Here is a 55,398-nt window from a genome sequence, read left to right as displayed (position 1 = left end):
TGCGCACAAATTCCGAGTCCGCCAGCAACGGCCGCGCCATGGACACCATATCTGCCTTGCCCGCCGCGAGGATTTCCTCGCCTTTCTCCGGGGTGTTGATGCGGTTGGTGGTGCATACGGGAATGTCCACTTCGCCATAAAATTTGGCAGTCACGTCTGCAAAGCCGCCCCGCGGCACCGACGTCACGATCGTTGGCACCCGGGCTTCGTGCCAGCCGATGCCGGTATTGATAATGGTGGCACCGGCTTTTTCGATGGCTTTGCCCAATTGCACCACCTGATCCCAGGTCTGCCCGCCTTCTACAAGGTCCAGCATCGACAGGCGGTAAATGATAATGAACTCGGGGCCGACCGCCTCCCGCATGCGGCGAACGATCTCCACCGGCAACTGCATGCGGTTCTCGAACGGGCCGCCCCATTTGTCGGTGCGTTTATTGGTACGCTCACACAGGAACTGGTTAATGAAATACCCTTCCGACCCCATAACCTCAACGCCGTCATAACGGGCCAGTTTCGCCAATTTTGCAGCGCTGACGAAGTCATCGATCTGTTTATCGACCCCCTTGGTGGAGAGCGCACGGGCCTTGAACGGCGTAATGGGCGCCTTGGTGGCCGAGGCGGATACACTGAAAGGCTGGTAGCCATAGCGACCGGCATGAAGCAGTTGCAGGCAGATCTTGCCGCCGGCGTCATGAACTTCACTGGTGACATGACGGTGAAGCATGGCGGTGCCGCGATGATTCATGGTGGACGCCAGGGGCGAAAGCTGGCCGACAAAGTTGGGTGAAAAGCCCCCGGTGACCATCAACCCCACGCCACCTTCCGCACGCTCGGCAAAATAACGGGCAAGCTTGTGGATGTTCCAGAACCGGTCTTCCAGGCCGGTATGCATGGAACCCATGAGCACGCGGTTTTTCAATTCGGTGAAACCCAGGTCGAGGGGCTTCAGCAGGTTCGGGTAGGCTGCGGTCATGTTATTTCTCTTTGTCTGGTCGTCTAGTCGTCTGGTCGTCCGTTCGTCTCATGCGGACGTTTTCATCAGGAGGCAACATGGTAGCATAGCGGCCTACGACTAACGTATGACATGGAACCCACACTATGAGCGCACGAGATTCTGAACGGGTATTGATCACGATCGAGGGCGGTATCGCCATTGTGACCCTGAACCGGCCGGAGAAATACAACGGCCTGGACATGCCCATGTTCGAGGCGATCACCAGGGCGGCCAAAACCCTGAAAAAAGACCGCAGCGTGCGCGCCATTATCCTGAACGGTGCCGGAGACGCCTTCTGCTCCGGGCTGGATGTGAAGACCGTGTCGAAGAATCCGGTGAATTTCCTCAAACTGCTGGTCAAACCTGGCCGCAGGATTAGCAACCTCGCCCAGGGTGTCGGCTATTTATGGCGGGATGTACCGGCACCGGTGATTGCCGTTACCCATGGCTACTGTTTCGGCGGTGGCTTCCAGATTGCGCTGGGTGCCGACTTTCGGTTTTCCACCGCCGACTGCGAGTTCTCCATCATGGAGAGCAAATGGGGGCTGATCCCGGACATGAGCCTGACGGTAACCCTGCGGGAACTGGTTCCCATTGATCTGGCCAAGGAATTGACCATGACCGCGCGACGATTTGACGGCACGGAAGCAAAAGCCATGGGGCTGGTCAGCCGCATTAGCGACGACCCCATGGCAGAGGCAATGAACTTCGCCCGGGAGCTGGCCGAGCGCTCGCCAGACGCCGTCGCCGCCAGCAAGCTGTTGTTCAACCGCACCTGGAACGCCACCGACAAAACCGCACTGGACTGGGAAACAAAGCTGCAGAAAAAGGTACTCGGGCGGACAAACCAGCGCATTGCCGTTGCCCGGAACTCCGGCTCCCCCGACAAACCCTTCCGGGACCGCCGTGATTTCTGAATGCGGATAAATGGTCATCGTACTTGACCTGCGTAGACGGCCACGTATCATCAGCCAGGGTAAATGATTATCGGAGCAAACATGACGACCGCAAGGTCCCTGGCTAATACACATCCCGGTTTTTCACCGGTCGCTGCTGATGCGAAGAAGCATCGCGGCAGCCTGCCCTACTTCCCGGATCCACCCCATCACTACTGATATCCTGGCCACCGTTTAAATGGTTGCCCGTGCAAGCACGGACACCGGGGGCTAAACTCAGGCAACACTTGCTTCTCCATCCATAAAGAAGAAAGCCAATAAGAGGTTGCGATGTCGCTACCGCTGGTCGTTTTACTGCCGTTTCTGGGAGCTCTGGCGGCTCCACTGTTCGCCCAGGGCGGACGTACGGCAATTGCTGTCATTTCCTGTGTCCCTGCCATCATTGGATTAGCGGCACTATACCCCCATTGGGCAATCCTGGCCGACGGCGGCATCGTGCAGCACACCACCGAGTGGCTACCAGCCCTTGGGCTGTCTTTCAGCTTTCGCCTGGACGGCCTCTCGCTGCTCTTTACACTGCTGATCCTGATTATCGGGCTGTTGATCATCCTGTACGCCCGCTACTACCTGAAGCCCCACGAGAACGTCGGTAAGTTCTACGCACTACTGCTGTGCTTCAAGGGTTCCATGCTTGGCATCGTGTTGTCGAGCAACCTGTTGCTGATGATGGTTTTCTGGGAGTTGACCAGCCTGACATCGTTCCTGTTGATCAGCTTCTGGACTCACAAGAAAGACGCCCGCCGCGGGGCGAGGATGGCGCTGGCCGTCACCGGCGGTGGTGGCCTGGCACTGCTGGCAGGCATCCTGCTGATTGGCAACATCGTGGGCAGCTATGAACTGGAGGACGTTCTCGCCGCCGGGGATCTGATCAAGAACCACAGCATGTATCCGGTGGCACTGACCCTGGTACTACTGGGCGCGTTCACCAAGTCCGCACAGTTCCCGTTCCACTTCTGGCTACCCCACGCCATGCAGGCGCCAACACCTGTTTCAGCCTACCTGCATTCAGCCACCATGGTGAAAGCCGGCGTCTTCCTCATGGCCCGGCTCTACCCGGCCCTCGCCGGCACTGAACAGTGGTTCTACATGGTGAGCTTTACCGGCATGGCCACGCTGCTGATTGGCGCCTATGTCGCCATGTTCAAGCATGATCTGAAAGGCCTCCTGGCTCACTCGACGGTCAGTCATCTTGGCCTGATCACCTTGCTGTTCGGTATGGGGACCCATTTGGCTGCCGTCGCAGCGGTCTTTCACGTCATCAACCACGCAATCTTCAAGGCGTCCCTGTTTATGGCCGCCGGCATTATTGACCATGAGACCGGCACCCGGGACATGCGCAGGATCAACGGTCTCTGGCGCTACATGCCTCATACCGCCACGCTGGCCATGGTCGCTGCGGCATCGATGGCGGGCGTGCCTCTGCTCAATGGCTTCCTGAGCAAGGAGATGTTCTTCGCCGAAGCCCTGGAACTGAATCTTCCCGGCCTGTGGGCCTATCTGCCTCCGCTTGTTGCAACACTGGCCGGCATATTTGCCGTGGCCTATTCGGCGCGATTCATCCACGACGTGTTTTTCAACGGTCGGCCTGTCAACCTGCCGATCTTTCCGCCCCATGAGCCGCCACGGTATATGAAGATACCGGTTGAGATCCTGGTCTTCGCCTGCCTGATGGTGGGCATGTTCCCGGCGTTCTCTGTCGGCCCACTGCTCTATGCCGCAGCGTCCGCCACACTGGGCGGCGACGTTCCCGAGTATCAACTGACGGTTGCCCACGGCTTTAACCTGCCGCTGCTGATGAGTTTCGTAGCCTTCATCGGTGGTCTGCTGATGTATACCCAGCGCCAGCGGTTTTTCGATTTCCATGCCCGTTTCAAGGAAATTGACGAAAAAGCGGTCTTCGAAGCGATCGTTAGCCAAATTTCGGACACTGCCCATACCGTTACCGCCTACATCGAGAACGGTTCACTGCAGCGCTACGCCATGCTGCTGATCGTCAGCGTGATTGCCGTCTCGGTGCTCCCGCTCTGGGACCTGGGGATTGCCATTGGCAGCAATGGGCTCAGCCCGGTGGACTGGCCCACACTTATCGGGGTTGCCATTCTGGTGGTTGCGGCCCTGGGCACGGCGGCGGTGCATCGTGACCGGTTCTTTGCGCTGGTTCTGCTCAGCGTCGTCGGGCTCCTTGTTGCCCTCGGCTTTGCGCGCTTCTCAGCTCCCGACCTGGCGATGACGCAGTTGTCGGTTGAAGTGGTGACGATTGTCCTGCTGATGCTGGCGCTGTACTACATGCCATCCTGGACACCCTTCGAGACGCCGAAAGGCCACCGCATCAGGGATATTCTGATCGCTGGCGCAGCCGGTATCGGCATGACACTCATTACGCTGGCCATGCTGACACAGCCGTTTACGTCGATTTCGGAGTTCTTCCTCGAGAACAGCAAACCCGGCGCCGGTGGCACCAACGTGGTCAACGTCATTCTTGTGGACTTCCGTGGCTTCGATACCCTCGGTGAGATCACGGTTCTGGGCATTGCGGCACTGGGCATTTACGCGATGCTGCGACATGTTGATCTGACCCCGCCTCCGGGTGACGGCCAGGGCCATCCCTGGACGCGGGATGCGTACCCGATGATGCTGCAGCAGATCGCCAGGCCGATGCTGCCATTGGCCCTGATGATCTCCGCCTATATATTCCTGCGCGGCCACAACATGCCGGGTGGCGGCTTCATCGCCGGGTTGATCACGGCGGTGGCGCTGATCCTGCAATACATTGCCAGTGGTATGTCCTGGACCCAGGACCGTATTTCAATCCGCTACCACAACGTCATCGGCCTGGGGCTGCTGTTTGCACTGATCGCCGGGGCAGGCAGTTTCGCATTCGGCTATCCGTTCCTCACATCCACGTTCGACTACGTCTACTGGCCGGTGGTTGGAAAGTTCGAAGTAGCCTCGGCGCTGGTCTTCGATCTCGGCGTCTATCTGACCGTTATCGGCGCTACACTGCTGGCACTGACCAGCGTTGGTCGCCTGTCGCCCCATTCGGCCATCAAGAGTACTAACTATAAGGAGGGCTCATAATGGAGCTTGCATTCGCGGTGGTCATCGGGGCTTTGACAGCCTCCGGGGTTTACCTGATGCTCAGAGCCCGCACCTTTCCCGTTGTGGTGGGCCTGACCATGCTGTCTTATGGCGTTAACCTGTTCCTGTTCTCGTCCGGACGGCTGGCGACCGGTGGCCAGCCCATCATCGGCAGCGCGGAAACCTATTCCGATCCCCTGCCCCAGGCATTGGTGCTGACCGCCATTGTGATCGGTTTCGCGATGACCGCCTTCGTTGTTGTGCTGTCCTTGCGAAGCCTTGCCGACAACGACAATGACGACCATGTCAACGGCCGCGTTCCAGAACAGGACAGCACTCCGCAAGATCAAGAGCAGGAGGGTGCCAACACATGAACCACTGGCTGACCGCTCCCATACTGATTCCGCTGATCGGCGGCATACTGCAGGCTTTTATGGGGTACGCGCCCATCGCCCTGAGGCGGACGCTCGCCATTGCCACCACGGTGCTGATGCTGGTTGCCGCGATCGTCCTTCTTGTTCTCGCCGACGACGGTAGCTATCGCCTCTATGCCTTTGGCAACTGGCAACCGCCGTTCGGTATCGTACTGGTGCTGGACAGGCTCGCGGCGTTGATGCTTGTCATGACCGCCGTGCTGGCGCTGTTCTGTCACATATATGCCATCGGTGGCACCGATGAAAGCAGCCGTCAGTTCCACGGACTGTTCCTTTTCCAGCTACTTGGCCTGAACATCGCCTTTCTGACCGGGGACCTGTTCAACCTCTTTGTCGCGTTCGAGGTCCTGCTGATTGCCTCCTATGGCTTGCTGATGCATGGCGAAGGCACCAGCCGAACCGTTCCTGGCCTGCATTATGTGGTACTGAATCTCGCAGGCTCTGCCGTCTTCCTGATCGCCGTTGGCATGATTTACAGCGTCACCGGAACGCTCAACATGGCGGACCTGGCGATCAAGATTCCGCAGGTGGCCGAAGAGAACCTTCCCCTGGTGAAAGCGGGTGGCATGATGTTGCTGGTGGTTTTTGGTCTCAAAGCCGCCATTTTGCCGCTGTGCTTCTGGCTACCCGGCGCCTATTCCAACGCCACGGCGCCGGTCGCAGCTTTGTTTGCGGTCATGACCAAGGTGGGTATCTACGCCATTATCCGCGTCTTTACGCTGATCTTTGGCAACCAGGCGGGTGAGCTGGCGAGCCTGGGTATGGACTGGCTTTTCCCATTGGCGCTGATCACCCTGACCATGGGCGTCATCGGCGCCCTGGGTGCCGCAAGCCTGAGAAAGCTGGTTGCCTGGCAGGTCATTATCTCGGTAGGAACGCTGCTTGCCGCCATCTCGTTTGGCACGGTAGCCGGCACCTCCGCCGCACTTTTCTACCTGCTCAACACCACCTGGGTGGTCGGTGGCCTGTTCCTGGTGGCCGATCTCGTTGATGGTCAACGTGGCAGTGCCCAGGACAAAATTGTCACCGCGCCACGGATCGCCAACCGCACCTTTCTGAGCGTGCTATTCCTGATGGGGGCCGTGGCTTCCGTAGGCCTGCCGCCTCTCAGTGGTTTTTTTGCCAAGTTGCTGATTCTCAAGTCGGCAGTGACCGAGTCGGATGTTGCCTGGCTTTGGAGTGTGCTGCTGATTGGCAGCTTTTTCACGCTGATCGCCTACAGCCGCGCAGGCAGTATCGTGTTCTGGCGCAACGTGGAAGGTCATATTGAAGAACCTCAAAAGCTGACGCCATCCCTGTCAATATCGGCAAGCGCGTTGATTTCGCTGAGTATCGTGATCGTGATCCTTGCCGGACCAATCAGCCGCTACGCCGAAGATACCGCGGCACAGCTCCACGACACCAGCGCCTACACCGACATCCTGAGTAAACCCATGGTTGGGGAGGAAAAGTAATGCTTGACCGCCTGAGCTTTCCGCAGCCATACCTCAGCCTCATCCTGTTTGCCGTCTGGCAGTTCCTGAGTGACGGCATTTCTGGCGCCAGTGTTGTCCTGGGGCTGGTCCTGGCCTGGATGATCCCGCAATTGACCCGCGGATTCTGGCCGGACCCTCCCTTCTTCGCGCGGCCCTGGAAGCTGCCGCCGTATCTGCTCATTGTCCTCTACGATATTCTGGTGGCCAGCGTTTCCGTCGCCCGCCTGATACTCAGCGGCCGCGAACCCAAACCGATACTGGTGTCCTATCCCCTGGAGTTGACGCATCCCCTGGCCATTTCCATGCTGGCCAGCACCATTTCCCTGACACCGGGAACCGTCAGCGCCGATGTCAGTGACGACAGAACATTGCTGCTGATCCACGCCCTCGACGCCGAGAGCGACGACGAGGTGATCAACGCAATTCGCACCCGCTACGAGGCACGCCTGAGGGAGATGTTTCAATGATTACCATCGCGCTGTACATCACCATCGCTATGGTTGTCCTGGCGACAGTACTGAATGTCTATCGACTGATCAAAGGGCCGGATGCGCCGGATCGGGTACTGGCGCTGGACACCCTGTACATCAACGCCATCGCGCTGATTGTCCTGCTCGGAATAACGCTGGGCACACGCCTGTACCTTGAATCTGCACTGCTGATCGCCGTGATGGGCTTCGTTGGTACCGTGGCGATGGCCAAATATCTAAAGCGCGGCAGCGTGATTGATTAACACACAAGGCAAGCACCCAGTGACCAGAGGTTTCCCGTTATGAATCCCATTGCAGAATACGCCATTGCACTGTTACTGCTCGTCGGTGGTTTTTTCACCCTGGTCGGCGCCATTGGACTGGCACGGCTACCTGACTTCTACACCCGTCTGCACGGCCCAACGAAGGCGACCACCGTGGGTGTAGGCGCCATCGTGCTGAGCTCAGTCATCTACTTCAGCAGCAAGGGACAAGGTGTAGGCGTTGCCGAAGTGCTCATCACCGTGTTCCTCTTCCTGACCGCACCGGTGAGCGCCAACATAATGGCAAAGGCGGCGATGCATATTGGCGTGCCCACAACCGACAGCACCCGTGGAAATACCTGGGACCAGTGACGGCAAATTTGTCATTGGAGTTGCACAAAATTCCCGTATAGTAGGCTCCCACAATTTTTAGGAGCGTATCCCATGCTGAAAGTTAACGAGTATTTCGACGGTAAGGCCAAATCCATCGCCTTCCAGACCTCCAGCCTTCCGGCTACCGTGGGGGTGATCAGCCCGGGCGAGTATGAGTTTGGCACCAGCAAGAAAGAAACCATGACGGTGATCAGTGGCGTACTGACCGTTCTCCTGCCCGGCATGGAAGAATGGATGACCTATGGTTCCGGCGAGTTTTTTGAAGTGGCGGGACAGGCCAGCTTCAAGGCCCGGACTGACATCGACACGGCCTACCTCTGCACTTACGAATAATTTCTCGCGAATAACCTCTCGCGAACACCCCATCGAGGGCGCAGACCGGGACCGGTGGGTCAATGGAATCCCGCCTCACCGAATCTGCGCTTTTTTATCGCCTAAAGGTTTCCGTAAACCAGAAACTGTGTCAGATTTACCCCTCTTCTCGTTATAAATTAAACAATTGAGAGAGGCACCGAATCATGGCACAGACCCGCATCCTGAAGCCGGCAGACAACGCCCACCAATACCCGCTGCTGATCAAACAACTGCTTCTTTCCGGCCCCCGGTACTCTCCCGACCAGGAAATCGTTTACGCCAACCGCAGCAAGTACACCTATACCGACCTGGTTGAGCGTATTAACCAACTGGCCAACGCTCTCACCGACGCGGGCGTTAAACCGGGTGACACCGTCGCGGTGATGGACTGGGATACGCCCCGGTACCTGGAATGCTTCTTCGCCATCCCGATGATTGGTGCCGTATTGCATACGGTGAACGTGCGCCTGTCGCCCGAGCAGATTGTCTACACCATGAACCACGCTGAAGACGATGTGGTGATGGTCCACGATGACTTCCTGCCCATCCTGGAAGGCGTGAAAGACGAGATCAACACGGTCAAACACTACATCCAACTGAGTGACGAGGCACAAGCCAAAACCACATCACTGCCATCGCTCGGCGAATACGAACACCTGCTTGCCAAGGCCGCTAAAACGTTCGACTTCCCGGACTTCGACGAGAACAGCATCGCCACCACTTTCTACACCACCGGTACCACCGGGAACCCAAAGGGTGTTTTCTTCAGTCACCGCCAGCTCGTTCTCCATACACTGGCAATGACCGGCTCTTTGTCCGCGTATGATGAGATGCCGCTACTCAGGTCTTCGTCCGTTTACATGCCCGTGACCCCGATGTTTCACGTGCATGCCTGGGGTGTGCCCTACGCCGCCACCATGCTGGGCATAAAACAGGTCTACCCCGGACGCTATGAACCGGAACTGCTGGTCGACCTCCTCAAGGAGCACAAGGTGACCTTCTCCCACTGTGTACCAACGGTCATGCAGATGATGATGGCAACCGAATCCATCAAGACGGCCGACCTCAGCAACTGGCACGTACTGATCGGTGGCAGCGCCCTTACGCGCGGCCTGTGTGACGCCGGGGCCAGACTGGGCGTGTCCATGTACACGGGGTATGGCATGTCGGAAACCTGCCCGCTTCTCAGCACCACTCATCTGACAGCAGAGGATCTGGAACTGCCTCTGGAGCAGCAGACCTCCAAACGCATCAAGACAGGTATTGCGGTGCCCATGGTGGAACTGGAAATCGTGACCCCTGAGGGCAAACCGGTACCCCATGACGGCGAGGCCAAGGGCGAAGTGGTTGCCCGGGCACCGTGGCTGACCCAGAGTTACTTCAAGGAGCCGGAGAAAGGCGAGGAGCTCTGGCAAGGTGGCTGGCTGCACACGGGGGACGTGGCCAGCCTGGGGACAGACAACACACTGCTGATCAAGGACCGCATTAAAGATGTGATCAAAACTGGCGGTGAATGGCTGTCCTCCCTGGATCTGGAAAACCTGATCAGTCAGCATCCAGCCGTCGCTGGGGCAGCGGTTGTGGGCGTGCCCGACGAGAAGTGGGGCGAACGCCCCCACGCACTGGTTACCCTCAAGCCCGGAGAGGAAGCGTCACTGGACGATATCCAGAATCACCTGAAGCAGTTCGTGGATTCCGGTGAGATCAATAAGTGGGCCATACCGAACCAGATTGATTTCGTCGACGACATACCGAAAACGAGCGTCGGCAAGATCAACAAGAAACTGATCCGGGATCAGTTGCGGGAGCACTAAAGCCCGGTAAACGCAAAATCCACATCGGGGGTGCGACCGGCCACAATGTCCGCCAAAGCTGCCGCGGAACCGCAGGAATGTGTCCACCCCAACGTGCCATGGCCGGTGTTCAGGTAGAGGTTGCCGAAATGGCTCTTTCCGATGTAAGGCACGTTGGAGGGGGTCGCCGGGCGCAATCCGGCCCAGAATTCGGCCTTTTCCCAGTGCCCTGCATCGGGCATCAACTCTGCGGTGCGCCGGACGATCGCGCGGCATCGGGGCAGGTTCAGTTCGCGGTTGTAGCCGCTCAGTTCCGCGGTGCCTGCCACCCGTATACGGTCGCCCAGTCTTGAGTACACCAGTTTGTACTCATCGTCGGTAAGGCTGACGTTGAAGGCAGCGGCCTCGTTCTTCACCGGCACGGTGATGGAATAGCCTTTCGCGGGGTAAACATTCAGAGTCAGGCCCAGTTTTCGAGCGAGAGTAGCGCTGTAGCTACCCAGGCACAGCACGTAGTTGTCGGCACGAAGAATCTGGTGGCGGCCTTCGCGAATAATGTTGACTCCAAGTACCCGATCCTGAGTGTTCTCGAACCCCAGAATCTCGCTGTTGTAGAGGAACTCCACGCCGGCTCCCTCTGCTTTTTTCGCCAGGGCCTGGGTAAATTGACGGGCATCGCCGGATTCGTCTTCGGAGGTGTAGGTGGCGCCAGCAATCCGGTCTTTAACCGGAGCCAGGGCGGTCTCCAGTTCCACCGCCCTGTTGGCGTCAATCACCTGACGATCACACCCCAGCTCCCGCATGATGCGGGCTGGGTTCAGGGCAGATTCGAATTCTCCGGGGTTGGTGTAGAAATGCAGGATGCCTCTCTCGAGGTGGTCGTATTCAATGCCGATATCCTGTCGCAACGCCTGCAAATGGGTACGGCTGTAGATCCCCAGATTGACAATCTGTCGAATGTTATAAGCCGCCCGGGAAGCCGTGCACTGCTTTAGAAAAGCCATCGCCCAGCGCCACTGCGCCGGGTCCAGGCGGGGACGAAAAAGCAGTGGTGCATCGGACCGGGCCAGCCACCTGAGTATCTTCAAGGGGGCCGAGGGGTTGGCCCAGGGCTCCGCATGGGATACCGATATCTGGCCGCCGTTGGCATAACTGGTTTCGGTGCCCGCCTGATTTTGCCGGTCTACAACGGTGACGTCATATCCCTGCTGCTTTAGGAACCATGCGCTTGCAACACCAACAACACCTGCACCCAGTACCAGTACGTGCATTCACTTTCTCCGGTTGATCAAGTTCAGAACGCCTCATAGTATACATAAGAGTATACAAAACTCAGCCACCGGATCGCTTCACCGTCCAACCTTTTTCCTTTAAAAGGGGCACCAGCAGGTCTCGCTGGTCACCCTGGATCTCCACAGTGCCCTCCTTCACCGTGCCACCGGTTCCGCATCGGGCTTTCAACACCTTCGCGAACGCTTTCAGTTCCTTGTCGTCCATCGGGATACCGGTAATCAAGGTCACACCCTTTCCTTTACGCCCCTTGGTTTCCCGGCTGACGCGCACGACGCCATCACCGGCGGGACGAACCGGTTTCCCGCAGACGCATTCATCAACGGGGTGGCGACAATCCGGGCACATCCGTCCCTGTTCCGTGGAGAACACCAGTCCCCCAGAACGATTCTTCATAAACGGCCTCATGTTGTTTAAGAGCCCTGACGGGACACTCACGTCCCGGGAGGGTATTTTTCAAACATGTCCGCGACAATCTCGTCGATCAGCTCCCGCCGCGACTCGGTTGCCTGGTTCTCATTCAGGTAACGCCGGCTCGCTGCGCGCCAGACGACACGATCAGTCTCCGTATCGACCAGCTCCACCACCAGCTTGCCTTCCTGAATTTCGCGCACTGGTGGAGCCGACGACAACCCCCAGCCAAAGTTACCATGGCCAAAGCCGAAGCCGAGCCCAACACCGCTGCGCTCGAGACGCTCCTCCTCAACCACCTGCCAGGTGACAAGCAGATCCGCCTCGTTTTCTGCCACCTTACGCATGGCTTTTCGGTTCAGTTCCCTCTCGACCGCACTCTCTATCCGACCACCATCAAGCGAAGTGAACGACTGGTCCTTGCCCTTCGGTGCAAATGCCCAGGAACTGTAGCTACCGAAGACCGCGCTGGAATCGTAATCAGTGACTACGTTGCTGGCACAGCCCGTTAGGGCCATCAAAAACAGGGATACAAGGATAACTTTCATAATCTTGGTTGCCTCTTTCCATACTTCATTCATTAAAGTATACGCACAGTCGACACGAAGCGTTTCGCAAATGGTTCCTTAACGATCAAAACGGTAACTCATACCGCGAGCATCACAAAACGCCGTGAATTCCTGGTTCCGCGCCTCCACCAGGCTCACGTCAGCTGTTACGCCGGCGCTGTACCCAACGCGATCAATCTCTGCGCCGTTTTGGTCACACCAATGCCTGAGCGGCTGTTCATCTGCGAAGGTCATGGTCACCGTTACTCGTGACATGGGTTGCTGAATCACCCTTTCAACCCCCGAAAGGACAGCTTCAGTCGCCCCGGCATAGGCCCTGACGAGGCCGCCGGCCCCGAGTTTGATACCGCCAAAATACCGTATCACCATCACCAGCACGTCTCCCAGATCCTTGTGCTGAATGACACCGAGAATGGGCTTTCCAGCGGTTCCCGATGGTTCGCCATCATCATTCATCGCGGCTTCGGCGGCCGCGCCGGGCCGGCCTATCTGATAGGCCCAGCAGATGTGGCGAGCATCCGGGTGGTCTTTCCGGGCCTGTTCGAGCCATGTCTTAACGTCATCCCGGGACGAAACCGGGGCAACCCGGGCAATAAACCGGCTCTTTTTGATTTCTGTCTCCCGTTCCAGAAAGCCAGCGGGTATGGGGTAATCCTTGGGCATAAAACCAGCTCCTGACACACAGCCATCATGAGGCCGACACCAAGCCTTTTCTGCTTTTCAGCCAGCGGTGAAGAGCGGAAATCTCAACACCACCACCAAACCGTGCGGCTCGGTGTTGAACGCCTCTATCCGGCCATCATGGATGGCAACAATGTCCTTCGCAATGGCCAGGCCAAGCCCCCACCCCTTGCCACCGCGAGACTTATCGGCCCTGTAGAAGGGCTCAAAGAGATGGGGCAGAACGTCTTCAGGCACGCCTGGGCCTTCATCCCGTATGTCCACCAACAATTGCCGCTGATCACAGCGCAACGCAACATGCACCTTCTTTCCCGGCGGCGTATGATCCAGGGCATTCTGAAGGACATTGTCCAGTGCCCGCTGAATGAGCCCGCGATCCCCTAACAGCGACGTGTTGCGGCAGCCCTCATCCACCATAAGCTGGCAATCCACTCCACGGTGCTCGGCGTAGTCCGCCGCATCCCTCAGAACGTCATTGATCACCACGACCGGCTGCACGGCTTCCCGCTCGATGTCGCTTCCCTGCTCCGAGACCCGGTAAAGCGTCAGGATCTGGGAGGTCATCGCTTCCAGACGTTCATTCTGCCGCAGGATCGACGCCAACAGATCCGCATCCACGCTACCGTCACTGGCCAGCTCGATCGCAATACGCTGCCGCGTCAGTGGAGTTCGGAGATCGTGGGATATATCACGCAACAGGTGTGTCTGGCGCTCGAGCAAACTGCACAGTTGCTGGGTCATGGCGTTGAAGGCTGTCGCTAAAGCACCCACCTCATCCCGTCGATTCGCGATGCGATCGCTGACTCGAAGCGCGTTGTCACCTTCAGCGATCGCACGAGCGGTGGATTCCATGTGCTTCAGGGGGCGGGACACCAGGCGCGCAATCCACCAACAGGCGAGCGTGATGATGACGAACGCCAGCCCCAATTCCAGGAGACGGAACAGCTTGGGATCAAGCCAGCCTTCGCCATCCAGGCGGGGCCAGGCCACCAGGCGATGGTCCTCACCAACCTCAATAACCGCCGGTTTTTGCCGGTGCCAACCACCCGATTTCATCCGCTCGCGGATGGAGGAAGGCAGGTCGCCGTCGTTGCGATCCGCATCTATCAACAACAGGTGAAGATCCAGGCTCTTACCCTGCTCCTTCAGGAAGCGCCAGGCAGCGCCTCGGCCTTCATTCTCCCTGACCACCAGAGCCTCCAGCGCCAGTTCCCGCAGGCCGACCTGTCGCTCGATGGCTATTCGTTCCCGCTCCATCAGGGCACGGGTTGCCACATTGCTCATCAGCACTGTGACCGCCATAGCCAGCCAGATCGACAGGAATATCCGCCAGAACAGGGGAAACCTGAGCCGCCGGGTCATACTGGCACCCGATAGCTGTAGCCCAGCCCGCGTACAGTTTCGATTCGGGGCGGGTCATCGTTCCCCAGCTTTTTCCGAAGATTGCTGATGTGCATATCCAGGGTGCGATCATAGGCTTCCAGTCGACGACCCAGAGCCCACTGCATGAGGTCCGTCTTACGTACCACACTGCCAGCATGGGCCAGCAGAACCTGCAACACCTCGTATTCGGTAGCCGTCAGATCCAGCGCCATGTCGTTCTGACAGATTCGACGATGAACCGGCTCGACCCGCAAGTCGCCGTATGCCCTTGACTCATCCATCCCCACTTCCTGATCCCAGGCAACACGGCGAAGCAATGCCTGTAGCCTGGCGATGAGTTCCCGGGGATTGCAGGGTTTGGGTATGTAATCATCCGCGCCAACCTCAAAACCCACGATTCGATCCGTCTCATCGCCACGGGCGGTCAGCAGTACAACAGGGAGATGGGTTTTTGCCCTTAACTGACGCAGCACTTCCAGGCCACTGATATCCGGCAACATGATATCCAGCACTACCAGGTCGCAATGCTGGCCCAGTGCCAGTGACAATCCATCCTGACCGTTTGCGGCTTCTCTTACGGTAAAGCCCTGATTGGCCAGATAGCGGGACAGCAGTTCCCGCAACTCCTCGTCGTCTTCAACCAACAGCACCCGGTTCTGCATGGCAATCCTCCGTTGTGACTGAATGCAGTCTAACACGCTCCCGCAAGTCCACTGATTTGCATCATTTTCCTTTGCATAACCTTTACAGTTCGCTGACGCCGCCTGACACCAACCTCCGTTAGCATAGTCCCTGTGAGTTCAGACCGGGTCTGCTGGTGCAGGCTCATTTACAACACAGGAGAACACCCAATGAAACACATCACTTCCGGACGCATTGCTGGTGCTTTGATCGCCGCGGCCTTTTTCACCAGCCCCATGGCGATGGCCTCGGACCATGGCGACCACCATCGTGGCAAACACGATATAGCCGAAATGTGCGAGAACATGCGTGAAGGCAAAGGCAGGTTCAACGACGAAAAACGCCAGGAAAAATTGGACGAGCATCGTAATGAAATGGCAAATCGCCTGAAACTGACCGCCGAGCAGCGCGAGATCTGGGACGATATTCACGAGGAGAGGCGGGAGAAGCGCCGCGCCAGAATGGAGAAATGGCAGGAGAAAATGGAAAAGCGCTGTGAGCGCATGGAAAACCGTACTTCCGGGCAGTGATCAAACCCCGGGTTCTGACGTATGGTACTGGGTAAACCACGGAGAAGCCCTGACCATGCCAGAACCCGGTATCGCATCACTGACAATCCGCCCCGTCCAGTCGATTGGTGACATCCATCCGCAGGACTGGAACGGGTTTGTCGGCCCTTACAACCCCTTTCTTAAACACGAGTTCCTGCTTGCACTGGAAGAGTCTGGCTGTACAACCACCGCGACAGGTTGGCAGCCGGCCCATCTGGCGTTCTACCTGGACAACCAGCTAGCCGGAGTGGCTCCGGCCTACCTGAAAACTCACTCCATGGGAGAATACGTCTTTGACTGGGCCTGGGCCGATGCCTATCAGCGCTATGGCATGGATTACTATCCCAAGCTGCTGATTGCCGTTCCGTTTACACCCTGCCAGGGACCACGGCTTTTGTTCTCGGAAGGCCTTCGCCAGTGGATGACACCCGAACGAATCCACGATGCGCTGGATGCCACCACCACCCGCCTGGGCGCCCACTCCTGGCACCTGCTTTTCCCGGATCGCCAGGACCAGACATTGCTGGACAGGAGCGACCAGCTTCACCGTATCGGCTGCCAGTTCCACTGGCACAACCACGGCTACACCACCTTCGAGGACTTTCTCGCCCGACTGACGTCGCGCAAGCGCAAATCGATCCGTAAGGAAAGGAGACAGGTTGCGGATCAGGGCATTTCATTCCGACAGTTTTCGGGAGACGATATCCCGGACAATGTGCTCGCGGCCTTCCACGTGTTTTACCAGGCCACCTACCTGAAACGGGGCCAGCGGCCGTACCTGAACAAGGCCTTTTTCCGCCTGCTGAAAGACCGCCAAGCGGAGCAACTCCACCTGGTCATGGCGGTAATAGGGGGTGAGATGATCGCCGGCGCCCTGTTCCTGACGGGTGAAGATACGCTCTACGGGCGTTACTGGGGCTGCCTGGAGGAATTCGACCACCTGCATTTTGAAACCTGTTACTATCAAGGCATTGAACTGGCCATACGGCTGGGGCTGGCACGCTTCGATGCTGGCGCGCAGGGGGAACACAAACTGGTTCGGGGGTTTGAGCCGGTGATCACCCATTCCTGGCATGGCGTTATGCATCCCGGGTTTCGCGACGCCATCGAAAGGTTTACCAGCGAAGAAGCAGAGCATGTCATGGCCTATACTGAAGATGCCCTACGGGCGCTGCCGTTCAGACAAACCGAGCAGAACCAGTAGCGAGCCAGGGGTCGTGCAGACACTTACCGGAGCGGGCAGCCATGGATATGGACTACCTTTTCGACTTTCTCGCGACAACACAGCTGACGTTTTTCATCGCGATTGCCGCGCTCATTGTGGCAGTCGTCGCCCTGTTTTCGGCGTCCACCGCCAAACGGGCCGCAGCGGAACAAAGCGATACCGTCAAACAGCGCGTCGACAGCCTATGGCACGACATGGACGAAATACGCGTGTCCCAGTTCAACAGCCCCAGCTCCACGGAAACCGGAAACGCAATTGCCAGTGAGCAGTTCTCCGCTGAAAAAGCCGCTTACGAGGCCATCTGGCCCCTGGTCTGGCTACTGCACGACAAGCTGGGCATGTTTCTGCGTTCTGTGGAGTCTGATGAACCCGCCGGCGAATTACGCCTGGAAGCCCGCAAGGCGGCACTGGATGCACGAAGCACCCTTAACCGCGTACGTCCGTTTTGCCATGACGACATTGACGGGCTCATTACGCAACTGATTGATAACAATATAAGGGCCCACCTGGCCGCCTGCCATTTCATGGATCTACGCAAAGACTCCCTGTCGTCGAACACCAGCCATGAACGAGAGGTGCAAAAGGAAAAGTTCCACACGCTCTACGAGGGTCAGTCCCGCGAATTGCTGAACCAGTTGGTTGGCGCTATCAGACGGCGCATGCTTCGGTAAGCCCGGGCCACAGGAAATCTCACATTTTTGCCTTTCAGTCAGCCCCGAATCTTTGCCAGCGTGTCCCGCTGCAATGCCCTGAGAAAGTCGCTGATCAAAACCGGATTTTCATGTGCAGGCTCCAGCGAGCGAAACTGGCTCGGCAGGGCATCCACCGCCCGCTTCGCATTGTTCACTTGACTATCTAATGTCGGAATGGCGCCTTCGATGATCAGGCCTCGCTTCATGACCGGCTTCAATAGCGGCTCGCCATCAAACACTTCGTCCCGGCCGGCAACGACGTCCTGTGCCAGGCGGCCGTTCGGGTCAAGGCGACGGTAAACCTGCTTGCGGCCTGGGAACGACTGCTTGCCAGGGGAGTTTTTCATTCTTGGCAGGTCCGCGTACTCCGTAAGCTTGAAGGCAAGCTCCAATGCCGGCTCGTCGTTCGAGGCTCCGATAGCAGTGCCAACACCGAAGCCATCGATGGGGGCATTGTCAGAGACGAGCGCCGCGATCTTGTATTCATCCAGACCGCCGCTCGCCATGATTTTTAATTCGCCAAGGCCTGCCTCATCCAGCATGCGACGGCATTCAGCAGCCTCATCGGCCAAGTCACCGGAATCCAGGCGGATACCGCCAATACGCACATCTGGTTCTTCTTGCAGCCAGTTGATGATCCGCTCCACTGCAGAGCGGGTGTCGTAGGTATCAACCAGTAGTGTCGTGCCGGGGTAAAGTCGAGCATAGGCCCTGAACGCCTCCATCTCATCTGTACAAGCCTGTACAAAGCTGTGTGCCATGGTGCCGTGTACCGGCATGTTGAAATCCAGGCCCGCCAGGACATTGCTGGTTCCGGCCAGACCGGCGAATCGGTACGCGCGCACACCCCGATGTGCCGCATCCATACCGTGGGTGCGGCGCATTCCGAAGTCGACGACCGGCCGGCCTTCCGCCGCGGAAATCAGGCGGACCGCCTTGGACGCCAGCACGGATTCCAGATGCACATAGTTCATCACCAGGCTTTCCAGCAACTGAACCTCGGCAACAGGCCCCTCCACTTCCAGCAACGGCTCCTGAGGGAATACCGGCGTTCCTTCTGCAATCGCATGTAAAGAACCACTGAAGCGGAATTCCCGCAGCCAGTCCAGAAACTGGGGCTGGAACCTGCCCAGGGATTCCAGGCGCTTTATGTGTTCGTCGGTGAAGGCAAGAGATTCAATAATATGGGCCACGTGCTGCTGGCCACAGGCAAGAACGAAATTACGGTTCTCAGGAAGTTTGCGAAAGAAAAGACTGAACACCGCGTTCTCGTTCATGCCTTCGGCCCAATAGGCCTGGGCCATGGCCAGCTCATACAGATCCACCAGCAGCGGCAGGTCAGTCTCTTTTACAACCGGGGGTTGTTTCAACACAATTCCGCGCCCTCCTCCTCTAGTTGGATAGCGTCAAATGCGGAATAGTCATCCACTGAAGCTGGTCTAATCTACCGGATGTCAGCTTCCCTCAATCTTGAAGCCAATCTTGAGCACGACCTGATAATGCCCGACTTTTCCGTCGACCACATGGCCGCGCGTCTCCTGTACCTCGAACCATTCGATGTTACGAAGGTTCTTGCTGCATTCGGCAATCGCATTCTCAATGGCATCCTCGATACTTTTCTTCGAAGAGCCAACCACTTCCACCTTCTTGTAAACATGATGGTCGGACATGACGCCTCCTGCTCCAAAGACTGTGAGTGTCAGGCAAGTGCTTCGAATGCCTGTATTTTCAGCGTATACCAGTAAACCGTGACCATCAAATGGCCTGGCCGCTTGCTTCCTATGGAACTTTAAGGCTCAAATGAACTCAGAAATCGCTCGGTCGTATAGTCATCGTCATTGAACGTTCACGGAGTGAGATGAAGATCTTCAAACGCTGTTTTATCGGCATAACCCTGACACTGTCACTTCTGCTCGCCGGCCCGCTGTTCCTGGCCGCCTGCGCCAGCCTTCAGGACTCAGGGAGCTGGCGAACAGCAGATCGTTCCAGTGCGGGCATAGCTCCACGCCCGGAGCAGGAGCAAGCGGCCGTGGTTCAGGTCTACGGGGCTCGCGCCTATAACTGGCGGGGTTATTTTTCCTTGCATACCTGGATCAGCACCAAAGAGGCGGGTGCCGATGGCTACTATGTTCATGAAGTCACCGGTTGGCGTCACTACGTTGTCCAGTCGCGGCCAGACGACCCGGATCGTGCCTGGTACGGCGCGCCGCCGACGTTGATTGCGGATATTCGCGGTGAGCAGGCAGCGCGGATTATTGATCAGCTGGATGAGGTGATTGACCGCTACCCATACCCGACGGAATACACCGCCTGGCCCGGCCCCAACAGCAACACCTTCGTCGCCTGGGTGATCCGCCAGATTCCGGAAATGGACGTGGCCCTACCGAATCATGCGATTGGTAAGGACTATCTGGGAAATGGTGTCCTGTCTGAGGTACCTGGCGGCAGCGGTTATCAACTATCGCTCGGTGGTTATTTTGGTATTCTGGCCGGTGTTCGCGAGGGATTCGAATTGAACATCCTTGGACTGTCCATGGGCATCAATCCCCTCGGACTCGGTATAAAGCTTCCTGGTATCGGCGAGTTGGCACTGCGTAACACCAATCCGATGCCAGAGCCCGCGGATCTGGACGTTGAGACTGGTGCCGCTGAGGCGGCCGGGGCAGGAACGGTCTCCCAAAAAACGCTGTGAATACGTCCATGTACGCTTGGGCTCCGCCATCCATGGCTCCGCACATTTTTGGGAGACCGTTCCTGCCCCGTCCTGATTGGCAAATCGTCTTACAGTGCTGTGATTCCTAGGTAACGGACCAACCCCGCACTGGCAATACCGGCTGCGATAGCGGGTAGGGGCTTTTTCGTGGCGAGCATGATGATGGCGGTGACAACCAGCGCTGCCAATGAGCCCGCATCGCCGCTTACCGCCATGGGAACGATGATCGCGATCAGCACCGAACTAGCCATGGTGTTGATGAAGCTTTCGATGCGGGGGTTGATCGTTACGAACGACATCAGGAACACACCGCCGAAGCGCGTCGCCAGGGTGACAAGCGTCATGATGGCAATCAGGGCCATGGTTCCGGCAACCGTGGTTTCAACCGTCATGATGAACGTCCCTCCTCAACAGATTCCGGTGCTTCGGGCTTCTTTTCCATCCAGAAAAAACCAATGGCGCCACCCGCCAACGCACCGACAACCACGTGGGTATTGGGCGGCAACCACTTCCAGGCAGCCAGTGACGAGATCGCTGCAACCGTCCAGGCTACCAGTGTCCGCGGTGACTTGTTGCCTCCAAGCGCCATGGCCAGCAGGAAACAACCGAGAACCATATCCAGGCCCAGTGCTTTGGGGTTTTGCAGCAACCCACCGAAGTAAACGCCGAGCCAGGTTCCGATAATCCACGCCACCCACAGAACAAGACCGCCACCAAGGATGACTTCGAGGTTGCGCTTACCGCTCTGATATTCCTGTGCGGAAACAGCCCAGTTGGCGTCAGTCAGGAGCAGCAGTAAGCCATAGCGCCGACCCGGGGACACATCCCTGAGCATGGGGTACAGGGAAGCTCCCATCAGCAGATGGCGGGAATTGATGGCGAATACAACGGCCATCAACGGAATCAGCGACACCTCGCTACCCCACATATCGACAGCGGCAAACTGAGAGGCGCCCGCAAATACCGTAGTGCTCATGAGTATCGCCTGCAGTGGCTCCAATCCTTTCTGGATGGCCGCCAAACCAAAGGCAGCACCAAACGCCACCACAAATAGCGAGATGGGAAGAAGCCGGAAAAATTCCGCGCGGACTTTTTCGGGTTGAAGCTGGTAGGAATATGTATGAACGTTCATCTAAGCAAGCTAATGAAACCAGCCTCAGATGCGTATAGGTAGATGCCGAAGAGTCAGAGCTGGCCCAGGGTGTAGGCCAGGGTATCACTGATGCCGGCGTTAAGTTTCAGGTCCACCAGTGAATCGGCACGGGTACGGCCCAGGTTCAGTGTCGCCATGGGCTTGCCCCATTCCCTGGCATAGCGACAAAACCGAAATCCGGAATAGACCATCAACGACGAGCCGATCACCAACAGGCCATCACACGCCTTGAGCGTGTCCAGTGTGGACGTCACCCGGTCTTTGGGCACGTAGTCCCCGAAAAACACCACATCCGGTTTAAGGATGCCGTCGCAACATGGGCAGTCCGCAATGCGAAACTCAGAGAAGTCCACCTCCAGATCGGCATCACCGTCCGGCGCGGCACCGGCGGAATAATATTCAAATGTCGGATTCATATCCGCGCAACGCTCATGGACCTCGTCCCGCTTGCAGCGATATCCACAATCCATGCAGACAACCTCGTCAGCCCTGCCGTGCAAATCCGTTACCGAACGGCTACCCGCCTGCTGATGCAGGCGATCCACGTTCTGGGTGACGAGCAGGCGGCTGTAGCGGCGAAGTTCCAACTCAGCAACGCGATGATGCGCGATGTTGGGCCGCGCATTGCGGATGATTGGCCAACCAATCAGGCTTCGCCCCCAGTAACGCTGGCGAACCATCGTGCTTGTCATAAAGTCCTGGTGCTGGACCGGTTGTTTGCGTTTCCACGCGCCATCGCCATCCCGATAGTCTGGAATGCCGGAGTCGGTACTGACGCCGGCTCCTGTCAATATCATCAGGCCAGGATGCCGGTGGATGAAATCCGCCAGCAGGGCCCCCGCCTGCTCGGGAGAATGCAGCTCCAGTGGCTGGTCAGCGGCCGGCATTGTTACGCCTTTGACAGGTTTTTGAATGACAGGCATCACACTCACACTCGTTGGGGAACCCCTCTACTTTAGGGAGCAAACACGCCGCTGCCAATGGTAGCAACCGGAAAATATTCTGCTGAGAGCACAACGTCTTATTTATATTGTGCAAAACATAATTTTGTGCAACCATTGATCTGAAAATAAAGTCATCAACACAATATGCGCTGTAATGCGCACAAGGAGAGTCGAAAACATGTCTATTGAACAGGTTCTTTATCGCGCGTCAGCAGAAGCTACCGGTGGCCGTGATGGCCGGGCCATTTCCTCAGACGGCATTCTCGATGTTGAGCTGACAACACCGAAAGAAATGGGTGGTGCCGGCGGCAAAGGCTCCAACCCGGAGCAGTTGTTCGCGGCCGGTTATTCTGCGTGCTTCATCGGCGCCATGAAATTCGTCGCCGGCCGGGACAAGCTTCCCATGCCAGAGGATGCGTCCATTGAGGGTGTGGTCGGCATCGGCCAGATTCCCGGAGGCTTCGGGATTGAGGTGGAACTGAAAATCTCTCTACCGGGCATGGACGATAGCAAGGCGAAGCAGTTGATCGATGCAGCCCACCAGGTGTGCCCTTACTCGAACGCCACCCGCGGCAACATCGATGTCACTCTCACCCGGGTAGACTGATCTCGCCCCGGTCGGTCATCGACATCTGACGGCGGTGGCGCTCCCACCGCTGTCAGAACCCGGCTACACCAGTTTCGCGGTCTCCACGGACAGCATGGGAATCACCGACAGCGCAAGCAGCGCGCCCATGGTCCAGTTGAACATCCTTCGATACAAAGGCTTGTGCAGCAATTTCCGCAACCCTGCCCCACCAAGCATCCAGCTACCGACACAGGGCACGCTGACCAGCAAAAAGGTCAGCCCGATCCAGAATGACTGCTGCAGCACTTCGCCACTGCTGACCGTAGTGAACGTCGCCAACGCGCCAACCGCCATAACCCAGGCCTTGGGATTCACCCATTGGAAGGCCGCCGCCTGAAGGAACGACAACGGCTTGCTCGTTTTCTCACCGTCGATCTCTGTGGCTGTGGTCGCGATTCGCCAGGCGAGATACAGCAAATAGGTTATGCCAAGAATCTTGATCACCAAATGCAACTGCGGAAATGCTTCAAACACTTTCCCCAAACCCAGGCTGATCGCAACCACCATGGCGGGAAAGCCGATACAGATGCCGAGGTAATGAGGCAGCGTTCGCCACACCCCGAAATTGACGCCCGATGTCATGATCATGATGTTGTTCGGGCCTGGCGTTACCGTCGACACCAGCGCGAACAGCAGTACACTGAGTAAGATTTCCATATTCTTCGCTGCGCTCCCTGTTTGTCATTGATGATGACTTATCCTACTCAGCGTTTGGAAAGGGAAACAGATTCAGAAGTGCGATTTTTTGACCATAACAGTTTGCCGATTCTGCGCATGTGTTCGACACCCAGGCGGTTCATCAGCTCGATATTCCGCTCCGGTATCGATTCCGTTCCCGGGTAGCTGGCAATGGCTCGTTCAAGGCTGTCCTCCCTCAACAGATGCAACATCGGATAGGGAGAGCGATTGGTGTAGTTTTCGGCGTCGTCCGGCTGGGTGCCGCCAAACTGGTAGTCGGGATGGAAACTGGCCAACTGGTAGATACCGTCCAACTCCAGATGCTCGATGAGGCCCTCGGCTGAAGCAAGAAAGTCATTGTATGCCATGAAGTCCGTCAGCACTTCGGGATGCACAAGCAGCGTTGTCTCAACCTCCGGATGCTGATTCAGATGCGTCAGTTCCTCCTGTAGTGCGATAAGCAGAGCCTCTTCAGAGTTGGCATCCGTAGCCACAAAGCGAATGCGCCCGCTCACCAACTCCCGGCGAGCAAATGGACACAGATTGAGACCAATGACCACCTCCGACACCCAGCGCTGCGTGACGGCCAGAACCGTATTACACTCCAAGTTGAAACTCCCATACGCTAAAAAAAGGGAAAGGGTGGCGAAAATGCTGCCAAAGTACCGAAAAAGACCGACACAGCCCGTGCAAGTCGTGATACGTTAAGCAAGCTTACAATAATTCCGTGACGGATGCCGGAGAACACGATGAACGCGCTGCGAACACCTGACAAACGATTTGAACGCCTGCTGGATTATCCTTTTGCACCACATTATCTAGAGGTGGGCGGACTGCGCATGCACTACGTCGATGAAGGCCCCTCCGACGCCAGCCCGGTGCTGATGATGCACGGCGAGCCTTCCTGGTCGTACCTCTACCGCCATATGATTCCCATTTGCGCAGCCGCAGGGCACCGGGTGATAGCGCCGGACCTGATCGGTTTTGGTAAATCCGACAAACCCACGGACATCAACGCGTACAGTTATCAGAGCCACATGGACTGGATGCAGGCGTTTCTGGAACAGACCGACCTGCAAGACATCACCCTCGTATGCCAGGACTGGGGATCTCTTCTCGGCCTGAGACTGGCGGCGGAAAATCCGGAGCGGTTCCGTGCCATCGTCGTGGGCAATGGGATGCTGCCTACTGGCGACCAGCCCGTGCCCAAAGCGTTCCAGCTGTGGAAGAACTTCGCCCTATACAGCCCCTGGTTTCCCATTGCCCGCATTATCAATACTGGAAGCTTCCGCACGCTCGGCCCCGACGAACGCCGTGCCTACGATGCGCCGTTTCCCAACAAGAAGTATAAGGCCGGTGCACGCGCCTTCCCGAAGCTGGTGCCGGTAACGCCGGACGATCCTGCCAGCGAATCGAATCGCGAGGCCTGGAAGGTTCTGGAGCAGTGGAAGAAGCCGTTCCTGACCACTTTCAGCAACGGCGACCCAATCACCCGGGGCGGCGACCGTTATATGCAGGAGAGAATTCCCGGCGCAACGGGCCAGCCCCACACCACCCTCACCGGCGGACATTTCCTTCAGGAGGACTCACCGGTTGAGTTTGCGGGAGCCATCAATAGCCTGCTGGCCCGTCTGGACGAAAGCGATCAGACGTAACCCTGGCTTCGCAGGTAGTCGTCGTAACTACCGCTGAAGTCGGTTATGCCGTCGGCCTTCAGTTCAATAATTCGAGTGGCAAGGGATGACACAAACTCCCGGTCATGGCTGACAAACACCAGCGTGCCCGGGTAATTTTCCAGCGCCAGGTTCAGGGCCTCGATGGATTCCATGTCCAGGTGGTTGGTGGGCTCGTCCATCAGCATGACGTTGGGCTTTTCCAGGATCAGTTTGCCGAACAGCATGCGGCCCTGCTCACCACCCGAAATAACCTTCACCGATTTACCGATATCATCCCCTGAAAACAGCATGCGGCCGAGGGTTCCCCGAACCAGTTGTTCTCCGCCAGTGGTCCATTGCGACATCCACTCGGTCAGATCCATGTCCTCATCAAAGTCGGCGCCGTGGTCCTGGGCGTAATAGCCAACCTGGGCACTGTCGGTCCACTTAACATCACCGCTGTCAGGCGCCATGGCGCCGGCCATGCACTGCATCAGTGTGGTTTTGCCAATGCCGTTGGGCCCGATGATGGCCACCCGTTCCCCCGCTTCGATCTGCAGATTCATTCTGTCGAACAGCGGCCTGCCATCGAAGCCCTTGGTGAACTCCTTTAGCGTTACCGCCTGGCGATGCAGCTTCTTGGTTTGCTCAAACCGGATGAACGGACTTACCCGACTGGACGGTTTGACCTCCTCCAACTGGATCTTGTCGATCTGACGAGCGCGGGAGGTCGCCTGCTTGGCCTTGGAAGCGTTGGCGGAAAAACGACTGACAAACTGCTGCAACTCGGCGATCTGGGCTTTCTTCTTGGCGTTATCCGACAGCATGCGCTCACGGGCCTGGGTGGCAGCGGTCATGTATTCGTCGTAGTTGCCCGGGAACAGCCGAAGTTCGCCATAATCCAGGTCCGCCATGTGGGTACACACGCTGTTCAGGAAGTGGCGGTCGTGGGAAATAATGATCATGGTGCTGTTGCGGGCCACCAGGATATTTTCCAGCCAGCGGATGGTATTGATATCCAGGTGGTTGGTGGGCTCGTCCAGCAACAGGATATCGGGGTCGGAGAACAATGCCTGGGCCAGCAGAACCCGCAGTTTCCAGCCTGGTGCAACAGCGCTCATGGGGCCGTTGTGCTGTTCCAGGGGTATATCCAGGCCCAGCAGCAGTTCGCCAGCGCGGGCATCGGCGGTATAACCGTCCATCTCGGCAAACTGCACCTCCAGGTCCGCCACGGCCATGCCGTCTTCCTCACTCATCTCTGCGAGCGAGTAGATGCGATCCCGCTCGGCTTTTACACGCCAGAGCTCTTCGTGGCCCATAATGACCGTATCAATCACCGAGCAGTCCTCATAGGCAAACTGGTCCTGACGCAGCTTACCCAACCGCTGGTTCTGGTCCACCATGACCTGACCGGCTGACGGCTCCAGGTCACCACCGAGAATTTTCATGAACGTGGACTTGCCGCAGCCGTTGGCGCCGATAAGGCCGTAGCGATTGCCATTGCCAAATTTGACGGACACGTTTTCGAAAAGGGGTTTGGCCCCGAACTGCATGGTAATGTTCGCGGTGGATATCAAGAATAGACCTACTATAAGAGTGAGGACCGGGCACGGACCGGTGAAAGAAAAGCCGGCATTGTACAGGTTTGTGGCCGAAACCGTGAGACAGCAGAAACACGGATAAAAAGCGCTTGCCTCAACGGCCCAGTGCGGGCAGCATTTCACCCTCGGTCATCGCAACATGATCCTCAATCGAAAAAAGGAAACCACACCATGACTCAGGCAACCGCGCGTCACATCCTTGTAGACAGCGAAGCAAAGTGCGAAGAACTGAAGAAAGCCATTGAAGGCGGCCAGGATTTCGCGGAAGTAGCGAAGCAACATTCTTCCTGCCCCTCTGGCCGCAACGGCGGCGACTTGGGCGCTTTCGGCCCGGGCCAGATGGTTCCGGAATTCGATAAGGTGGTTTTCAGTGGCGAAGTGAACAAGGTGCTCGGCCCGGTGAAAACCCAGTTCGGCTACCACCTTCTGGAAGTGACCAGCCGGAGCTGATGGCCTTAAACCTGCCGGCGTACCGGCCTGCCCGCAACACCCGGATACTCCGGTATCTGGCGTTTGCGGGCATGATTCTGATTGCACCTCTGTTTTTTGTCGGCGGCCCCGGTTGGTCCGATGGGCCGTTGTTCAAATCAGCCTGGAATCTCGGGCACATCCTGTTTTTTGCTCTGCTGACGCTCGCCATTCAGCCCTGGCGGATCTGGACGGGCTGGTTTCTCTGGGGCATTGGCACCCTTGTCGTACTCATGCTGGGCACTGGCATCGAACTGCTCCAACACGGAACCAGCAGACAGATGGACTGGCACGATATCCTCCGCAACCAGATAGGCGTGTGGACCATCCTGGCCGTGCGGCCACATGCCTCGCTCATCCGGCAAACAAGGCCTTTAGCCTTGCCCCTGAGGCTCATTGTGGCTGCGCTACTGGCTGCAGAGATCGGCGCCACGGCAAAGGTCGCCATTCAGCAGTACCACGTCAGTCAACTGCCGCCTGCACTCTACGACTTCAGTCAGCCAGATCCCTCGCCATTCTGGGATGGCGTCATAGAGCCAGTAACCGACCATGCCATGGACGCCCATAACCGCGCACTCAGGATATCCCTGTCCACAGCGCGTTATTCCGGAGTTTCTCTCCACAATTTACCCGACGACTGGCGCGACTATGACCACCTCATCATCGACTTGCACAACCCTCAGGACCACCCATTGCCAATGGTACTAAGAATCAACGATATGGAGCATGATCTGGGCGACAACAACTACAATGACCGCTTCAATACCCGCCTCACCCTGGCCCCCGGCCCCAACCGATTCGAACTGGGCCTCGACAGGATCAGGTCAGCCCCCAAAGGCCGGTCAATGAACATGCAGGCCATCAGACGGCTGATCCTTTTCACGGTTGCACTACCGGAGCCCAAGACACTCTACCTGCGTGAAATTCGACTGGAATGAGGGTCATCGTCCACCGGGAGGCGATTGATCAGTTCAGCCGCCAGGGATTGGCCGTCAGCGCTTCGCCGCCATACTCACCCACTAGTACCGTATCGCTGCAACCCATGCCCCATTGCCCCGGAATCCTCAGGCATATGGGCAGGTGGAACACCATCCCCGGCTGGAACACCGTCGACTCTCCCCGGGCGATAAAACCGGACCCTTCCACCCATGAGGGGGGAAACTGTGCCCCCACCGTGTAGCCAAACACCCCGGAGAAAAACACCTCACTGGCCAGTGGGGCCATAACCTGCTCCGCAGCCCTGGCGGCGGAATCGAAAGTTTGACCCGGCACCATGGATGTCTTGAGGGTATCCACCACGCGACGACAACCGTCAAAAACGGCCCGCATCCTGGCCGACGGCTGACCCGCCACCAGCGTACGCATCATCGGTGCCGTGTAACGTTGCCAGGCAGCACCAAACTCGAGGAACACCGTATCGCCGTCTTCGATCCGGCAGCGCTTGTGATTGGTGTGGATGACACTGCTGCGCAGCCCGACCGTTACGATAGGCTGCATGCTCATGAATTCACTGCCGCCCGCCAGAAGGCTTTCGGCACCGACGGCTGCGATGTCGTTGTCGGTCATACCGGGGCGAATGGCCGCAGCCGCGGCTTCGATACCCTGCCCCGTAATACGGGCACTCTGCCGCAGGCAGTCAATCTCCGCCGGTGATTTCACGATACGGATGCTTTTCAGCAGGCCGGACGCATCGACAAACGGCGTATCCGGAAGTCGCTGTTTGAGCCCCTCCAGGACCCCCTGGCGGAGGGAGCCATGCCAGTAATCAACGCCGACCTTACCGCCGTGCCCGGTCAGCGCGTGAGACAGGGGATCCAACACATCGCCTACACCTTCCCAACGGTAACCGATAACCTGATCTACCCGGGTCGTCACCATGGCGGGACCGGTTTCGATCGAGGGCACCTGAAGGGTAAGCGTGTCGGCCGTGACCACCAGGGCAACATGAACGGACACTTCAAAGGTACTGTAACCGGTCAGATAAAACAGGTCGGACGGGTCGGTTAACAGCACGGCTCCGAGCCCCCCCGCAAGCATTTTGGCGCGAACGTGTTTGAGACGCTGTTGGTACTCCGCCTCGGGAAAGGGGCATTCCCGGCCCCTGAGTTCGGTGGCCAGGGTTTGCTGGTAGGCATTGAAATCCATGGGGCCGTCTCCGCTGTGGAAAGTTACTACTGGAGACTGGACCCAAAACAGAGGCTTTTCAATCTTTGGCGGTGTCAACGCGGATTAAAAAAGCGCACCAACTGGTTGCCGATGGATTCCACCGGTTCTGTGATCGAGCGTTGAACGCTGTTGGTGACTGTGCGGGTGAATGCCGAGCCGGCATCACTTTCGAGGAACTCAATGTACGCCTTCAACTCGGAAGGGCTCAGATCCTGATAGGTGTAGAGGTAGCCATCGTAAACCTGCTGGGCGACCATACCCCGCAACATGCCACGTTGATTCTCGATTTTTTGCTGAAGCTGTTCGAAGGTCGGGCCCTTGCTACCGTTGAACGCCGCCATGGCAGAGGCCAACCCCAACTGCACGGCGACGGTGGTGTCCACGGCACTCTCCGTTGCACGGGCGGCCCGGTCAAAGCGTGTGAACAGTTTGGCCCTTTCGCTGCCCTTGTATTCCGCCTGCAGCGCCGCCGCATTGGCTTCCACCTGCTTCCACGAGTCAGGGTTCGAGGCGGCCACCTCGGCCCGGGAAATTTTCTCTGCCAGCGGTGTTTCATACCACGCCAGTACCGAGTTCAACTGCCCCTCGCTGAGCCCCTGATCCAGATCCTCGACCAGCCGCGCGCGAATCTCGGCAACGCTGAACGCATTACTCACAACGCTGCTGATGGTGTTGGCAACAAACGGCTCAACCCGTCCGCTTTGTTTCAGGCCCTGGCGGATGCCCTGGCTCATCATCGCCGGGTACTGGGCGACAACCTCATCAATGGGCGACACCCGGAGCACCGAGTCCGCCAGTGGGCTTGCGGTGGCAGAACCGCAGACCAGCAAAAGAAAAAGTAATGCCGGTTTAACTTGGGATAGTGCGCGCATGAATCTAGTATCCTCTGGTAACGAGAATCTCGTTATGCCATGGAGCCGGCTGAAGCTGCAAGCAAAGCTGGCCAGTAACAGATGACCATTTTGTAGTGTGGAGTGACAGGGCCCGGTCCCGCCCATGAAGAAACGCCGTAATCGACCGAAAAACAGACGACTTAGCCGGCTTAAAAGCAACCGGGTGAAAATCTGGAAGTCCCGAATGCGGTGGTATGGCTTGCCAACGCTGGGCTTGGGGTTGGCAATCACCATTGTCGCCATCATGCGTTTCAGTCTGTTGGAGCCAGACCCACCGGCAAACCCGGACGACGTCTGTGAGATTTTCCGTGAGCATCCGGTATGGTACGACTATGCCAGCCGTTCGAAGGAGCGCTGGGGCACTCCGATTGCAACGCAGTTGGCTTTTGTTTACTACGAATCGTCGTATCGCAGCCACGCCCGTCCACCACGGACCCGCCTGCTGGGGTTCATTCCCTGGCGCCGGCCAACATCCGCCTACGGCTACGCCCAGGCGCTCGACCCGGCGTGGGCCGAGTACCTGGCCGCAAACGGAGACGGTCTGTCCGTGGTACGAACCAACATGAAATACGCACTCGATTTCGTGGGTTGGTATAACCACCTGACCCAGAGAGAAGTGGGCATTCCTCTCACCAGCCCCGAGAAACTTTACCTCGCCTACCACGAAGGCAGAACCGGCTACCAGCGACAGAGCTACCTCGCCAAGCCGGAGGTAAGGTCATTGGCCACTCGGGTCCAGAACCGGGCATTCCGCTATGACCGCCAACTCCAGACCTGTGAGGAGGAATTCCAGTGCTGGCGTTTCTACCAGTTCTGGCCCTTCTGTGGTGACTGGTAAGCCCGGATAATGATTCGGCGTCAGCTCCCGCCTTCCACCTGGGGTGTCAGTTGGGTCAGCCTGGCGGTCAGGAACTCCATCACAATCCGTACCCGTGCCATTTGTTGCGTGTCGTGGTTCACCATCAGCCACAGGTCAACGCCCTCGCCTTCGAGTGGCTCCGACAGACGCGCTAGCTCCTCCGTGCTGTCGCCCAGGTAGCAGGGCAACGCCGCCAGCCCTGCCCCTGCCCGCGCCAGGGCATGCATGGCCTGGAGACTGTTGCAGCGGATGATGGACGACGCGTTCTTCAAGTGCTTGCGATACCACCGCCCCGCTGCCAGGTGGCTGAAGCTCTCATCCGGCAGAATCCAGAGTGCCTGCTCCGGCGAATGTTCAAGATCCAGGTCGGCATGGCGCTTACGGTAGCTGGCAGCTCCGTAGATGGCCGACTCAATTGTGCCAATGCGCTCCCCTTCCAGTGTGGCCTGGGGTTTATTTACCGGCCGCAGCGTCAGGTCTGCCTCGCGGTGGCTTAGGTTCAGCACATCGTTGTCGGTGAGCACTTCCAGTTCGATGTCCGGATACTCCCGGACGAGCTCCGCAATCATCGGACCGATAAGGGCATTCACCATGGTGTCGGTCGCCGCCAACCGGACCTTGCCGACGGGCGCAGAATCCCGCCCGACCAACTGCCGTTCAAGATTTTCCATATCGGCGGCCAGCCTTTCGGCTTCGCGGAACGCGGTTTCACCCACGGGTGTGAGTTGCAGACCATCCCGATTGCGCTCGAAAAACTGAACGCCCATCTGCTCTTCCATCTGGTCCAGGCGGCGAAGCACCGTGGTCTGGTGAACGCCCAGCATCTCACCGGCTTTGGCAAGGGTTCCCCCTATTGCCAGGGCATGTATATATCGAAGATAATCCCAATCCATAGACACTGCACATTTGCAACATGAGTACGGAGTTTAACGTATTTAAACTGCAAATACGAAGCCGTACACTTGTTTATATAGTCAGCTAACCAATATTTTTAATCCACCAGATAAGGAGGAAGGCGCTATGACTCAAGACCATATCGCAACCGTACACCCACTGCCGTCAAGTATCCTCCACAACAGTACTGAGGTCAGGCGCCAGCATACCCGTGCAGCTGCAAAGCAGGCGGTACAGGTTATCAGTCGGAAAATGAGTTCCTTGAGAAAGAGGGCAGCAACCGCGTCGCCGGAGATGCCCCAGATGATGCAGGGCGAGCACTAAGCCCATCCCTGTAGGGGAAAGTAAGGGAAGACAGATTTCGAAAACACCGGCGGGCCAGGATATCCAGGCCCACCGGTGTTTTCGTTTTGGGATCAGAACTCCCAGATCACCTTTTGCTTCTTGCCAAACCACTCGTCCATTTTGCGGTTATAGAAGTCCTCGATCACATTCCGCTTGATCTTCATGGTGGGTGTGAGCATGCCGTTTTCCATGGTCCAGGGTTCTTTCACCACGACCACGAACGCCAGCTTCTCATGAGCCTCGCACTCACTGTTAACGGCGTCCAGCTCCGCTGCCAGCTCCCTCTCCAGCTCATCACGACTGCCACCGGCTTCCAGCGCTTCCCGTGCTTCTTCGGATAACAGGACCATCAGGCAGGGCTGAGGTTGATTGGCTCCCGCCACACACACAACCTCTGCCTTGGGATGATTAAAGCGGCTTTCAATGGGCACTGGCACCACATACTTGCCCTTGGAGGTTTTGAACAGATCCTTGACACGGCCAGTGATGCGCAGATACCCCTCGCTGTCGATCTCTCCCATATCCCCGGTTTTAAGGAAGCCGTCCTCGGTAACGTCCTCGCGGGTCTTTTCTTCGTTTTTATAGTAGCCCAGCATCTGGCCGGGGCTCTTCACCTGCACTTCGCCATTCTCAGCCAGACGATGCTCCGCACCAGGATTGGTGACACCCACGGTACCCACTTTGGCCCGGCCCGGGCGGTTGGCGTGAGAATAGCCGAAGTTCTCCGACATCCCATACACCTCCAGCAGTTCCAGCCCAAGGTTCCGGTACCAGGCAATAATTTCGCCCGAGAGCGGTGCCGCCCCTGTCAGGGCCGCACGGCAGTGATCCAGACCCAACTGCTTCAATACCTTCTTCTTCACCAGCTTGTTCAGTACCGGAATATTGAACAGCACCTTCTGCTTCTTCGGCGGCAACTTGCTGTTAATGGCCAGATAGAACTTCATCCACAGCCTGGGCACCGAGAAGAACAGGGTCGGCCGGGCCCGCTGCAAATCTTCCTGGAAGGTGTCCAGGGAATTGGCAAAATACAGGTGGAACCCGTAATAAAGCGACTGGGTTTCCACGGCCGCACGTTCAGCAACGTGGGCAAGGGGCAGATAGGAAAGCATTCTTTCATCCTGGGTGACCGGGAATATCTGCTGCAGCCCATCGGCGACGGAAATCATGGTGCGAAAACTGTGCATAACGCCTTTAGGGCGACCGGTGCTTCCAGACGTATAAACCAGGGTGGCCAGGTCATCAGGGTCCGGCAAACTGGGCTCTGCCGGCTGCTGCTGGGCGATAATGTCCAGCCACTTCGGCGTGTCGTCCCGGGGTGACATCGGCAAAGAGATAACCGGCATGTCCCCGGGAATATGACCCTTGATATCGTTCCAGCCATCCGCCTTGCCGTCCAACTTCCCCAGGAACAGCAGTTTTGCTTCGCTGTGCTCCAGCACATAGGCTGCGGTGTCACCATTGAGCGTCGGGTATAGCGGAACTGAAACGTGGCCGGCAGCCCAAATGGCAAGGTCTGACAGGATCCAGTGCGCGCTGTTCTTGCCCAGAATGGCGACATTGCTGCGTTCCGGCAAGCCCATGATTGCCAGGTGAGCCGACATTCGGGACACCTGGTCGGCGGCCTGTTTCCAGGTAATGTCTTCGGTGGTGCCATCTGGAAAGGGCTGGGTCAGGTATACCTTGTCGGGCGTTTGCTTTGCCCAGTAGTACAGGCAATGGAGGGACGTTTGCTTGTTGCTGTCTGCAGCCATCAAGGGCTCCTTATTGTTGTCGTCTTCTCGGACGTTATTTTTAGGCAACTAAAGCATAGTACCTGTATTTCCGGTTTCCTCAAGCCTGGACGAAGGTGACGGGCCGGCTGGCCCACACGGACAACTCCCGGCCTTTCACCCAACGGGATTGCAGGGTAACCTCCCGGATCGCGCCAGATAACATTGCCAAATAAGGATGGGTTACCCCATGCAAGAGTTCACTCTGTACCACTACGCCATGTCGCCTTTTTCCGAGAAGGTTCGGGTCATGCTGGGCTACGCCGGCCTATCCTGGCAGTCCGTTATTGTCCGGGAGATGCCGCCCCGGCCTATGCTTTCTGCGCTGGCTGGCGGTTATCGCAAGGTTCCCGTGGCCCAGAGTGGTGCCGATGTATTCTGCGACAGCCGCGCCATCGCTGACGAAATCGCGCGTCTGAGTGGAAAACCGGAACTGAGCCTGGCCAACCAGCCGCAAGCAGTCATCGACTTCGTGCGAACCACGGACCTTGAGGTGTTTCTTGCCTGCGTGATTGCCGCCAGCGATGGCCGTCTGTTGCGGAAACTGATCCGCGACACGTCGCTGCTGAACACCTTACGCTTCCTCAACGACCGCATCACCATGGGCACAAGGTCCCGCGTGAAAGCAGTACGAGGGCCGCAGGCAAAAGCCAAGGTTATGGCGCACATCGAAACCATGGAGTCGATGCTGGAGAAAGACTTCCTGTTTGGTGACACCCCCTGCATCGCGGATTTTTCGGCCTACCATGGTCTGTGGTTTGTCTGCGATCTGGCGGGCAAGCCCTGGCTGCGGGACACTCCCAAGGTGGCAGCATGGCTTGAGCGAATGAAAGCCTTCGGACACGGCAAACATAGGGAGATCACCGCCGACCAGGCATTGGACATTGCCCGCAATGAAACGCCAAGAGCCATTGAGTCTGCCGGTGATAATGATTTAACAGGCAAGAATGTCGAAGTCGCACCCGATGACTACGGGCGCGACCCGGTCGCAGGACGCCTGGTGTTCGCCGATGAGCAAACCCTGATTCTGGAGCGTTCCCACGCGCGTGTCGGGCAGGTCCATGTCCACTTCCCGAAACAGGGCTATGCGATCAAGCCGGCCTGATGCCTCAGGCCGGTTCGCCATCCGGGCCGGTTCTTTCAAAAACTGCCGACACCGACGGCAGGCATCAAGAATGTTTCGGTATTAGCACCAGATGATTAGGCAATTCGTTTTTCTCGCGGGTTGCGGGCAACTGCTCCCGCAGGTGCTGGCCGCAACTTTCGATGCAACCGAGAAAGCCGGCCAGGGTGTCGCCACTGCGAACCTGATTGGTAAAGGTGCCGACAATATCTTCCCAAACCCCGTCGCTGACCTTATCGGCAATGCCCTGATCCACCAGGATTTCAACATAGTGTTCCGCTTCCGACACGAAAATCAGCATGCCAACGCCGCCCTCGGTGTGATGAAGATCCTGCTCCAGAAATTGCCGCCGGGCCATGTTGGAAGCCCGCCAGAAGCGAACAGCCCTGGGAACCAGATGGTGCCCCACACCCGGAAACCGAAACAACAGGCATAACACGATAAAGGTTACCCACTGGACCACCAGCAACCAGTCCGCGCCCAGCGAACCGGTAAAGTAATTGATCGCTCCGGGCACCAGTAGTGCAATAACCCCGGCCCAGAGCAGGGGTATATACGAATAATCATCGGAGGCTGCGGCGAGCACCGTTACCAGCTCCGCGTCGGTCTCACGCTCCACCTCTGTGATGGCCGCAGCCACCTGTTGTTGCTCACTGTCTGTTAGTAACGTCATGTTCGTTCCGGTGTTGCTGAATCAATAGGTTCGCTGTCTACTCACGTTGAAGCGCCGGTGCTACCAACCACCGGAGGCACCGCCACCGCCGAAGCCACCGCCTCCGCCGCTGAAACCACCACCGCCAAAACCGCCGCCGCGACCTCCACCAAGACCACCAGCGAGTGCACCGGCCAGCAGTGCACTGCGGCCACCACGGCCCCCGCCGACGCCACCCCTGAAGAACGCAATCAACACAATGACGAAAAACAGGATGCCTAATGCCGGATGGGGCCGGTCATCCTCGACCGTGGAGCGCCTGGACTTAGGCACCGCAAGTGGCTCACCACCCAATACCTGAACCATGGCCGCAGCACCGTTGGCAATGCCGGTGGCGAAATCACCCTGCCTGAACGCCGGGGTAATGATCTGGTTGATGATGGTGGCGGATGTGGCGTCGGTCAGACGACCTTCGAGGCCGTAGCCAACCTCGATGCGAATCCGCCGCTCTTCCTTGGCAACCATCAGCAGCGCACCGTTGTCTTCACCTTCCTGGCCAATGCCCCAGTGACGACCCAACTGGTAGCCAAAGTCTTCAATGGCATAGCCCTGGAGATCCGGCAATGTCACCACAACCACCTGTTCGGTCGTTGATTGCTCGTGGGCCTCCAGCATCTGGCTTAGGCGACGTTCAACTTTGGCGGGCAACATGTCGGCCTGATCCACCACGCGACCGGTCAGTTCAGGGAAATCAGGAGTGGACTGCGCATGGGCACTGGCCTGGCACAGCACAATCAACGCCAGAAGAACGATAACGGGGTGGAAGCGAACCGGCATCAGAACTCCACCTGTGGCGCTTCCTGGGCATCGGGGGTGGTGGCCTCGAAGTTGGCCCGCAGCTCAAGGTCGCTGTAAAGCATGCTGTGCCAGAGACGGCCCGGGAAAGTCCGGATTTCGGTGTTGTAGCGTTCAACCGCCTGGATAAAGTCACGCCTTGCAACCGAGATACGGTTCTCCGTACCCTCCAGTTGCGACTGCAACGCTAGGAAGTTCTGGTTTGACTTCAGATCCGGATAGCGTTCGGAAACCGCCATCAGGCGGCTAAGCGCACTGCTGAGCTCACCCTGCACCTGTTGGAACTGTTTCAGTTTTTCTGGGTTATTAAGAATGCTTTCGTCGACCTGAATAGAGGTGGCCTTTGAGCGGGCTTCGGTGACCGCCGTCAGGGTTTCCTGTTCCTGATCCGCAAAACCCTTCACCGTTTCAACGAGGTTCGGCACCAGATCCGCACGCCGCTGGTACTGGTTTTCCACCTGCGCCCATGCCGACTTCACCTGCTCGTCATACGTTGGAATGTTGTTAATCCCGCAGCCCGTGAGCAGCATGGCCAGCAAGACCAGGCTTGCAAGCTGAAAAGGCGTTCGGTCCGAGCGGGCCATGGGTCGGTCGTGCATAACGTATCGTTTCCTTGATGGTAGGTCTGGTCATCGTCGGCCTAAGACACTATCACATTTCCCCGCCCGACATCTGCCACGCAGGCGGACCAAAACACTGTATACATATACAGATACCTTGAGTATACTCACCGCAGATTCAATGAACCCCACCAGACACGACACCGTGCGGGAACACACTGGAGAAAGTCATGGCCGTACAAGCGCTGTATTACTCGGAGAGGGATGGACTGAAGATGGCACTGAAACACCCCGACACAATGCTCTTCTCGTCCAAAGCCGAAGCCGATGCCCGGGACAAAGTCCTGGAGCTGGCCGAGGAAATCACCCAGTTTCTGCAGGCGCGGGTAGACGGCCTGGATGAAGCCATGGCGGAAAAGGCGGCTCTCGCCATTGCTGAGGAAAAGGACCTGTTCGCCAAGGCCCTGAAAAAACCCTCGTTACTGAACGAACCCACCGACGCATAATCGTAAACGGGCGGGAAGAACGTATTAACGCCGGAAACGCGTCTCCAGAACCACTGCCGAATTGGTTCGCTCCACGCCCTCAAGATTACCGATCTCATCCAGAACAGCGCTCAGTTCTTCCAGGGACTGGGCCTGGACAATGGCAATCAGGTCGTACTCACCGCTGACAGAATACAGTTGGGATACCTGGCTAATCTGTTCCAGGGCCGCGTTTGTTCGAGCCGTCAGCTTCTGGAAAACCTTGATCGACACATGGGCCTCCACCTGGCTTGCCGTGTACTCGCCCCCAAGCTCAACGGAATACCCGCGAATCACGCCGCTCGCTTCGAGCTTTGCAATACGGTTCTGCACCGTTGAGCGCGACAGATCCAGTGCCCTGGCCAGGTCCGAGACACTGCAACGGGCATTCTGGCGCAGATGTAAAAGCAGCCGTTGGTCCTGCTTGCTGATCATATCGACATCGTTCCTGGTCAAATTGCCATAATATATCATCATTTATCATTTTTTGACGCTACAAAATGGCACCACACCCCATCATACTGGCCCTGCCACTCTCCGCTTCCAACGGTCAGCAGATGAGGACATGTCTATGATTATCCGCCCGGTTGCCCTCTCAGACCTCGCCGCTCTGCAGCAGATTGCCGTGGAATCCGGCCCCGGTTTTACCTCACTGGTTGATGACCGTGACTTCCTGATCCAGAAAATCCGCCATTCCATGGACAGTTTTGACCGCCATACCGACACCCCGGGCGACGAAGGCTATCTGTTCGTGTTGGAAGACCCGGAAACCAGGGAAATCATGGGAACCACCGGCATTGAAGCCTCAGTAGGCATACGACGCCCGCTGTATCACTATCATCGCAGCCAGGTCGTTCACCACTCGCCGGAACTGAATCTGCTCCGCCGATTGGAAGTCCTCAACATGTGCAATCACTACACCGGTTGCAGCGAGATCTGCACACTGTTCCTGCGGCCTAAGTTTCGGCGCGCGCACGCGGGCAAGCTGCTCTCCCGGGTTCGCTTTCTGTTTATGGCCCAGCATCCGCAGCGTTTTGCCGAGACTGTCATCGCTGAAATGCGGGGCATCTCGGACGCAGGCGGACAGTCGCCTTTCTGGGATTGGTTGCGGACCCATTTCGTGGATCTTGATTTCAGCACGGTGACACGCATGGTGGGCACGGGCGACAATGGCTTTATCGCCGACCTGATGCCCCGACACCCGCTCTACACCCATTTGATGGACGAAGACGCCCGCACGGTTATCGGGCAGGTACACCCGCACACCCGTCCGGCCCTGGCCATGCTCGAAGCCGAAGGGTTCCGCCACAATGGCTACGTGGATCTTTTTGATGCCGGCCCGACCGTTGAGGCAAGGCTGGCCGATATCCGCTCGGTATCGTCGTCCATAGGCTGCCGCATCCAGATCGTCGATGATGTGCGACCGACGCTCGAGGAATGGAACCGGGGCGGCCAGGGTCGGCTTTTGGCCATCACCAACACCGAAACCGCGGATTTCCGCGCCACCGTCACCAGTGCGGCCAGGTACCTGCCTGCCCACAACCTCCTGCAGGTGCCGTCCGCACTGGCAAAGTCACTCCATCTGCGCAACGATGGGGACGTCCGATTCATGGAACTCGCAACACAGAATGGCGCCCTGACCACTGCGACCACCGCCATTCCACTGCGCCAACAACAGGAGGCAATCCATGCACACCGATAGAGATACATTGTTCCGCCATCTTTGGGACAATTACTGCGAGGTGACACCCTCGGCACAGGACATCCACCGGTTGCTGGACGACACCCAGGGTGGCGACATCGTGAACGACCACATTGCCCTGCGCACCTTCAATCTTGAGAAGGTAAACCTGGATAAACTGGCCGCGCACTTCCTGGCACTGGGGTATCACGAAGGCGGCGACTACCACTTCGACGCCAAGAAACTCTATGCGAAACACTACGAGCACCCGGATCCAGATGCCCCCAAGGTTTTCATTTCCGAATTGCTGGTCGATCAGTGTTCCAGGTCACTGCAAGACATTGTGGAAGACCTGGTGAGCCAGATGGATCCGGCAGTCGTTACCCGGGACGACTTCCTCTATTCCGGTCGGCACTGGGATGTCGACCATGCCACCTATCAAAACCTGCTCGAAGAAAGTGAATACGCAGCCTGGGTAGCCGCCTGGGGTTATCGGGCCAACCATTTTACGGTGAGCATCAATCATCTCAGCCGATTTAAAACCGTGGCTGAAATCAATCAGACCCTCAAGGACAACGGCTATCGCGTGAACAGTTCCGGAGGTGAGATCAAAGGCTCGCCGCAAGAGCTGCTGGAACAGTCTTCCACCATGGCGGACCGTGCCAGCGTCCGGTTTTCGGATCAGACGGCGGCCATACCGAGCTGTTTCTACGAATTCGCACGTCGATATGCAAAGCCTGACGGAGAGCTCTACAGTGGCTTTGTCGCCGCCTCGGCGGATAAGATTTTCGAGAGCACGGACAGCCGGGCCTGAAGGCCAACGCCTTCAGGTCGTTACCAGTTCCTCGCAGATGACCTTCAGGCAGGCTGGCCTGCAGCGAGCGCGAAGTGGTGTATGGCCAGCGATGTCTCCATCCATGGTCACAGTTCGGCGGGAACGGGTGGAGATCGACACGGTCGGGCTTTTGAGGTGAACCACCGTACTGGTTCGTTTCGGGGAGTGACGGCTCAACCGTACCGTCAGAAAGGCAATAAAAAGCTGGAACAGCGAACGCGGCCTCACAGCCACGACATCCAACTGACCATCCCCCGCCGATGCCTGGGGAATCTCGTTGCCACCGCCGAAAAAGGCACCGGAGGAAACCGCAATGGTCAACCATCGCCCGGCCACGGTTCCCTTTTCCGTTTCGATGAGGCCATGGAATCCCCGGTACACCCGCAGTTTCTGCAGCAACGCTACGCCATAGCTGAAGCGACCAAGTAGTCGTTTGGCGTCCGCCGATGACTCCTGAACCGGCAGTGTGCCGAGCCCAATATGAGCCACATTCAGAAACAGACCATTTTCGGCCGTGGCAACGTCCAGCATACGGGTCCGTCCCGCCGAGATCAGGTTGCAGATATGCTGGGGATCGTCGGGCAGCCCCAGGTTGCGGGCAAAATCATTGGCGGTCCCGGAAGGCAGAACCGCAAGGGTAGCGCCGGTATCGAGACAAAAACCGGCCGCCGCATTTACTGAGCCATCGCCTCCGGCCGCGAGGATGAAGTCCCTGGGGCCCACCTCTGCGGTCCAGCTCTTATCGTCAAGACTGCAATCCCGGATATCGACAATGCCCGCACTTTCCAGGTAACTTCGCCAGAACTCGGCGCCACGACTGTCCTTTTCCCCGGCTTTGGGGTTGGCCATCAACCAGTAAACCATTGCATACCGTCTTTCTGAGTCTATTTTGGATTTTTGACGTACTAAGGTATAAGCCATGGTAGCGGAACTTGCCATCAACATGGTCAAGGTTTAACGGCGCTGTAACGCCGCCACCGACGAACTAAGGGAGGCCAATGCTGGAAGATGTCAATGTTGTCTGGCTAGGGTCGATTGCCAGCCTGCTGGCAGGCCTCGGGACAGGTGTCGGCGCCCTCGGTGTGTTCCTGGTCAGGAAACTCACACCACAACTGCAGGACGGCATGCTCAGCGCGGCTGCGGGGGTCATGCTGGCGGCGTCGTTCTTTTCGTTACTGCTTCCGGGTATCGAGTACGGCGAGGAATTGACCGGTGCCACCTGGAGCGCCGCGTTGATGGTTATCGCCGGCCTTCTCATGGGCGCGGGCCTGCTCTTCAGCATCCACCAGCGGCTGCCCCACGAACACTTCACCCTCGGCCGGGAAGGTCCGGACGGCGCACGTATCCGCCGGATATGGCTGTTCATCATCGCCATTGCCCTGCACAACTTTCCCGAAGGTATGGCCGTTGGCGTCGGCTTTGCCGGTGGTGACATCGGTAATGGGGTTGCCCTGGCGGTGGGTATCGGGCTTCAGAACATTCCGGAAGGTCTCGCCGTGGCCGTCTCCCTGCTGGCCATTGAGCATTCACGCCTGAAATCCTTCGGCATCGCCGTGCTGACCGGGCTGCTGGAGCCCGTTGGCGGACTTTTCGGCAGCACCATGGTGTGGCTGGCAGAACCCATCATGCCGTGGACCCTCGGCTTTGCAGCGGGTGCCATGCTGTTCATTATCAGTGATGAGATCATCCCCGAGACCCATCGTGGCCGCTTCAAGACCCTCGCCACCTTTTCGCTTCTGGGTGGCTTCGTCATCATGATGTTCCTTGACGCCACGCTGGGTTAACCGGGAAACAACACCCTCGCCATACCGATGCTGCTGACGATCAACAGAACAACGCCCAGTACCCGGAAGAAGATAGGTGTTTCCGCCCTCAGCATGCGGTCGTGAACGTAAAGCCCGATGACATGACCAATGGCAGCGCAGGGTAACAGCCACAAGTGGTGAATCAGCTGCAAGTCTACCCCCACCCAGATAAACGCCGCCATCTTGATCACCACCAGGATGAACCAGAGTGCGAACAGGGTGTCCCGCAAACGCTCTTTCGGCAGATGCTGCGCCACGACGGCGATAATCAAAGGGGCTCCAATCAGTGACGTACCGCTGATGTAGCCGCCCACCATCAGAAACACCGCATCCACAGCCCGGCTACCGCTGCGAAAAGGCCGGTCCAGGATGTAGGAGACCGAGTACAGGGACACGATCACAAAGATAATGGTGCTCATGATCTCTGACGGCAGTGTGATCAGGCCGAACACCCCGATCAGCTTGGGCACAATCATGATCGCCAGAATCCGCCAGAGATAATGCCAGTCGACCGTACCCACGACCGCCACGCCATCATCATCCGTACCCGACGACTTGCGATTGTTCATCCAGATGGTCAGGGAGGAAAACACCAGAAGGTGCACCGCAATGATGGGCAGGAATACCAGCGGATCGTCCAGCACCAGCAGCAGAAAGGGCAGCGACAGGACCGCTCCGCCGAATCCCAGTCCGGAACGGACAAACCCGCTCCAGATAAAAATCAGGCCAATCAGGACATACTGGTATAACGCCAAGTCAGACATAGAGGTATCGGGGTTCCGGGAGCCAGATTCGCGAATACAAAGGGGTATGAGCATACCTGCCGGACAGCCCTTACTTCCAGTAACAAAGCGGCTACTTTTCTACAACGGAAGAGATTACAAAAAACGCCTAGTTTTTAATCAATGCTTCCGGTAAAGCCGCCGGACAGAGTTTCCGACAAGAACAACAGCCAGGCAGAAGGTGCACCCTTCTGCCCGTGGTAAATGGAGAACAGCCATGTCAGCAGCAGTTGATCATCTGGACGAACGGCTCCGGGACGACGGAGAATCACTTGAGGAGATCATGCCCTCAGCCATCACCCTGGCCATGATGCTGCGCCAGCGAACCATGGCGGCGTGGATGCGAATAGAGTTTGACGGCTACAGCGACACCTCGGAGCTTCCTCCTTACCGGCGCGACGTTCCTGGCCATATCGTGGCCCGTTCACCTCAGTATGGCTGGATTCCCGCCCCGGTTGACGACAAGCAGAAGCAGGACTTCGGCCATCGAGACATGCCAGAAGGCGTCAAATCCCTGGAAAAAACCTGTATGGCCTGCAAGAAAGGCACGGGCCACCGCATTGTTTTCGACAAAGAGGAAATGGCCACGCTTCAGGCGCATATCAACCTGACCGCCGAACTGGCCATTACCATCAGCAGGGACAGCTATAACAAGCTGCTTCGCGTTGTTCGCTGCGCGCTGTACCTCTGGGAACAGGAACTCATGGAACACGGTCTCAGTGGGGACCACAACTCCTACAGCGCACAGGAACGGGACAAGGTCGCCCACCTTGATGACCCTGAGAAGTTCTGGCGCAAGGCGCTTGAGGATAACGCCGATCTGCCCATTCCCGACGTGCGGGAAACGGGGTTCTTCGAACGTTTCTTCGGGCGGACGGGCTGACAGCCTCTGGCATTTAACGGTCCGTCAGCTTGATCTCGATACGTCGGTTCTGTCGCAGCGCCTCGGCAGAACCGCCTGAAGCAACCGGAAAAAATTCCCCGAAACCGGCAGCCACCATGCGGTTCTGGGGAACACCTTCAGAGGCGAGGTAGCGTACGACGGCCACGGCCCTGGCCGTGGAGAGCTCCCAGTTCGAGGGAAACGCTTCGGTATTGATTGGAATGCGGTCGGTGTGACCGTCGATGCGCAGAATCCAGTCAATATCCCCTGGAATGGCCGCCACCACATCGAGCAGAACTCCAGCCAGCTTGTCCAGCTCCTGCCGGCCTTCCTGCCCAAGACTGGCGGAGCCGGAGGCAAACAGCAATTCCGAAGGTAACAGGAAGCGATCGCCGACGATGCGGATGTTCTCGTTATCCCGCAGGATATCCCGCAACCTGCCAAAGAACTCAGACTGATAGCGTTCCAGCTCATTGACTCGTTCGGCAAGCAATGTATTCAGGCGCTTCCCCACCTCTTCCAACTCGGCTTCCTTCTCCGCGGTGAGATCCTCCTGTAACCGCAACGCAGCGGTGATGCGACTGAGCTGATCCTGCAGCGCCGAAATCTGGTTCGAGAGCTGCAGGATGATCGCGCGCTGGGAAGCCGTCAGCTGCTCCTCATCCTCCAACTCCGACTCCGCACTGGCGATTGCCTTGCCAAGATCCTCAACCCGCAGGGCCTGGGCTTCAGCGTTGTATTGCTGCTCCAACCGCCGGGCCTTCTCCTCCTCCAGTTCCTCACTAAGCCTGTCGTTCAGCGCAAGGCTCTCGCTGAAGCGGTTCTGAACCGCGGCCATCTCGTTCTCCAGGGCGGCGGTTTCCTCCTGCTCAAGACCGAGCAGCCGGGAAATTTCCTGCAAGCGGCTGTTGAGCCTCGCCAGTTCCGAATCCCGATCCGAGAGGGTTTGCGACAGGTACAACTGACTGACCACGTAGATCAACAGCATGAAGATGATCAACATCAGTAATGCCGACAGGGCATCGACGTATCCGGGCCATACGTTGATGCTGCTGCGGGTTCGACGCCGGGAACCGATCATGGGATGGGCCTGCTATCGCGGATCATCGTCAACCCGGTCCACGAGATTGGTTACGCCAGTCAGCCATTCCTCCAGGCCGTCGTAAAACCGGTTCTGGGCGTGGCCCGCCTGGATATCCAGAAAACCCAGTACCAATGAGCCACCAAGCCCCAGCAACGACGAGCTGAACGCCGTGCCCATGCCCTCCAGCGGCTCAAGCAGGCCGGACTGCAAGCCAGCAAACACCTTGCCGAAATCCTCCTGGCTCATGTCCAGGTTTACGATGACGGCGCCCACGGAATTGATGGTTCCAAGCAGGCCCCAGAAGGTGCCAAGCAACCCCAGGAAGATAAGAAGACTGATGAAATAGCGGGTAATTTCCCGCTGTTCGTCCATGCGGCTGTGGATGCCATCCAGCACCGTACGCAACGACATGGTGGATAACGAGAAGCGATCGCGCTTGGAGTCGTCATCCAACTGTCGCGCCAGCGGCTTCAGAAGACGGGGTTCCTGCAATACCGAGAGCCCGGCATTGCCGGTGCGGAACTGCGCAATCCAGCGCATTTCCGGAAACAGTACAAATACCTGGCGATAGGTGATGGCAATGCCGACCAGGAGCACACAAACAATTAACAGGTTGAACACCCAGTTCGCCATAAACGCGGCCTGTAACGGTTTGTGGATCAGTGCACAAACCACCACAACGACCACCAGGAACAGCGTCATCCAGAAAAGGGTATGCTTGGGATTGCTCATTAACGCCACCGCATTCGTCGGGAAACACGTTAAAAGCTAGCACAAGCTTGCCATTACTGCTGTCCACAACCCCACTGGTTGCGTTAAGGATTTGTTACCACCGCTTCAACGCCCGTAGCGTTGAACGATACTGTCCAGGGCGCCGCTATCTCGCGCTTCATCAAGCGCTGCCTGGAAATCTTCCACAATAGCCGCAGATAAAAATCAACCACGCTATCGGAATAAACAGATTTTCCGCCTAAACTGGTCTACCGTGATGAGTGAAGAAGTTAAAACTTGAATGCATGTCTATGGAATTGTTGGCAGCCAGCCTTAGCCTGCCCAGGACCCCGTTTATGACAGAAAGCCAGTCCCGTATTACCGGCCTCCGTCAAAACGCTCTCATCGTTGTTCGCGGTTTCATTCCTTGCGGATGTGAGCTGGTTGCGGCCTCTTCCGGCGGCGACGGCGCTCAAGTGACACTGGCGAATCTCACATCACCTGGTTTGACACAACACCTGAACGGGTCGGATCGCACCCGCGCGGAACTGTTTCTGTTTGATGGCCATCGCCCTACTCGTGTGAGGGGTGACCTACAAACTGCCAATGTGGACAGCGTGCGGATGACCAGCGATCCCCACGATGCGGAAACCGTTGAATACCTGCGACAACTGCCACAAAGGATTCCTGGCCAGTTCGCACCTCCCCCCGCTAGCTTGCCGTCGATGAAAGACGCCTACCAAAAACACACCCGGCGCCTGCTGGGCACATTGGTAGCCGACTTCATCGACCAGGCCTGCGAGGGGATCGGGAACGACCTCGAACATGCAGCGGAAGTGCGTGAGATCACCCGTCTGAAGGACATGCGCTTTATCTTCAACAGTCGCGGGGAGCAGTTGTATCGGGATTTTACGCTTCAGTTCCAGGCGTTCGACCGCCAGCTCAACCCGAGCACAGTCGACGACAGCCAAAGCGGCGAACTCAGGGTTGTGGAACAGCATGTCTTTGAGGACTGGCTGGAACTCCAGATGGTGGCATCCGAGCTCGCCAGCAAACACTCCAATACTCTGTTCGTGCTCAGTCAGTTGCTTAACCAGCTTTTTTCCTGCGATATCAGCGACCGCAGCAACCCTCTTTCACCATTGTCACTGTGCACCTGCCTGCAATTCTCCATTGATCGGCTTGGCATTGCCCGAGAGCATCGAGGCACGCTTTACCTTGCTTTCGAGACCGTGCTGGACGACCTTTGGCCCCGGGCCGCAGAGTCTCTGAACCGCGACCTCCGTGCGGCGGGCCTGCTGGCACTCGATCTGACCAGCCTGCCTTCCAACTGGTCGCTGAGGGAATCTGACAAGGTCCGGGAAGCTCCAGCAGACACGCCCCACGCTGAAGCATCGGTGGACGATTCCACGCCCCCTGCGGCACCCGCATCGGCCCCCGGGCGTTCGTTACTCCGCCTGATGAGCCTACAGCACGATGCCAGCAACCTGCGGGATACCTGGCCACGCACCAACCCGCAGTTTACTGCTGAACTGCGACCGCACAGGGACGATCTGCGCAAGGTGCTGGGAGAGCCGGGCCCCAGCATGGAGGAGGCTATTCGACATCTGGCATCGTCCAATCCGGATCTGGAACAGGCACTTGACGACGGGACGTGGGACAAAGTCACCCTTGTGGATCGCCTGTTTGCGCCACTGGAGCGCGAACAGGGGCTGAACAGAACGCTGAGGGAACAGCTTGAACAGTTGAGACTTCCGGTTCTGGAGGTCCTGCTTGAGACCTCGGAATTCCTCGACAGTGACAACCATCCGGCCAGGACCATCGTCAACGACCTCATGCGCCTCTGCCTGGCTGAGCGGAGTTCAAGCCGCAACCTGGAACAGACGGTGACCGGGATTATCGACGAACTCATCCAGACGGAAGAACGGGATGAAGCGTTTTACCGGTCCATTGGTACCCGGTTGAGGGGCCTGGTAGAGCGACAGGAACAATCGTTCCAGAGGAACTCCGAACGTATCGCCAAGACCCTGGAAGGCAAAGAGCGCCTGCGCCAGACGCGGCTCGGCGTGCAGCGACGCCTGAACATGATCCTCGCGGGCAAGGCCGCTCCAACGGTACTACTTGATCTGCTGAACGCAGGCTGGGAGCAGCTGATTGTATTGGCGGTATTGCGGGAAGGCGCCGAGAGCCAGACCGCAACCAGCTTCATCAACATCGTTGAACAGATTCGCCTCTGGCTATCGGACGGTGAAACCAGCAAGGATCTCGCGTTTGAACGGGAACTGGAAAGCGATGCATTGATCCAGCTTATTGACAGAGAGCTGCGCACTGTCGGTGAAGTGTCTCCGGTTCGCGAGGTGGTGGCGAGGCTGACCCGGGAATTGCATCAGCATACATCAAGCGAGACTGTGACCCTCGACGCCTATCCCCCGGGTTCCTGCCAGCAGAAGGAAGCGGAGGTCTCTACAGAGTCAGTTGATACCCGCTGGGCCAGGCGTGCCCAGGATATTGGCGTGGGTGATTGGGTTGAGATTGCCCTCGACAACGGTGAAAGACGGCGCATGCGACTGGTCTGGGGTGGCAAGGACGTCTTTCGCTTTGTGTTCCTTTCGCCCCAGGGACTGGGAGAGGTGAGTTATCAATACTCCGAGTTCGTGTCGAGATTGGCCCGCGGTGATGCGTGGCTCGTCAAGCAGGGCGACATTCCCTTTGTCGACCAGAGCCTGTTCGACATCGTTCAGGAGGTCTACAGCAAGCTCAACTTCGAAGCCACTCACGACGCCCTCACGGGATGTCTTCACCGGCATGATTTCGAGAAGCAGTTGGCCCAGGCTCTGTCAGCAATGGACGACAACCCTTGCAGTCATACCCTGATGGTGTTCGACATCGATGAATTCAGTGTGATCAACGCCACCTATGGCACCGGCATCGGAGACGAGCTACTGAAACGGTTTGCCTCCCTGCTTCAGGAACAGGCGTCACGACACTCCGGCGATCACTGCATCGGGCGACTGGGAGGCAACGAATTCGCGTTGCTGGCCAAAAAGATGCCGTTGGAGGAAGGGCTGGACTTCTCCGAACGGCTGCGCGACGCCTTTCGAACGGAGTCACATACCGTTGGCGACACCGAGTTCTCCACCACCCTAAGCGCGAGCGTATGCCCTTTCGAAGACACTTTGCGCTCCGCTGGCGAACTGATGAACCAGGCAAACCTGGCACTCAAATCCGCCAAGCGAAAGGGCGGAAACGGCGTTGAACGGGTTCGGGAGCAATCCCAGCAAGTGCCCGCTTCGGGCCCCCTGTGGGTACCCGAAATTGACCGCAGCATACGCGACGACAGCCTTTACCTGCGGGCACAGCGGATCCTTCCCCTGACCGGCGGCAGCAAGGGTGACATGTACGAACTGCTGTTGGGCCTTCAGAACTCCTCCGGCCAGGAAATTTCCCCACAGAGTTACATTGAGGCCGCAGAACAGTTCCGCCGCAGTTCCCGCGTTGACCTTTGGGTGATTGACGAAGCAATAGGCTGGATGGAAGAGCACCCAGACGCTATGGAGAACATCCATACGTTCAACATCAACCTCTCCGGTGCGTCATTGAGTGACGATGCCTTCCTGTTCGCCCTGGAAACCAGGATGAAGCAGCACAACGCCCTCACCCACCAAATCTGTTTTGAAGTCACCGAGACGTCCGCCGTTGCCAATCTGCATTACGCCGCCGACTTCATGACCGAAATGAAACGGCTTGGATGTCGGTTTGCGCTGGACGACTTCGGAACCGGCCTGTCCTCCTACGCCTACCTGCAGAAACTACCGGTGGATTACGTCAAGGTGGACGGTATTTTCGTCCGCGACATGGCCAGCAACCTGACCAACTATGCGCTGGTTAGGTCCATCACCGAGCTGTGTCATTTCCTCGACATGAAAACCATCGCCGAATACGTGGAAGACATGGAGACACTGGAACTGCTTAAGGAGATCCAGGTAGATTTCGGGCAGGGATTCTGTATTGCAAAACCCCGACGGATGGATAGCCTGGGGGCCACCGCAAAAGCCTGAAACACTACAATCACCAGAGTCAACGGGAGACCGCCCATGCCAAACAGCGTAAAGATCACCTACTGTACCGGCTGCAAGTGGATGCTTCGATCCGCCTGGATGGCTCAGGAACTGTTGAGCACCTTTGAGGAAGAACTGAATGAACTGACCCTGATACCGGGTACTGGCGGCATTTTCGAAATTCACGTCAATGGAAAACGCATCTGGTCACGGAAGGAACAGCAAGGCTTTCCGGACATCCGGGAACTGAAGCAGCTGGTCCGCAATGAAGTCTCGCCTGATCGATCACTTGGCCATACCGACGGAGTACCCACAGCCTGAGAGCCCTGGCGTGCCTGGGAACTGGCCGCAGTCATCGCCGGGCGACCCAACGAAACCAATTATTTGCGCCCAGGCCTTAGACATTGGTTTCGTAGTGTCTTGCTGCAAAAGACGTTTCAGGCCACTATCATGGCTTCTCTATTTGCGAAAACGAAAAGGCAACGCATGTTTCTTGAACGCTACCACGCCACCCAGAACGGACTCGTACTGATCAGCGCGACCCAGGCCAGTCGATTTGCCAAGGAGGTGGCGGGTGACTTCAATCCGATCCACAATCCGGATGCCCGGCGTTTCTGTGTGCCCGGAGACCTACTGTTTGCCTTGCTGGTTTCACACTTCGGGCTGTCCCGACAGATGACCTTCCATTTTCGTAGCCTGCTGGGTGAAAACGTTCCATTGGACTTCCGCGAGGACGATGACGGCTTGATCCGCGTCTACGATCAGAAAGGCAAGGTCTACATCGAAGTGGAACGCAGTGGTGAGCGGACCCACGATGAAACCGTAATTGAGAACTTCACCCGCTGTTACGTGGCCGCTTCCGGAAAGAACTTTCCCCACACGCTCAAACCGTTGATGGAGAATGAAGGCGTGATGTTCAACCCAGACCGGCCAATGATCATGTATCAGAGCATGAGCCTCGCTTTGAATACTCTTGATGCGCCGACTACTGATCTTGAACTCCACAACGCTGAACTTAAGCCGGACGGGAAGCGCGGCAATGTTTCGCTGGACTACCGACTGATCTCGGACGGTAACGTTACTGGCGAGGTTTCCAAAAAGCTGGTGGTCAGCGGACTTCGTGACTATGACGCCGAGGCCATGGAGGCCGTGGTCGAGGAGTTCTATCGGCTCAAGGAAAAATCCTGGGACTGATGGGATGTCAACGCCAGTAAGCCAGAACGACAAACAGGCAGCCCTGGCCCGCCTGAACCGATTCAGTCAGATGGCCGACAACGCCATCGTCATACCCTTCACGCGCTTTCGAATCGGCCTGGAGCCCATCATCGGCCTTGTGCCGGTATTGGGCGACCTGGCCGGGTTGCTCATGTCCTGTTACGTGCTTCTGGAAGCACACCGTGCTGGTGCCAGCCCTCGGGTCAAACAGCAAATGGTCAGGAATATGCTGATCGACTTTTTCGGTGGGCTTGTTCCCATCGTTGGCGACATCTTCGACTTCGCCTGGAAGGCCAATGTCCGGAATACCCAACTGCTCCGGGAACATCTGGAAACCGAGCTGAGCGTACAACAAAAACCGCGGTTTCCCTGGGGACAACTCCTGATGATCGCGGGGGGCCTGGCCGTAATCACCGCCCTTGTGGTGGTGTTTGCTCTCTGACTCAGGGTCACTACGGATTTATCCCCAACGCTTTCTGGCCTTAACTCTGTAGGTGTCACCCTATGCATGTCACTCCGTCATCACCAAGAGGACAGACAACATGGCAAAGACCCAATGCTCCAACTGTGGAGCCAGCCTCCCCCTTGAAACACCTAAATGCCCGGAATGCGGGAGCCTTCAGAGTTCCAGGCCCAAAATGATTATCGGCGCGGCCGGCGTTCTGATCGCAGCCCTGGCCATCGTGCTCGGCGCCATCTATGTTATAGCCAAGGACGAACCCGCCAATCCGGCCGGTAGCACCACCGAGATCAGGCCCTGACGTACGGTCCGGCTACGCGGGAAAACCACAACAACAGACCGTGAGGCACGCATGAGCGATACCGCACCCGATACAGCCTGGGATTACCTGGTCCAGGGCGCCAAGGTCTTCGACGGTATTGGCGAATTACCTGTCCGCGAGGACATCGCCATCGCAGATGGCAGGGTCGCAGCACGAGGGCAGGATCTTGACCCGCAAAAAGCACGTAAGGTCATCGATGCCACTGAACGCTGGGCCATGCCAGGGTTGTTTGACATCCATACCCATTATGACCTGGAGCTGGAGGTTGCCCCTGGCCTGCCGGAATCCGTGCGCCACGGCACCACTACGGTTGTTATTGCCAACTGCAGCCTGGGGCTGGCGTTTGGCGCACAACGCAAGGACGGTGCAGACCCGATTGTGGATTGTTACGCCCGTGTGGAAAATATTCCCAAGGAGGTCCTACGGGCAACCGCTGATCGAGTGGACTGGAAAAACCCGAAAGAGTACCTCCAGCACCTGAACCGCCTTAGCCTCGGCCCAAACCTGGTCACCATGGTGCCCCACTCCATGCTGCGGATCGAAGTAATGGGTTTTGACGCCAGCATCTCCCGCGATCCGACGGAAGATGAGCTCAAAGCTATGGAGTCATTGCTGGAGCAGGCCATGGACGACGGCTATGCCGGCTTCTCAACCGATGCCCTGCCGTTCCATTACCTGGCCAACCAGCCCAATACCCGCAAGACCATACCCACGCAGTTTGCGAAATACCCGGAAATCAAACGGCTGACGGAGGTCGTGCGGCGCAAGGGTGGTGTCTGGCAGGCCACGCCACCAAAAGACAGCACGATAGACACCATCAAGACCTTTCTTCTCAGCTGTGGCCTGCTCCATGGCAAACCACTCAGAACAACGGTGGTGGCAGCCCTGGACGTACAAAGCAACCGCAAGATCGTGCGGCTGGCGAGGTTGCTGGCCCGGGTTCTCAATTCCCGTCTTTTGCGGGGTGACTTCCACCTGCAGGCCCTGGCCGCCCCCTTCAAGGTATGGTCTGATGGCGCCGTAACGCCGCTCTCCGAGGAGATTGAAGAACTGCGCATTCTCAATGAGACCGAACTGGAGGACCGTGAAGGCCGACAGAAAATCCTCAACGATCCAGCCTACATCGAATCATTCAAGGCCATGTGGATGAGCGGCAAAACCGGTTTTGGTCCCAAGCGTCTCAAACGTCTGGTACGCCTTGAGGATTACGCCTTCAACCGCACCCTGGCGGACATGACCATCGACGTATGCCCCCTGCAGGAATGGCAAGGCCATACCTTCGCCGATGTCTTCGCGCGGGTGAACGCCGCCAACGCAGGAAAAGCACTCGAAGTCAGCGATGCAGAACGGGCCCTGCTAAAAGACCACTTCTCCGGGGTGAAAGACGAAGGCGATTTCGTGCTGGCTATGCTGCGGGCGTTCGACCGTGATCTGAGCTGGTATACCGTGTCCGCGAACCGGAACGAACGCGTTGTCCGAAAGCTGCTGATGGACCGACAACTTCTGCCTGGCTTCAATGACAGTGGTGCCCATCTCACCAACATGGCCTTTTACGATGGCAACCTCAGAGCCCTGAAGCTGGCCTCGGACGGCGGCGACATTGACGTCGCGTACATGGTACGCCGTCTCACCCGTGACCCTGCCCGTGTATTTGGCGTCAAAGGGGGTGGCATTGAAGTGGGCGATCAGGCCGACCTTATCCTGATTGATCCGTCAGCTCTGCGTCGCATGGACCACAACAATACGGTGCACCGTCAGTACCGGGATGCCTTTCAGCACGAGCAACTGGTGAATCGCACCGACGGAGTCGTGCCCCTGGTCATGATTGCCGGTCATCCAGCGTGGCACGGAAAGGCGTTCGACAGTGCACTGGGCCAGAAAAAGATGGGCACCGTATTGGACACCACCTTCTGACACCTGCTCAGGCGCCATGTCAGAACGGGTTCCGTTTCGGGGCAAACGAGCTCTGTACGCACTAATTTGAATCACGCCGGGTTCAATCCAGGCTCTTACCCCATTGTCTGGCTACCGGCTCATCGCAGGCGCGACCTCTACCTGATTAATTTTAAAGGGCTTTTGCTCAAAAGGCAGATTCAGGCATGGGTCTTGCCTAGAACTAGATGACATTAACCAGCGAACACCGGGCCCTTCGAGCCCCCAGAAAATAGAACACTATCTGGACAACGGCGTCCTCACCAACCTGACACTCGGGTTGTGTAGGCGCCGTTTTTTTATGCCCGGAAATAATCACCGTTGAATGAGGTAATCAAGAATGTCCTATCTAGTTCCGTCAGAGTTCGTCACCAAGATGGTAGACGCGGGTGAATCCAAGGTTCACATGTCGACCCGAGATACACTGATACGCGCGTTCATGGCCGGTGCTATTCTTGCGCTGGCTGCCGTTTTTGCGGTCACCGTTGCGGTGCAGAGCGGTAGCTTCCTGCTCGGAGCCGTGCTCTTCCCCGTCGGTTTCTGCATGCTGTACCTGATGGGTTTCGACCTGCTTACCGGGGTTTTCATGCTCACTCCGCTTGCCCTGTTGGATAGACGTCCTGGGGTTTCCCCTAGCGCCATCCTCCGCAATTGGGGCCTGGTTTTCGTCGGTAACTTTGCTGGTGCGCTGACCGTCGCGTTCATGATGGCGTTTATCTTCACCTACGGCTTTAACACGGAGCCTGGAGCCGTCGCCGAAAAAATTGCCGGCGTTGGTGAAGCCCGTACTCTCGGTTATGCGGAATACGGCGCGGCCGGCTGGTTTACCATCTTTATCCGCGGCATGCTGTGCAACTGGATGGTCTCCATGGGGGTGGTCGGTGCCATGATCTCGACCAATGTCGGCGGCAAGGTGCTGGCGATGTGGATGCCAATCATGCTGTTCTTCTTCATGGGCTTCGAGCATTCCGTTGTGAACATGTTCCTGTTCCCGTTCGGCATCATCGTGGGCGGCGGTTTCTCGGTGATGGACTACCTGGTCTGGAACGAAATCCCCACGGTGCTGGGCAATCTGGTTGGCGGCCTCGCCTTTACCGGTCTGACCCTGTACACCACCCACATTCGCACCGGCGCCAAGCGCCAGGTCTCCAAGACCGCCAGCGTCGATCGCGTGCCAGCCTGATTGCCCAATGAGCAATCGCCTGAAGGTCTCTGTGGGACAGTATTCCGACAGAGGCCGCAAACCCTCCAACCAGGATTTTCACGGCTGCACCATGCCCGCCGAGCCACGACTCGGGATGAAGGGCATGGCCTTCGCCATGGCAGACGGCATCAGCAGCAGTGACGTCAGCCACATCGCCAGCGAAACCGCCGTCAAAAGCTTCCTTGACGACTACTTCTGTACGTCCGAGGCATGGTCAGTCCGCAAATCCGCCGAACGGGTTCTGACGGCC

60 protein-coding genes (2 of these 60 running past the window's edge) are annotated in these 55,398 nt (G+C 57.6%); 33 read left to right on the top strand and 27 right to left on the bottom strand.

The window, feature by feature from the left end; translation table 11 throughout:
• Positions 1–973, bottom strand: the 5' end (the start) of a protein-coding gene (locus AC13D2_RS16095; RefSeq protein ID WP_300492736.1) for an NADPH-dependent 2,4-dienoyl-CoA reductase. 1,082 nt of this gene lie to the left of the window's left edge; the window shows 973 of its 2,055 coding nt (coding positions 1–973); its start codon is at positions 971–973; its stop codon lies off the left edge, out of view.
• 125 nt (positions 974–1,098) lie between these two features.
• Here AC13D2_RS16095 and AC13D2_RS16090 point away from each other — a divergent pair, with 125 nt between their 5' ends.
• The 9 genes from AC13D2_RS16090 to AC13D2_RS16050 all read left to right on the top strand — a co-directional run bounded on the left by AC13D2_RS16090 (position 1,099) and on the right by AC13D2_RS16050 (position 10,231).
• Entirely contained in the window at positions 1,099–1,911 is an 813-nt protein-coding gene (locus AC13D2_RS16090; RefSeq protein ID WP_288351813.1) for a crotonase/enoyl-CoA hydratase family protein, read from the top strand.
• A 309-nt stretch (positions 1,912–2,220) separates the two neighbouring features.
• A complete protein-coding gene (locus AC13D2_RS16085) occupies positions 2,221–5,028 on the top strand; it encodes a monovalent cation/H+ antiporter subunit A (protein ID WP_288351815.1) in 2,808 nt (935 codons plus the stop codon).
• Entirely contained in the window at positions 5,028–5,402 is a 375-nt protein-coding gene (locus AC13D2_RS16080) for a Na+/H+ antiporter subunit C (protein WP_041332366.1), read from the top strand. The genes AC13D2_RS16085 and AC13D2_RS16080 overlap by 1 nt, the downstream gene beginning before the upstream one ends.
• Positions 5,399–6,916: a monovalent cation/H+ antiporter subunit D gene (locus tag AC13D2_RS16075; protein ID WP_300492740.1), complete on the top strand. Its 1,518-nt coding sequence runs from the start codon at positions 5,399–5,401 to the stop codon at positions 6,914–6,916. Before AC13D2_RS16080 ends, AC13D2_RS16075 begins: the two co-directional genes overlap by 4 nt.
• Complete coding sequence (locus AC13D2_RS16070; protein ID WP_041332364.1) at positions 6,916–7,404, top strand: Na+/H+ antiporter subunit E; 489 nt, start codon at positions 6,916–6,918, stop codon at positions 7,402–7,404. The genes AC13D2_RS16075 and AC13D2_RS16070 overlap by 1 nt, the downstream gene beginning before the upstream one ends.
• Positions 7,401–7,670 (top strand): K+/H+ antiporter subunit F, encoded by a 270-nt coding sequence (locus AC13D2_RS16065; RefSeq protein WP_041332362.1) that lies wholly within the window; start codon positions 7,401–7,403, stop codon positions 7,668–7,670. The genes AC13D2_RS16070 and AC13D2_RS16065 overlap by 4 nt, the downstream gene beginning before the upstream one ends.
• A 39-nt stretch (positions 7,671–7,709) precedes the next feature.
• Entirely contained in the window at positions 7,710–8,042 is a 333-nt protein-coding gene (locus AC13D2_RS16060; RefSeq protein WP_041332360.1) for a Na+/H+ antiporter subunit G, read from the top strand.
• A gap of 72 nt (positions 8,043–8,114) precedes the next feature.
• Positions 8,115–8,396, top strand: coding sequence for a pyrimidine/purine nucleoside phosphorylase (gene ppnP, locus AC13D2_RS16055; RefSeq protein WP_007154483.1), 282 nt, complete (start codon positions 8,115–8,117; stop codon positions 8,394–8,396).
• Between the two features lie 185 nt (positions 8,397–8,581).
• Positions 8,582–10,231, top strand: coding sequence for a fatty acid--CoA ligase (locus AC13D2_RS16050; RefSeq protein WP_300492744.1), 1,650 nt, complete (start codon positions 8,582–8,584; stop codon positions 10,229–10,231).
• On the opposite strand, the gene AC13D2_RS16045 is transcribed toward AC13D2_RS16050, so the two are convergent.
• The 6 genes from AC13D2_RS16045 to AC13D2_RS16020 all read right to left on the bottom strand — a co-directional run bounded on the left by AC13D2_RS16045 (position 10,228) and on the right by AC13D2_RS16020 (position 15,206).
• Entirely contained in the window at positions 10,228–11,481 is a 1,254-nt protein-coding gene (locus tag AC13D2_RS16045; RefSeq protein WP_300492746.1) for a D-amino acid dehydrogenase, read from the bottom strand. The genes AC13D2_RS16050 and AC13D2_RS16045 overlap by 4 nt on opposite strands.
• Positions 11,482–11,542: 61 nt before the next feature.
• Positions 11,543–11,896 carry a translation initiation factor Sui1 gene (locus tag AC13D2_RS16040; protein ID WP_041332358.1) on the bottom strand — a complete coding sequence of 118 codons (354 nt, stop codon included), beginning with the start codon at positions 11,894–11,896 and terminating at the stop codon, positions 11,543–11,545.
• Between the two features lie 38 nt (positions 11,897–11,934).
• A complete protein-coding gene (locus tag AC13D2_RS16035) occupies positions 11,935–12,459 on the bottom strand; it encodes a DUF4136 domain-containing protein (protein WP_041336342.1) in 525 nt (174 codons plus the stop codon).
• Between the two features lie 78 nt (positions 12,460–12,537).
• A complete protein-coding gene (locus AC13D2_RS16030) occupies positions 12,538–13,143 on the bottom strand; it encodes a YigZ family protein (RefSeq protein WP_041332355.1) in 606 nt (201 codons plus the stop codon).
• A 57-nt stretch (positions 13,144–13,200) separates the two neighbouring features.
• The gene (locus AC13D2_RS16025; RefSeq protein ID WP_300492749.1) at positions 13,201–14,523 is read right to left on the bottom strand and encodes a HAMP domain-containing sensor histidine kinase; all 1,323 of its coding nucleotides are present in this window, start codon (positions 14,521–14,523) and stop codon (positions 13,201–13,203) included.
• Complete coding sequence (locus AC13D2_RS16020) at positions 14,520–15,206, bottom strand: response regulator transcription factor (RefSeq protein WP_041332353.1); 687 nt, start codon at positions 15,204–15,206, stop codon at positions 14,520–14,522. The genes AC13D2_RS16025 and AC13D2_RS16020 overlap by 4 nt, the downstream gene beginning before the upstream one ends.
• Before the next feature lie 189 nt (positions 15,207–15,395).
• Between AC13D2_RS16020 and AC13D2_RS16015 the strand changes: the two genes are divergently transcribed.
• From AC13D2_RS16015 to AC13D2_RS16005, 3 genes are read left to right on the top strand one after another with little or no spacing between them, the layout of a single operon-like run.
• Positions 15,396–15,755: a hypothetical protein gene (locus AC13D2_RS16015; protein ID WP_420389256.1), complete on the top strand. Its 360-nt coding sequence runs from the start codon at positions 15,396–15,398 to the stop codon at positions 15,753–15,755.
• A gap of 55 nt (positions 15,756–15,810) precedes the next feature.
• Positions 15,811–16,980: a GNAT family N-acetyltransferase gene (locus AC13D2_RS16010; protein ID WP_041336341.1), complete on the top strand. Its 1,170-nt coding sequence runs from the start codon at positions 15,811–15,813 to the stop codon at positions 16,978–16,980.
• Positions 16,981–17,021: 41 nt separating this feature from the next.
• Positions 17,022–17,672 carry a hypothetical protein gene (locus tag AC13D2_RS16005; RefSeq protein WP_041332351.1) on the top strand — a complete coding sequence of 217 codons (651 nt, stop codon included), beginning with the start codon at positions 17,022–17,024 and terminating at the stop codon, positions 17,670–17,672.
• Positions 17,673–17,710: 38 nt separating this feature from the next.
• On the opposite strand, the gene AC13D2_RS16000 is transcribed toward AC13D2_RS16005, so the two are convergent.
• Both AC13D2_RS16000 and AC13D2_RS15995 read right to left on the bottom strand, forming a co-directional pair.
• On the bottom strand, positions 17,711–19,066 hold the full coding sequence (locus AC13D2_RS16000) for a nicotinate phosphoribosyltransferase (RefSeq protein WP_300492754.1): 1,356 nt from the start codon (positions 19,064–19,066) through the stop codon (positions 17,711–17,713).
• Between the two features lie 81 nt (positions 19,067–19,147).
• On the bottom strand, positions 19,148–19,363 hold the full coding sequence (locus AC13D2_RS15995) for a dodecin (protein ID WP_007154494.1): 216 nt from the start codon (positions 19,361–19,363) through the stop codon (positions 19,148–19,150).
• Between the two features lie 188 nt (positions 19,364–19,551).
• Between AC13D2_RS15995 and AC13D2_RS15990 the strand changes: the two genes are divergently transcribed.
• Positions 19,552–20,385, top strand: a complete 834-nt coding sequence (locus tag AC13D2_RS15990; protein WP_292049819.1) for a DUF3750 domain-containing protein — start codon at positions 19,552–19,554, stop codon at positions 20,383–20,385.
• 89 nt (positions 20,386–20,474) lie between these two features.
• On the opposite strand, the gene AC13D2_RS15985 is transcribed toward AC13D2_RS15990, so the two are convergent.
• The 3 genes from AC13D2_RS15985 to AC13D2_RS15975 are packed head-to-tail and all read right to left on the bottom strand — an operon-like array spanning position 20,475 to position 22,446.
• On the bottom strand, positions 20,475–20,798 hold the full coding sequence (locus tag AC13D2_RS15985; protein ID WP_292049820.1) for an AzlD family protein: 324 nt from the start codon (positions 20,796–20,798) through the stop codon (positions 20,475–20,477).
• On the bottom strand, positions 20,795–21,538 hold the full coding sequence (locus AC13D2_RS15980) for an AzlC family ABC transporter permease (RefSeq protein ID WP_292049821.1): 744 nt from the start codon (positions 21,536–21,538) through the stop codon (positions 20,795–20,797). Before AC13D2_RS15980 ends, AC13D2_RS15985 begins: the two co-directional genes overlap by 4 nt.
• Before the next feature lie 53 nt (positions 21,539–21,591).
• A complete protein-coding gene (locus AC13D2_RS15975) occupies positions 21,592–22,446 on the bottom strand; it encodes an NAD-dependent protein deacetylase (RefSeq protein ID WP_292049822.1) in 855 nt (284 codons plus the stop codon).
• Positions 22,447–22,681: 235 nt separating this feature from the next.
• Here AC13D2_RS15975 and AC13D2_RS15970 point away from each other — a divergent pair, with 235 nt between their 5' ends.
• On the top strand, positions 22,682–23,110 hold the full coding sequence (locus tag AC13D2_RS15970; protein WP_292049823.1) for an organic hydroperoxide resistance protein: 429 nt from the start codon (positions 22,682–22,684) through the stop codon (positions 23,108–23,110).
• 63 nt (positions 23,111–23,173) lie between these two features.
• Here AC13D2_RS15970 and AC13D2_RS15965 read toward each other — a convergent pair whose 3' ends face one another.
• Positions 23,174–23,788, bottom strand: coding sequence for a LysE family translocator (locus AC13D2_RS15965; RefSeq protein ID WP_300492761.1), 615 nt, complete (start codon positions 23,786–23,788; stop codon positions 23,174–23,176).
• A gap of 47 nt (positions 23,789–23,835) precedes the next feature.
• On the bottom strand, positions 23,836–24,417 hold the full coding sequence (locus AC13D2_RS15960; RefSeq protein WP_300492763.1) for a DUF1415 domain-containing protein: 582 nt from the start codon (positions 24,415–24,417) through the stop codon (positions 23,836–23,838).
• 141 nt (positions 24,418–24,558) lie between these two features.
• Between AC13D2_RS15960 and AC13D2_RS15955 the strand changes: the two genes are divergently transcribed.
• Complete coding sequence (locus tag AC13D2_RS15955) at positions 24,559–25,464, top strand: haloalkane dehalogenase (protein WP_300492765.1); 906 nt, start codon at positions 24,559–24,561, stop codon at positions 25,462–25,464.
• Here AC13D2_RS15955 and AC13D2_RS15950 read toward each other — a convergent pair.
• The gene (locus AC13D2_RS15950; protein WP_292049827.1) at positions 25,455–27,041 is read right to left on the bottom strand and encodes an ABC-F family ATPase; all 1,587 of its coding nucleotides are present in this window, start codon (positions 27,039–27,041) and stop codon (positions 25,455–25,457) included. The genes AC13D2_RS15955 and AC13D2_RS15950 overlap by 10 nt on opposite strands.
• 195 nt (positions 27,042–27,236) lie before the next feature.
• On the opposite strand from AC13D2_RS15950, the gene AC13D2_RS15945 reads away from it, so the two are divergent.
• Both AC13D2_RS15945 and AC13D2_RS15940 read left to right on the top strand, forming a co-directional pair.
• Positions 27,237–27,515, top strand: a complete 279-nt coding sequence (locus AC13D2_RS15945; protein WP_036209475.1) for a peptidylprolyl isomerase — start codon at positions 27,237–27,239, stop codon at positions 27,513–27,515.
• Positions 27,515–28,471 carry a succinyl-CoA synthetase subunit beta gene (locus tag AC13D2_RS15940; protein WP_292049828.1) on the top strand — a complete coding sequence of 319 codons (957 nt, stop codon included), beginning with the start codon at positions 27,515–27,517 and terminating at the stop codon, positions 28,469–28,471. Before AC13D2_RS15945 ends, AC13D2_RS15940 begins: the two co-directional genes overlap by 1 nt.
• Before the next feature lie 28 nt (positions 28,472–28,499).
• Here AC13D2_RS15940 and AC13D2_RS15935 read toward each other — a convergent pair whose 3' ends face one another.
• Together AC13D2_RS15935 and AC13D2_RS15930 are read right to left on the bottom strand one after the other, a co-directional pair.
• Positions 28,500–29,678 (bottom strand): M24 family metallopeptidase, encoded by a 1,179-nt coding sequence (locus tag AC13D2_RS15935; protein WP_300492769.1) that lies wholly within the window; start codon positions 29,676–29,678, stop codon positions 28,500–28,502.
• Positions 29,679–29,752: 74 nt separating this feature from the next.
• Positions 29,753–30,571: a DUF2059 domain-containing protein gene (locus tag AC13D2_RS15930; RefSeq protein ID WP_300492771.1), complete on the bottom strand. Its 819-nt coding sequence runs from the start codon at positions 30,569–30,571 to the stop codon at positions 29,753–29,755.
• 124 nt (positions 30,572–30,695) lie between these two features.
• Here AC13D2_RS15930 and AC13D2_RS15925 point away from each other — a divergent pair, with 124 nt between their 5' ends.
• Positions 30,696–31,430, top strand: coding sequence for a transglycosylase SLT domain-containing protein (locus AC13D2_RS15925; RefSeq protein ID WP_482938908.1), 735 nt, complete (start codon positions 30,696–30,698; stop codon positions 31,428–31,430).
• Positions 31,431–31,450: 20 nt separating this feature from the next.
• Here the strand turns inward: AC13D2_RS15925 and AC13D2_RS15920 are convergent, their stop codons facing one another.
• Entirely contained in the window at positions 31,451–32,344 is an 894-nt protein-coding gene (locus tag AC13D2_RS15920; protein ID WP_300492775.1) for a LysR family transcriptional regulator, read from the bottom strand.
• Positions 32,345–32,471: 127 nt separating this feature from the next.
• Between AC13D2_RS15920 and AC13D2_RS15915 the strand changes: the two genes are divergently transcribed.
• Positions 32,472–32,669: a hypothetical protein gene (locus AC13D2_RS15915; RefSeq protein WP_300492777.1), complete on the top strand. Its 198-nt coding sequence runs from the start codon at positions 32,472–32,474 to the stop codon at positions 32,667–32,669.
• Between the two features lie 92 nt (positions 32,670–32,761).
• Here AC13D2_RS15915 and AC13D2_RS15910 read toward each other — a convergent pair whose 3' ends face one another.
• Positions 32,762–34,444 (bottom strand): AMP-binding protein, encoded by a 1,683-nt coding sequence (locus AC13D2_RS15910; protein WP_300492779.1) that lies wholly within the window; start codon positions 34,442–34,444, stop codon positions 32,762–32,764.
• Positions 34,445–34,652: 208 nt separating this feature from the next.
• Here AC13D2_RS15910 and AC13D2_RS15905 point away from each other — a divergent pair, with 208 nt between their 5' ends.
• Positions 34,653–35,567 (top strand): glutathione S-transferase family protein, encoded by a 915-nt coding sequence (locus AC13D2_RS15905; protein ID WP_292049833.1) that lies wholly within the window; start codon positions 34,653–34,655, stop codon positions 35,565–35,567.
• 64 nt (positions 35,568–35,631) lie between these two features.
• Here AC13D2_RS15905 and AC13D2_RS15900 read toward each other — a convergent pair whose 3' ends face one another.
• The 3 genes from AC13D2_RS15900 to AC13D2_RS15890 are packed head-to-tail and all read right to left on the bottom strand — an operon-like array spanning position 35,632 to position 37,691.
• Positions 35,632–36,258: a TPM domain-containing protein gene (locus AC13D2_RS15900; protein WP_292049834.1), complete on the bottom strand. Its 627-nt coding sequence runs from the start codon at positions 36,256–36,258 to the stop codon at positions 35,632–35,634.
• A 60-nt stretch (positions 36,259–36,318) separates the two neighbouring features.
• Positions 36,319–37,074, bottom strand: coding sequence for a TPM domain-containing protein (locus AC13D2_RS15895; RefSeq protein ID WP_482938907.1), 756 nt, complete (start codon positions 37,072–37,074; stop codon positions 36,319–36,321).
• Positions 37,074–37,691, bottom strand: a complete 618-nt coding sequence (locus tag AC13D2_RS15890) for a LemA family protein (protein WP_482938906.1) — start codon at positions 37,689–37,691, stop codon at positions 37,074–37,076. The genes AC13D2_RS15895 and AC13D2_RS15890 overlap by 1 nt, the downstream gene beginning before the upstream one ends.
• 191 nt (positions 37,692–37,882) lie before the next feature.
• Between AC13D2_RS15890 and AC13D2_RS15885 the strand changes: the two genes are divergently transcribed.
• A complete protein-coding gene (locus AC13D2_RS15885) occupies positions 37,883–38,158 on the top strand; it encodes a YebG family protein (RefSeq protein WP_482938905.1) in 276 nt (91 codons plus the stop codon).
• 24 nt (positions 38,159–38,182) lie between these two features.
• Here AC13D2_RS15885 and AC13D2_RS15880 read toward each other — a convergent pair whose 3' ends face one another.
• A complete protein-coding gene (locus AC13D2_RS15880; RefSeq protein WP_300492785.1) occupies positions 38,183–38,611 on the bottom strand; it encodes an Lrp/AsnC family transcriptional regulator in 429 nt (142 codons plus the stop codon).
• A 130-nt stretch (positions 38,612–38,741) separates the two neighbouring features.
• Between AC13D2_RS15880 and AC13D2_RS15875 the strand changes: the two genes are divergently transcribed.
• Together AC13D2_RS15875 and AC13D2_RS15870 are read left to right on the top strand one after the other, a co-directional pair.
• A complete protein-coding gene (locus tag AC13D2_RS15875; RefSeq protein ID WP_482938904.1) occupies positions 38,742–39,878 on the top strand; it encodes an arginine N-succinyltransferase in 1,137 nt (378 codons plus the stop codon).
• Entirely contained in the window at positions 39,865–40,671 is an 807-nt protein-coding gene (locus AC13D2_RS15870) for a DUF1338 domain-containing protein (RefSeq protein WP_300492791.1), read from the top strand. The genes AC13D2_RS15875 and AC13D2_RS15870 overlap by 14 nt, the downstream gene beginning before the upstream one ends.
• A 12-nt stretch (positions 40,672–40,683) precedes the next feature.
• Here the strand turns inward: AC13D2_RS15870 and AC13D2_RS15865 are convergent, their stop codons facing one another.
• Entirely contained in the window at positions 40,684–41,556 is an 873-nt protein-coding gene (locus AC13D2_RS15865) for a diacylglycerol/lipid kinase family protein (protein ID WP_300492794.1), read from the bottom strand.
• Between the two features lie 134 nt (positions 41,557–41,690).
• Here AC13D2_RS15865 and AC13D2_RS15860 point away from each other — a divergent pair, with 134 nt between their 5' ends.
• The gene (locus AC13D2_RS15860) at positions 41,691–42,476 is read left to right on the top strand and encodes a ZIP family metal transporter (RefSeq protein WP_421911165.1); all 786 of its coding nucleotides are present in this window, start codon (positions 41,691–41,693) and stop codon (positions 42,474–42,476) included.
• Here AC13D2_RS15860 and AC13D2_RS15855 read toward each other — a convergent pair.
• Complete coding sequence (locus AC13D2_RS15855; RefSeq protein ID WP_292049842.1) at positions 42,473–43,261, bottom strand: TSUP family transporter; 789 nt, start codon at positions 43,259–43,261, stop codon at positions 42,473–42,475. The genes AC13D2_RS15860 and AC13D2_RS15855 overlap by 4 nt on opposite strands.
• A 235-nt stretch (positions 43,262–43,496) precedes the next feature.
• Between AC13D2_RS15855 and AC13D2_RS15850 the strand changes: the two genes are divergently transcribed.
• Entirely contained in the window at positions 43,497–44,162 is a 666-nt protein-coding gene (locus tag AC13D2_RS15850) for an AbiTii domain-containing protein (protein ID WP_482938903.1), read from the top strand.
• A gap of 13 nt (positions 44,163–44,175) precedes the next feature.
• Here AC13D2_RS15850 and AC13D2_RS15845 read toward each other — a convergent pair whose 3' ends face one another.
• Together AC13D2_RS15845 and AC13D2_RS15840 are read right to left on the bottom strand one after the other, a co-directional pair.
• Positions 44,176–45,243, bottom strand: coding sequence for a peptidoglycan -binding protein (locus AC13D2_RS15845; protein ID WP_482938902.1), 1,068 nt, complete (start codon positions 45,241–45,243; stop codon positions 44,176–44,178).
• 12 nt (positions 45,244–45,255) lie between these two features.
• Complete coding sequence (locus tag AC13D2_RS15840) at positions 45,256–45,978, bottom strand: hypothetical protein (RefSeq protein ID WP_007152636.1); 723 nt, start codon at positions 45,976–45,978, stop codon at positions 45,256–45,258.
• Between the two features lie 335 nt (positions 45,979–46,313).
• Between AC13D2_RS15840 and AC13D2_RS15835 the strand changes: the two genes are divergently transcribed.
• From AC13D2_RS15835 to AC13D2_RS15800, 8 genes are all read left to right on the top strand, one after another.
• Positions 46,314–50,015 (top strand): DUF1631 family protein, encoded by a 3,702-nt coding sequence (locus AC13D2_RS15835; RefSeq protein ID WP_482938901.1) that lies wholly within the window; start codon positions 46,314–46,316, stop codon positions 50,013–50,015.
• A 36-nt stretch (positions 50,016–50,051) separates the two neighbouring features.
• Positions 50,052–50,336 carry an Rdx family protein gene (locus AC13D2_RS15830; RefSeq protein WP_278367796.1) on the top strand — a complete coding sequence of 95 codons (285 nt, stop codon included), beginning with the start codon at positions 50,052–50,054 and terminating at the stop codon, positions 50,334–50,336.
• A gap of 165 nt (positions 50,337–50,501) precedes the next feature.
• Positions 50,502–51,209, top strand: coding sequence for a DUF3581 family protein (locus AC13D2_RS15825; RefSeq protein ID WP_292049846.1), 708 nt, complete (start codon positions 50,502–50,504; stop codon positions 51,207–51,209).
• A gap of 4 nt (positions 51,210–51,213) precedes the next feature.
• The gene (locus tag AC13D2_RS15820) at positions 51,214–51,672 is read left to right on the top strand and encodes a DUF4112 domain-containing protein (RefSeq protein ID WP_482938900.1); all 459 of its coding nucleotides are present in this window, start codon (positions 51,214–51,216) and stop codon (positions 51,670–51,672) included.
• A gap of 100 nt (positions 51,673–51,772) precedes the next feature.
• Entirely contained in the window at positions 51,773–51,991 is a 219-nt protein-coding gene (locus tag AC13D2_RS15815) for a hypothetical protein (RefSeq protein ID WP_278367799.1), read from the top strand.
• A 51-nt stretch (positions 51,992–52,042) separates the two neighbouring features.
• Positions 52,043–53,926, top strand: coding sequence for an N-acyl-D-amino-acid deacylase family protein (locus tag AC13D2_RS15810; protein ID WP_482938899.1), 1,884 nt, complete (start codon positions 52,043–52,045; stop codon positions 53,924–53,926).
• Between the two features lie 358 nt (positions 53,927–54,284).
• On the top strand, positions 54,285–55,127 hold the full coding sequence (locus tag AC13D2_RS15805) for a formate/nitrite transporter family protein (RefSeq protein WP_278367801.1): 843 nt from the start codon (positions 54,285–54,287) through the stop codon (positions 55,125–55,127).
• A gap of 7 nt (positions 55,128–55,134) precedes the next feature.
• A protein-coding gene (locus AC13D2_RS15800) for a bifunctional protein-serine/threonine kinase/phosphatase (RefSeq protein ID WP_278367803.1) crosses the window boundary here: on the top strand, positions 55,135–55,398 show its start. The gene runs 1,455 nt beyond the window's last position; the window shows 264 of its 1,719 coding nt (coding positions 1–264); the start codon lies at positions 55,135–55,137; the stop codon falls past the right edge of the window.

This window comes from Marinobacter sp. B-12 (genome assembly GCF_056857915.1).
The sequence above is the reverse complement of the archived record's forward strand: the minus strand, read 5'-3'. Positions and strand labels throughout refer to the sequence as shown.

Coding starts and splice junctions, on each gene's coding strand:
- AC13D2_RS15995 (WP_007154494.1), bottom strand. CDS start 19,363: ATGTCCGACCATCATGTTTACAAGAAGGTGGAAGTGGTTGGCTCTTCG.
- AC13D2_RS15910 (WP_300492779.1), bottom strand. CDS start 34,444: ATGGCTGCAGACAGCAACAAGCAAACGTCCCTCCATTGCCTGTACTAC.
- AC13D2_RS16025 (WP_300492749.1), bottom strand. CDS start 14,523: ATGACCCGGCGGCTCAGGTTTCCCCTGTTCTGGCGGATATTCCTGTCG.
- AC13D2_RS15835 (WP_482938901.1), top strand. CDS start 46,314: ATGACAGAAAGCCAGTCCCGTATTACCGGCCTCCGTCAAAACGCTCTC.
- AC13D2_RS15920 (WP_300492775.1), bottom strand. CDS start 32,344: ATGGATTGGGATTATCTTCGATATATACATGCCCTGGCAATAGGGGGA.
- AC13D2_RS15930 (WP_300492771.1), bottom strand. CDS start 30,571: ATGCGCGCACTATCCCAAGTTAAACCGGCATTACTTTTTCTTTTGCTG.
- AC13D2_RS16020 (WP_041332353.1), bottom strand. CDS start 15,206: ATGCAGAACCGGGTGCTGTTGGTTGAAGACGACGAGGAGTTGCGGGAA.
- AC13D2_RS16065 (WP_041332362.1), top strand. CDS start 7,401: ATGATTACCATCGCGCTGTACATCACCATCGCTATGGTTGTCCTGGCG.
- AC13D2_RS15805 (WP_278367801.1), top strand. CDS start 54,285: ATGTCCTATCTAGTTCCGTCAGAGTTCGTCACCAAGATGGTAGACGCG.
- AC13D2_RS15840 (WP_007152636.1), bottom strand. CDS start 45,978: ATGAGCAATCCCAAGCATACCCTTTTCTGGATGACGCTGTTCCTGGTG.
- AC13D2_RS15860 (WP_421911165.1), top strand. CDS start 41,691: ATGCTGGAAGATGTCAATGTTGTCTGGCTAGGGTCGATTGCCAGCCTG.
- ppnP (WP_007154483.1), top strand. CDS start 8,115: ATGCTGAAAGTTAACGAGTATTTCGACGGTAAGGCCAAATCCATCGCC.
- AC13D2_RS15955 (WP_300492765.1), top strand. CDS start 24,559: ATGAACGCGCTGCGAACACCTGACAAACGATTTGAACGCCTGCTGGAT.
- AC13D2_RS16070 (WP_041332364.1), top strand. CDS start 6,916: ATGCTTGACCGCCTGAGCTTTCCGCAGCCATACCTCAGCCTCATCCTG.
- AC13D2_RS15935 (WP_300492769.1), bottom strand. CDS start 29,678: ATGGATTTCAATGCCTACCAGCAAACCCTGGCCACCGAACTCAGGGGC.
- AC13D2_RS15850 (WP_482938903.1), top strand. CDS start 43,497: ATGTCAGCAGCAGTTGATCATCTGGACGAACGGCTCCGGGACGACGGA.
- AC13D2_RS16035 (WP_041336342.1), bottom strand. CDS start 12,459: ATGAAAGTTATCCTTGTATCCCTGTTTTTGATGGCCCTAACGGGCTGT.
- AC13D2_RS16045 (WP_300492746.1), bottom strand. CDS start 11,481: ATGCACGTACTGGTACTGGGTGCAGGTGTTGTTGGTGTTGCAAGCGCA.
- AC13D2_RS15900 (WP_292049834.1), bottom strand. CDS start 36,258: ATGACGTTACTAACAGACAGTGAGCAACAACAGGTGGCTGCGGCCATC.
- AC13D2_RS15875 (WP_482938904.1), top strand. CDS start 38,742: ATGTCTATGATTATCCGCCCGGTTGCCCTCTCAGACCTCGCCGCTCTG.
- AC13D2_RS16060 (WP_041332360.1), top strand. CDS start 7,710: ATGAATCCCATTGCAGAATACGCCATTGCACTGTTACTGCTCGTCGGT.
- AC13D2_RS15890 (WP_482938906.1), bottom strand. CDS start 37,691: ATGCACGACCGACCCATGGCCCGCTCGGACCGAACGCCTTTTCAGCTT.
- AC13D2_RS16030 (WP_041332355.1), bottom strand. CDS start 13,143: ATGCCCAAGGATTACCCCATACCCGCTGGCTTTCTGGAACGGGAGACA.
- AC13D2_RS15845 (WP_482938902.1), bottom strand. CDS start 45,243: ATGATCGGTTCCCGGCGTCGAACCCGCAGCAGCATCAACGTATGGCCC.
- AC13D2_RS16040 (WP_041332358.1), bottom strand. CDS start 11,896: ATGAAGAATCGTTCTGGGGGACTGGTGTTCTCCACGGAACAGGGACGG.
- AC13D2_RS15925 (WP_482938908.1), top strand. CDS start 30,696: ATGAAGAAACGCCGTAATCGACCGAAAAACAGACGACTTAGCCGGCTT.
- AC13D2_RS15865 (WP_300492794.1), bottom strand. CDS start 41,556: ATGGTTTACTGGTTGATGGCCAACCCCAAAGCCGGGGAAAAGGACAGT.
- AC13D2_RS16090 (WP_288351813.1), top strand. CDS start 1,099: ATGAGCGCACGAGATTCTGAACGGGTATTGATCACGATCGAGGGCGGT.
- AC13D2_RS15905 (WP_292049833.1), top strand. CDS start 34,653: ATGCAAGAGTTCACTCTGTACCACTACGCCATGTCGCCTTTTTCCGAG.
- AC13D2_RS15895 (WP_482938907.1), bottom strand. CDS start 37,074: ATGCCGGTTCGCTTCCACCCCGTTATCGTTCTTCTGGCGTTGATTGTG.
- AC13D2_RS15855 (WP_292049842.1), bottom strand. CDS start 43,261: ATGTCTGACTTGGCGTTATACCAGTATGTCCTGATTGGCCTGATTTTT.
- AC13D2_RS15945 (WP_036209475.1), top strand. CDS start 27,237: ATGACTCAGGCAACCGCGCGTCACATCCTTGTAGACAGCGAAGCAAAG.
- AC13D2_RS16015 (WP_420389256.1), top strand. CDS start 15,396: ATGAAACACATCACTTCCGGACGCATTGCTGGTGCTTTGATCGCCGCG.
- AC13D2_RS15975 (WP_292049822.1), bottom strand. CDS start 22,446: ATGCCGGCCGCTGACCAGCCACTGGAGCTGCATTCTCCCGAGCAGGCG.
- AC13D2_RS15965 (WP_300492761.1), bottom strand. CDS start 23,788: ATGGAAATCTTACTCAGTGTACTGCTGTTCGCGCTGGTGTCGACGGTA.
- AC13D2_RS15970 (WP_292049823.1), top strand. CDS start 22,682: ATGTCTATTGAACAGGTTCTTTATCGCGCGTCAGCAGAAGCTACCGGT.
- AC13D2_RS15990 (WP_292049819.1), top strand. CDS start 19,552: ATGAAGATCTTCAAACGCTGTTTTATCGGCATAACCCTGACACTGTCA.
- AC13D2_RS15985 (WP_292049820.1), bottom strand. CDS start 20,798: ATGACGGTTGAAACCACGGTTGCCGGAACCATGGCCCTGATTGCCATC.
- AC13D2_RS16080 (WP_041332366.1), top strand. CDS start 5,028: ATGGAGCTTGCATTCGCGGTGGTCATCGGGGCTTTGACAGCCTCCGGG.
- AC13D2_RS16075 (WP_300492740.1), top strand. CDS start 5,399: ATGAACCACTGGCTGACCGCTCCCATACTGATTCCGCTGATCGGCGGC.
- AC13D2_RS16010 (WP_041336341.1), top strand. CDS start 15,811: ATGCCAGAACCCGGTATCGCATCACTGACAATCCGCCCCGTCCAGTCG.
- AC13D2_RS15880 (WP_300492785.1), bottom strand. CDS start 38,611: ATGATCAGCAAGCAGGACCAACGGCTGCTTTTACATCTGCGCCAGAAT.
- AC13D2_RS15825 (WP_292049846.1), top strand. CDS start 50,502: ATGTTTCTTGAACGCTACCACGCCACCCAGAACGGACTCGTACTGATC.
- AC13D2_RS15830 (WP_278367796.1), top strand. CDS start 50,052: ATGCCAAACAGCGTAAAGATCACCTACTGTACCGGCTGCAAGTGGATG.
- AC13D2_RS15820 (WP_482938900.1), top strand. CDS start 51,214: ATGTCAACGCCAGTAAGCCAGAACGACAAACAGGCAGCCCTGGCCCGC.
- AC13D2_RS16050 (WP_300492744.1), top strand. CDS start 8,582: ATGGCACAGACCCGCATCCTGAAGCCGGCAGACAACGCCCACCAATAC.
- AC13D2_RS15885 (WP_482938905.1), top strand. CDS start 37,883: ATGGCCGTACAAGCGCTGTATTACTCGGAGAGGGATGGACTGAAGATG.
- AC13D2_RS16085 (WP_288351815.1), top strand. CDS start 2,221: ATGTCGCTACCGCTGGTCGTTTTACTGCCGTTTCTGGGAGCTCTGGCG.
- AC13D2_RS15980 (WP_292049821.1), bottom strand. CDS start 21,538: ATGAACGTTCATACATATTCCTACCAGCTTCAACCCGAAAAAGTCCGC.
- AC13D2_RS15810 (WP_482938899.1), top strand. CDS start 52,043: ATGAGCGATACCGCACCCGATACAGCCTGGGATTACCTGGTCCAGGGC.
- AC13D2_RS15815 (WP_278367799.1), top strand. CDS start 51,773: ATGGCAAAGACCCAATGCTCCAACTGTGGAGCCAGCCTCCCCCTTGAA.
- AC13D2_RS15915 (WP_300492777.1), top strand. CDS start 32,472: ATGACTCAAGACCATATCGCAACCGTACACCCACTGCCGTCAAGTATC.
- AC13D2_RS15940 (WP_292049828.1), top strand. CDS start 27,515: ATGGCCTTAAACCTGCCGGCGTACCGGCCTGCCCGCAACACCCGGATA.
- AC13D2_RS15870 (WP_300492791.1), top strand. CDS start 39,865: ATGCACACCGATAGAGATACATTGTTCCGCCATCTTTGGGACAATTAC.
- AC13D2_RS16005 (WP_041332351.1), top strand. CDS start 17,022: ATGGATATGGACTACCTTTTCGACTTTCTCGCGACAACACAGCTGACG.